Here is a 57671-nt window from a genome sequence, read left to right on the forward strand (position 1 = left end):
GTGTCTTCATCGCTTTGGCTGCAGTGTTTACAGCGCCTTCAAGAAGAATTACCTTCCGCAGAATTCAGCATGTGGGTTAGACCACTGCAAGCTGAATTAAATGACAATACCCTTACGCTATTTGCGCCGAATCGTTTCGTGTTGGATTGGGTTCGTGATAAATACCTAAATAGCATTAACTCATTATTAAATGAGTTCTGTGGTAGTGATGTACCTACATTACGCTTTGAAGTGGGAAGTAAACCGGTATCTGCTGCACCAGCGCCTAAAAGAACGGCTGCAGATGTTGCTGCTTCAACCTCTGCACCAGCACAACTTCAAGCTCGACAATCAGTGAATAAACCATGGGAATCCCAGAATTCAGAACCGGTTTCTGCTGATTTAAATCATCGCTCTAATGTTAACCCTAAGCATAAATTTACTAACTTTGTAGAAGGTAAATCAAATCAACTTGGTTTAGCTGCTGCTCGTCAGGTTTCTGATAACCCAGGAACAGCGTATAATCCACTTTTCTTATATGGTGGCACAGGCTTAGGTAAAACCCATTTATTACAAGCCGTTGGTAATGCCATTCTTGAACGTAAACCCGATGCTAAAGTGGTATATATGCATTCTGAGCGTTTTGTTCAAGATATGGTTAAAGCACTGCAAAATAACGCGATTGAAGAATTTAAACGCTATTATCGTAGTGTTGATGCCTTGCTTATCGATGATATTCAATTCTTTGCGAATAAAGAGCGTTCTCAAGAAGAGTTCTTTCATACTTTTAATGCACTATTAGAAGGTAACCAGCAAATCATTCTGACGTCAGATAAATACCCAAGAGAGATTAATGGCGTAGAAGATCGCCTTAAGTCTCGTTTTGGTTGGGGTCTTACGGTTGCGATTGAGCCGCCAGAATTAGAAACTCGAGTTGCTATCTTGATGAAGAAAGCAGAAGATCATCAGATTCACCTAGCAGATGAAGTTGCTTTCTTTATTGCAAAGCGTTTACGTTCGAATGTACGTGAATTAGAAGGTGCACTTAACCGTGTTATCGCTAATGCAAACTTTACTGGTCGCGCAATTACGATTGATTTTGTGCGGGAAGCATTACGAGATTTATTAGCTCTGCAAGAAAAGCTAGTGACGATTGATAATATTCAAAAAACCGTAGCAGAATACTACAAGATTAAAATGGCGGATTTATTATCTAAACGCCGTTCTCGCTCGGTTGCTCGTCCACGTCAACTTGCAATGGCGCTGTCAAAAGAGTTAACTAACCATAGTTTACCTGAGATCGGTGATGCGTTTGGTGGTCGAGACCACACAACAGTACTTCACGCTTGTCGTAAAATAGCTCAGCTTCGTGAAGAGAGTCATGATATAAAAGAAGACTATTCAAACTTGATTCGAACGTTGTCATCGTAAGTCATTATCTACTTTTAAATAAACGAGTATTATGAAATTTTCTATTGAACGCAGTCTGTTATTAAAACCACTGCAACAAGTATCTGGTGCCCTTGGTGGCCGTCCATCATTGCCAATTCTAGGCAATATTTTACTTCAGGTAGAAAATGGTCAGCTGTCTATGACCGCAACCGATTTAGAAGTAGAATTGATCAGTAAAATCACGTTAGAAGGGGATTTTGAAGCGGGTACTATTACGGTTCCTTCTCGTAAGTTTCTTGATATTTGTCGTGGTCTTCCAGACAGCGCCAACATTACTATCGCATTAGAGGGTGATCGTGTTTTAGTTCGCTCTGGCCGTAGCCGATTTACATTGGCAACATTACCGGCTAATGATTTTCCAAATATTGAAGGTTGGCAGAGTGAGGTAGAAATTACCCTTTCTCAAGCACAGCTTCGCAAACTAATTGAAAGCACTCAATTTTCAATGGCGAACCAAGATGTTCGTTATTACCTCAACGGTATGATGTTTGAAACTCAAGGAAATATTTTCCGCTCTGTTGCGACTGATGGCCATCGAATGGCTGTGTGTAATATGCCTGTTGAATCGGAGTTACCTGAGCAACAAGTGATCATGCCACGCAAAGGTATTCAAGAGCTTGTTCGTCTTCTTGACTCGCCAGATCAGAGTGTTACCTTACAGTTTGGTAATTCAAATGTACGTGCTGAAGTGAATAATTTTGTATTCACTTCTAAACTTGTTGATGGTCGCTTCCCTGATTATCGCCGTGTAATGCCACAAAGCAGTAATAAAACATTAGAAGCAGATTGTGATGAACTACGTCAAGCATTTGCGCGTGCTGCTATTTTATCTAATGAAAAATTCCGTGGTGTTCGTGTTAATTTAGCTAATAACCAAATGCGTATTACCGCGAATAACCCAGAGCAAGAAGAAGCAGAAGAGATCTTAGATGTAGATTTCCAAGGCGATGATATCGAAATCGGTTTTAACGTTAGCTATGTATTAGATGTGCTGAATACTTTAAAATGCGAACGTGTACGTATTTCGATGACAACGGCTAATGCGAGTGCGTTAGTTGAAGATTGCGCTAATGATGAAGCGCAATATGTTGTTATGCCAATCCGTCTGTAGATTTTAACTATCAATGCCATTATCACGCCTAATCATTAATGATTTTCGTAATATAAAGACGTGTGATATTCAATTATCATCAGGCTTTAATTTTGTTACGGGTGCCAATGGCAGTGGCAAAACCAGTGTCCTAGAAGCGATCTATTTGCTCGGACATGGCCGTTCATTTAAGAGCTCGTTAACCGGTCGGATCATTAGAAATGACTGTAACGAGCTTTTTATTCATGGTCGTTTCACCACACCAGAAAACTTTGAACTGCCCATTGGTATAAATAAGCAGCGCGATGGCACAACAGAGGTTAAAATAGGCGGAGAAAGTGGGCAAAAACTGGCACAATTAGCTAAGGTTTTACCGCTTCAATTAATTCACCCTGAAGGGTTCGAATTAGTTACTGATGGCCCTAAATTTCGCCGAGCATTTATTGATTGGGGAGTGTTTCACGTGGAACCTGCATTTTATGATGCATGGAGTAGAGTGAAGCGGTTAACAAAACAACGAAATGCGCTCTTAAAAACGGCACAAAGTTATCGAGAATTGAGTTATTGGGATTTGGAACTTGCACTGTTAGCTGAGAAGATTGATCAGTGGCGAGTGGATTATATCAATCACATATCTGAAGCAACTCAACAAATATGTCAGGCATTCTTACCAGAATTCGACATAAAGCTGTCATACTACCGAGGTTGGGAGAAAGATACTCCTTACGCGGAATTGCTTAAACGAAATTTTGAGCGAGATAAGCAGCTGGGTTATACCGTCGGCGGCCCAAATAAAGCCGACTTACGAATTAAAGTTGCAGGCACTCCTGTTGAAGATGTGTTGTCTAGAGGTCAACTAAAGTTGATGGTATGTGCGTTACGATTAGCACAAGGACAACATTTAACAGAAGCAACAGGAAAGCAGTGCATCTATTTAATAGACGATTTTGCTTCTGAACTGGATAGCCACCGCCGCCAATTGTTGGCTCAATATTTGAAACAGACAAAGGCGCAGGTGTTTATTAGTTCAATAACTGCTGAACAGATTGCAGATATGCATGATGAAGAAAGCAAGATGTTTGAGATAGAACATGGCAAAATAGCCCAAGGATAAAAACGCGAGAGTAACTCATGTCAGAAAATTATGATTCATCGAGTATTAAAGTACTAAAAGGTCTGGATGCGGTACGTAAGCGTCCGGGTATGTATATCGGCGACACCGACGACGGTACTGGTCTTCACCACATGGTGTTTGAGGTTGTCGATAACTCAATCGATGAAGCTCTTGCTGGTCACTGTAAAGATATTATTGTAACGATACATGAAGATAATTCGGTATCTGTAAGCGATGATGGTCGTGGTATTCCAACTGAAATTCACGAAGAAGAGGGCGTATCTGCTGCAGAAGTTATCATGACGGTACTTCACGCAGGCGGTAAGTTCGATGATAACTCTTATAAGGTATCAGGCGGTCTTCACGGTGTTGGTGTTTCAGTAGTAAACGCATTATCAGAGAAAGTTGAACTTACGATTAATCGTAAAGGTGAGATTTTCCAACAAACATATTGTCACGGTGTACCTCAAGCTCCTCTAGCGGTGACTGGTAAAACAGATACTACAGGTACTAAAATCCGTTTCTGGCCTAGTGACCAAACGTTCGCAAACATTGAATTTGTGTATGAAATTCTAGCGAAACGTCTACGTGAACTTTCTTTCTTGAACTCAGGTGTGTCTATTATTTTACAAGACATGCGTGAAGAAGATAAATCTGATCACTTCATGTTTGAAGGTGGTATTCAGGCGTTTGTTGATCATCTAAACCGTAATAAAACCCCTATTCATCAAAAAATCTTCCATTTTGATTTCATGCGTGAAGAAGATGGCATTGCTGTTGAAGTGGCAATGCAATGGAATGATTCTTTCCAAGAAAATATTTTCTGTTATACCAACAACATTCCACAACGTGATGGTGGTACGCACTTAGCTGGTTTCCGTTCTGCGCTAACTCGTACATTAAACACCTTCATGGACAAAGAAGGCTTTTCTAAGAAAGCAAAAGCATCAACTTCTGGTGATGATGCGCGTGAAGGCCTAACAGCGGTTGTTTCGGTTAAAGTGCCTGATCCTAAGTTTTCAAGCCAAACTAAAGATAAATTGGTCTCTTCAGAAGTGAAGTCTGCGGTTGAATCTGCAATGGGCGAAAAACTGTCTGAGTTCTTAGCTGAGAATCCAGGTGAAGCGAAAATGGTTTGTTCAAAAATCATTGATGCGGCTCGCGCACGTGAAGCTGCTCGTAAAGCGCGTGAAATGACTCGTCGTAAAGGCGCGTTAGATATCGCAGGTCTTCCAGGTAAGCTTGCTGATTGTCAGGAAAAAGATCCTTCACAATCTGAACTATATATTGTGGAAGGGGACTCTGCTGGCGGTTCAGCCAAGCAGGGGCGTAACCGTAAAAACCAAGCAATTCTTCCGCTGAAAGGTAAAATCTTAAACGTTGAAAAAGCACGTTTTGATAAAATGTTGTCTTCTCAAGAGGTTGGTACGTTAATTACTGCATTAGGTTGTGGTATTGGTCGCGACGAATACAACCCAGATAAACTACGTTACCACAATATCATCATCATGACCGATGCCGATGTCGATGGTTCTCACATCCGTACTCTTCTTTTGACTTTCTTCTATCGTCAAATGCCTGAGTTGATTGAACGTGGCTACATCTATATTGCTCAACCACCACTTTACAAAGTGAAGAAAGGCAAACAAGAGCAGTATATTAAAGATGAAGAAGCAATGGGTGAATACCAAATCACACAAGCGTTAGATAACGCGTCGTTATTTGTTAACCCAGATGAATCTATTTTTGGTCAAGAGCTTGCTGATTTAATTGAGCAATTCAGCGGTGTAATGAAATTGATTGAGCGTATGAGTCGTCGTTACCCATTACCGTTATTAAATCGCTTAGTTTATACACCTCGTTTAACTCAAGATGAATGTGCTAATGAAGCGACAGTTCAGGCATGGACTGAAGCATTAGTTTCTGATCTAAATGAGAATGAAACAGGCGCAAGCCAGTACACAGCGGCGCTGCAGTTTAACGAAGAGTTAAACATTCATCAGCCTAAGCTTGTTGTTCGTACTCACGGTGTTCAACATGAATACGTATTAAGTGCTGATCTGCTTAACTCGAAAGAGTACGGCCGTATCGCTGAGCTATCAGAAGCGCTTAATGGTTTGATTGAAGAAGGTGCTTATGCACAACGTGGCGAACGTAAACAACCAGTAGAAACACTGGATGAAGCGATTGCATGGTTAATTAAAGACTCTCGTCGTGGCGTTTACTTACAACGTTACAAAGGTCTAGGTGAGATGAACCCTGAGCAACTTTGGGAAACAACAATGGATCCTGATTCTCGTCGTATGATGCAAGTAACCATTAATGACGCAGTAAGTGCTGATGAGTTGTTTACTACGCTAATGGGTGACCAAGTTGAGCCGCGTCGTAACTTCATTGAAGAGAACGCATTACGCGTTGCTAACTTAGACGTCTAAGCTGAGTAAATATTTGCTGTAATCACTAATTTCTGCGTCGAAGGTGCTCGCTTATATTCATAAGCTCCGCGCCTTCTCCTTGAACTAAGCGATTACAGCGGCAATTTATCTCAACTTAGAATTTAGATATATGAGGAAGCACTGCTGTTGGCTGTGCTTTTTTTTGTCTGGAATTTGGGGTTTGTTTTTATTTATTGTTCAGAGGGTTAGCGGTACTTTTGGTTTAAATCGAAAAATAAATAGCCAGCATCTCTTGAAAGTAAAATCACTGAACCACATATCTAGTTATGAAGAGGATGCCGAAAGGGTCTTCTGAACATGACTTGTCCAAAACGGAAAGTCTTATAATTTGATAGAGGCAACTAAGGACCCAAGTTTGGGGTAGTTGTACTCACTATTGCTTAAAGTAAAGGATAGTATTATGCGTAATGTAGATTTCACTCCACTGTACCGTTCAGCAATTGGTTTTGATCGTCTTTTCAATCAAATGGAAAGCCACTCAGCGAAAACTAATGGTGGTTACCCTCCCTATAACATCGAGCAAAAATCAGAACATAACTACCGTATAACTATGGCGGTGGCGGGTTTTTCTGATGAACAAATCGATTTAACTCAACACGAGAATATGCTGATTGTACGCGGTGAGCGTCCTGAATCGGATGAAGCGAAAACGTACCTATACCAAGGTATTGCAGAGCGTAACTTTGAGCGTAAATTCCAATTAGCGGATTATGTGAAAGTGGTGGGCGCAACCATGGAAAATGGTTTACTGCATGTTGATTTAGAACGTGAAATTCCAGAAGCGATGCAGCCTCGTAAGATTACAATTAACGGTAATAACTTACTGGAAAGCTAATCGTAGATTGGTAAAAATTTGAAATGAAGGCGCTGTGATAGCGCCTTTTTTATGTCTGATAGATTATTCGTTAATTAATAGATTATTGCTTTTCCATCATCAATAGATGGCATCGGTAGGAGTGGTTAATTTAGCGATGACAAACAGAATTGTTGATTCCAAAGCAACAAACCATTATTTGAGTTAATTACAAAAGCAATGAATCATGAGTACCACAACTCACCGCTTTTTATCTACTCTGAATACGCTTTCAGTACTTCTTCTGCAATAATATTAATTCCTTTTTGCATCATATCTTCATCTTGAACGTAGTTCATACGTAAGCATTGATGAGCGTGCTCCCAGCTGTCGTCTTGGCCAATAAAGAAATACTCTCCAGGGACAATTAATACGCCGCGTGCTTTCAAGCGCTTGTACAATTCCATTGTCGTGATTGGCAGTTCATCAAACCATAGCCACAAGAAAATAGCACCTTCAGGTTTATGGATACGGAAACGTGGATCAGTTATCGCTTTTTGTAGCATGTTCACTGCTGTTTGCGACTTTTCACGATAGAAAGGCTGTATTACGTTTTCACTTAAACGCAATAAATCACCGGATTCAATCATGTGTAATCCCATTGCTGGACCAACGCTACCAGGAGCAAGATTGATAATGCCGTTTAGATTGGTCATCGCTTCCGTCATCTTTTCACTGGCAATCACAATGCCACAACGTAACCCAGGTAAACCAAGCTTAGAAAGACTCATGCATAGAATGGTGTTTTCATTCCAAAATGGCGTGACGTCTTCAAAGATAATATTAGGGAAAGGGGTGCCATAAGCATTATCGAGAATTAATGGAATATTATTTTCACGCGCTAGTTTATCCAGCTTAATCACTTCTTCATCAGTGATTACATTACCTGTAGGGTTTGTAGGACGAGAAATACAGATAGCGCCAACAGAATCATCAACGTTAAGCAGACTAAAATCGACGTGGTATTTAAATAAACCGTTGTCGAGCAATTCAATCTCTGGACGATAAGAAATGAAGCTATCAATTTCTAACTCAGAATCGGCATAACCAATGTATTCAGGCGCGAGAGGTAATAGGATTTTCTTTTTAGATCCGTCAGCGTAAGTACCCGCTAATAAATTGAATAAGCTAAAAAAGGCACTTTGAGAACCGTTAGTTAGGCTGATGTTTTTGGAACTGATATCCCAACCATAGGTCTCTTTAAGTAGTTTCGCCAATGCCTTTACAAAGCTGTCTTTGCCTTGTGGCCCATCATAGTTGGCCATTGCTGCTACTAATTCACCAGAATCGAGCATTTTTTGTGAGGCGTTTTTAAAGTAGTCGAGCATGGCGGGAATGCCTGCAGGGTTACCGCCACCGAGCATGATCGCGCCAGGGGTGCGTAAGCCATCATTTAGGTCATCCATTAATTGGGTGATCCCGCTGTAACGAGTAAATTTTTCGCCAAATTGAGTAAACTTCATTACGACTACCGTGATAATTAGAGAGTGGATGTATTGATTGTTTTAACAACATACCTCAACACCAAACAGAGATAAAGAGCCAAGATAGGCCCTTATTTCATTGCTTAGGCCGTAAACTGAAAGTGAATTTTGAGAAAGTGCTTATTTTTGCTACTCCCAAAGGGGTCTGCGAGGTATACTTCTTGGTTATATTTATCAACCATCGCGCGAATTAAATTATGCAAAAATACGATATCAAAACCTTCCAGGGAATGATCCTCGCGCTGCAGGATTATTGGGCACAACAAGGTTGTACGATTGTACAGCCATTAGATATGGAAGTGGGCGCAGGTACGTCTCACCCAATGACATGTCTGCGTGCACTTGGCCCAGAGCCAATGGCTACCGCTTATGTTCAACCATCTCGTCGTCCTACGGATGGCCGTTATGGTGAAAACCCTAACCGTCTGCAGCACTACTATCAATTTCAGGTAGCGTTAAAGCCTTCTCCAGATAACATTCAAGAGCTGTACTTAGGTTCTTTAGAAGTGCTTGGTATCGATCCTCTTGTACATGATATTCGTTTCGTAGAAGACAACTGGGAAAACCCAACATTGGGTGCCTGGGGTCTAGGCTGGGAAATCTGGCTAAACGGTATGGAAGTAACGCAATTTACTTACTTCCAACAAGTTGGTGGCCTTGAGTGTAAACCAGTTACTGGTGAAATCACTTACGGTATTGAGCGTCTTGCTATGTACATCCAAGAAGTAGATTCGGTTTACGATCTTGTATGGAACCATGGTCCTCAAGGTGTGGTTACTTACGGTGACATTTTCCACCAAAACGAAGTTGAGCAATCAACGTACAACTTTGAACACGCAGACGTTGATTTCCTATTTGGTTTCTTCGATCAGTGTGAGAAAGAGTGTAAAGAGTTGCTTGAGCTTGAAAAGCCGCTACCTCTTCCAGCGTACGAGCGCATTCTAAAAGCAGGTCATGCATTCAACCTGTTAGATGCTCGTAAAGCGATCTCAGTAACTGAGCGTCAGCGTTACATTCTTCGTATTCGTAACCTAACTAAATCGGTTGCAGAAGCATACTATGCATCACGTGAAGCGCTAGGCTTCCCCATGTGTCGTTCTAATAAACCGACAGCAACTGAGGAGAAGTAATCATGGCGAAGAATTTTCTAATCGAATTAGGTACTGAAGAGCTTCCACCAAAAGCACTTCGTTCATTAGCTGAAGCGTTTGCTGCTAACTTTGAAGCAGGCCTTAAAGCGGCAGATTTAGCACACCAAGGTGTTAAATGGTACGCAACCCCTCGTCGTTTAGCGCTTAAAGTGGCTGAATTAGACGAAGGCCAAGCAGATAAAATCGTTGAAAAACGTGGTCCTGCAATCGCGTCTGCATTTGATGCTGACGGTAATCCGACTAAAGCAGCCCAAGGTTGGGCTCGTGGTAATGGTATTACTGTAGAACAAGCTGAGCGTCTAAAAACAGACAAAGGCGAATGGTTACTTCATAAAGAAGCAGTTAAAGGTCAACCGGTACAAGAGCTTATTGTTGAACTAGCAGTAAAAGCACTTGCTGGCTTACCAATTCCTAAAGCGATGCGCTGGGGTAACTCAGACATTCAATTTATTCGTCCAGTGAAAACACTGACTATCCTATTGGGTGATGAATTAGTTGAAGGTTCTATCCTAGGTGTTGCTTCTGCTCGTACTATCCGTGGTCACCGTTTCATGGGTGAAAGCGAGTTTACGATTGATTCTGCTGACCAATACCCTGCGATCTTAGAAGAGCGCGGTAAAGTAATGGCTGACTACGATGCGCGTAAAGCGATCATCCTTGCTGATGCTCAAAAAGCAGCTCAAGAAGTGGGTGGTATTGCGGATCTAGAAGATGAATTAGTTGAAGAAGTAACGTCCCTGGTTGAATGGCCTGTTGTATTAACGGCTAAGTTCGAGCAAGAGTTCTTAAACGTTCCTTCAGAAGCGCTAGTTTACACAATGAAGGGTGATCAAAAGTACTTCCCAGTATACGATCAAGAGAAGAACTTACTTCCTAACTTCATTTTTGTTACTAACATTGAATCTAAAGAGCCTCGTCACATTATCGAAGGTAATGAGAAAGTGGTTCGTCCGCGTCTTGCTGATGCTGAATTCTTCTTCAATACAGACCGTAAGCGTCCGCTTATCGACCGTCTGCCTGAACTAGAGCAAGCTATCTTCCAAAAGCAATTGGGCACAATCAAAGATAAAACAGACCGTATTACTGAACTTGCTGGCTACATCGCTGAGCAAATCGGTGCAGATGTTGAGAAATCTCAACGTGCAGGTCTACTGGCTAAATGTGACTTAATGACATCAATGGTATTTGAATTTACAGATACACAAGGTGTTATGGGTATGCACTACGCAACACATGATGGTGAAGATTCTCAAGTAGCATTAGCGCTTTACGAGCAATACATGCCTCGTTTCGCTGGTGATGATCTACCAAGTACTGACGTATCTGCATCAGTAGCAATGGCAGATAAGCTAGATACACTTGTGGGTATCTTCGGCATTGGTCAAGCACCAAAAGGTTCTGACCCATTTGCACTGCGTCGTGCTGCACTGGGTATCCTACGTATTATCGTTGAAAAAGATTACAACTTAGACCTAGTTGATTTAGTAGCTAAAGCGCAATCTCTATTTGCTCTAGAAGATGGGTCAACTAAGCTAACGAATGCAAACGTAGACACTGACGTGATTGATTTCATGCTAGGTCGTTTCCGTGCATGGTACCAAGATGAAGGTTTCAGTGTGGACATCATCCAAGCGGTACTAGCTCGTCGTCCGACTAAGCCTGCTGATTTTGATAAGCGTGTGAAAGCAGTATCTCACTTCCGTGAACTAGACGCTGCTGAATCTCTAGCGGCTGCGAATAAGCGTGTAGGTAATATCCTTGCGAAATTCGATGGCGAACTGGCTCAGGAAATCGATCTGGCTCTTCTACAAGAAGAAGCAGAGAAAGTATTAGCTGAGAAAGTTGAGATCCTTGCTGAAGCACTAGAGCCAGTATTTATTGCTGGTAATTATCAAGAAGCATTAAGCCGTCTAGCTGAGCTACGTGAGCCTGTTGATGCGTTCTTCGATGGTGTGATGGTTATGGCTGATGATGAAGCGCTTAAGATTAACCGCCTAACATTGCTTAACAAACTACGTAACTTATTCTTAGATATTGCTGATATTTCTCTTCTTCAAAAATAGAAATTCATATATCTGATGAAATACCTCGCTCTGGCGAGGTATTTTTTTGTCTAAATATCGAATTTTCGAAAATTAGAGGTTAATTATATAGCGAACAGTGACTACAATTGACATTCTTCTCTTTATATTAGGCTGCTGATTTCGATGAAATTATCTGTGTGCGCAACGCTTATCTCCCTTTCTCTTATGGTTGGGTGTCAAAGTACCTTATTACCATCTACGGATAATGCAAATTCTTCTTCACAGAATACTCCTGTAGTCTCAAGTGATTCGACGAATCAAGTCAGTGTATGTCCTTCATTGGGCATTCAACCTGTGACGGTTACCGTTTCAGAATTGTGGTCAGAAGGCGCGGTCGTCACAGATGCTTACTCTGGCAGCATTGCTCAAGTGAAGGATGGTCAGATAACACTAACACCAAGCCGTCATAGTGGTGGATTACTGTTATTAGAATCAAACTCGGTACAGGAAGTTGAAGTAAAGAAGAACCATTTCCAATGGGAGAGTGCCACGTTTTATCATATCGCAACTGATCGTTTTTATAATGGAAACAGTTGGAATGACCACAGTTATGGTCGTCAAACCTCAGCACAAGGTTTTAAAGGCGGTGATATTGCAGGGTTAACGCAAAAACTGGATTACTTAGCTGAGCTAGGCGTTGATGTACTTTGGCTTTCGACACCATTAGAGCAAGTTCATGGCTGGCTTCCTGGAAAAAATGGCAATACACCAGAATACCCATACGCAGGTGGTGCCACATTAGATTGGACACAGCTTGATACAAATATGGGATCAGAGCAAGAGATGAGAACCTTTATCGATTCAGCTCATCAATTGGGAATGCGAGTGATATGGAGTATTGATACCGTTCCTTCTCAACCAAGCCTTGCCGATTTACAGCAATTCTCTATTCAGCCTAAAGACAGCAGTGAACTGCCAAGTTACTGGAATGATTGGCATCCAAAAGAAGATCAGAATCTAACGCATTATTTAGATGCATTTAAAGGTGAAGATGGTCAGGTCCCACAATGGTGGTCTTCTGATTGGTTTAATCCAAATTATGAAGGGGTAGTGTCAACACCAATTTTCTTTACTAATAAACCGACAACTGCAGTGAGCCAAGTCAGTCAGGATAAATACACATTATTAACACAATGGGTGACTGAATGGGTAACCAAGTTTGGTATTGATGGCATTGTTTTAGCTCAATCAACGCCTAAGTTAACAAAACAATTTGAAGAACAAGGCAGTAAGGCATTTGAAGCATGGAAGAAAGACAATCAATATAAAGCGCTTGAAGGGGCTTCTTTTATTGTGGTCGATTTAGAAAATAATAACCATTTTATCCATCAAAAACAGTCAATTAATCCTGCTGAAAAACAATGTTTAACGTCATTAAATTATCAACTTGGTACTTCAGAGGAAAATGATGTATCAACATTAACATGGTTTGATAAAGATAAAAAACCAGAATTAAGCTCTGAGAATTACGCTCAATATCGCGATGCTGCATCAACCTTATTGTTGTCTAAAGGCCGTGTTTCTGTGTGGTATGGTGATGAAAGCGCTAAAGCTGGAGATTTGTATAGCATGATGAACTGGGATGAAATGACAGGAAAAAACAGGACATTAGCGGCTCACTGGAAGAAGTTACTTACATTTAGAAGCAATCATTCCTCTATTTCACAAGGTGAAAGCCAGGTTATTAAGCAAGAGCCTTACTATGCTTTTATACGTAAAAACGATACTGATAAAGTGATGGTTGTTTATACGGGAGAGTAGAACTCTCATGCTGTATTTCTTGTGTCATCAAAGTTTAATAACATCAGGATCAGAGTGTGATACTAGACACATAGCTTTTGATGTAGAGGTGATAATCTAGAGCTAGAATTAGTTGTATTGGTAGATGTTTCTTAAAGGATAGGAGCTTATCATGACTCGTTTTTTAGCTATCTCACCGCAAAGTCAGTGCTATCTATTTACCGTAGCGTTAGGACTTAATTTATTGGGTATGGTATTAACTGATATGTGGGTACCTATGGTGGTTGGGGCTATTGTGACAACAGGGCTTTCTGTTGATGCTTGGGTCCGTGTTCATTATGTATTGCCAATGAAAAAAGAAATGCGCAATTTGCAACACGAAATAGAAAGCATTCAAAAGCAAGTTCGAGACATCAGTACGCAAACTCAATAAATAGAATAAAGGCGACCAATGCGATCGCCTTTATTGCTTCTTAAACTGATAATCCTTTTCGGATCAAAAATCGATAAGGGAGGGTATCTGTCTTTTCTGCAAGTAACTCATGATCCATAAAGCGGCAAAAGCTTGGAATATCACGAGTTGTTGATGGGTCATCTGCTTTAATTAGCAGAGTCTCGCCATCTTGCATCTGTCGGATTGTTTTTCTAACCATCATGACAGGCTCAGGGCAGCGTAATCCTTCCGCTTCTAGTGTTTGGGTTGCTGTATCAAAGTTGATGGTCATTGCTGTATCTCTTTACAATTAAAGGCGACCAAGATCATACTGCTGTAAAAAAAATAATCAATACACATTGGCAAAGAACTGAAAAGAGAGTAATTTATTTATTAACAACACATTAACATTGGACGGTTAACGTATTGTTTTAAATGTTCTTGGTTATAGAAAAAGTAATAGAAGGATCGCCATTATGCTTACTCAAATAGATCGCTTAACTATTTATTGTGTTCTTTGTTTTGTTACGATTTGTTCGTTAGTGCTGCGCACACCAGAAGATATTAACCTTTTCCCTTTAATTAGCCTTGCCTCCGTTATGGTTGCTCTTACTATCGAACTAAAAACATGGTCAGAAAGTGAAGCAGCAGAAGAGCAAGATTATTAATTCAGAATTAATACAATAAAAGATAACACACACTTAATTTTCCCGTCTCTTTATCATTCTTAACCCCAAACTAAGAAGTGAATAAATTGCGGGATTTTTTTATTTTAAAAACCGTTAAACTACTTATTCGACCATTCGGTTATTTCAGATATAGGTTAGGTAATGGAACTAGAAGAAGTGTATCGCCGTGATTTAAATTTACTTATCGCACTCAAAGTTTTATTAGAAGAAAACAGCGTAAGCCAAGCCGCGATCAGATTGAATTTAAGTCAATCGGCAATGAGTAGAGTATTAGGTCGATTACGTGACTTGCTTGGTGACCCACTATTTACACGTCAGGGACAACATTTAGTCCCAACACAAAAAGCATTGGAGATTAATACTCAAATTAATCAACCATTAGAGTCACTTCGCCAATTGCTTACTCCAAGTGATTTCACACCAATGCATTGTGAACAACACTTTTTGATTGCAACCACTGACTACGCAATGCAAACTATCTTGCCTTATGCGTTACCTAAAATTTATGAGCAAGCGCCGAATATTTCATTAGAATTTACCTCTCTAAATCATGAGAATTTGTTTAAACAACTGAGTACGGAAAAGGTGGATATGGCGATCTGTCGTCCGATAGGATCTGTGTCTCCATTAAAACAGGATGTGTTAGGCCAAGTTGGGGTACTGTGCTTACTTTCAAAAAATCATCCGCTTTCAGGCTCTCGCTTAACCTTAGATGATTATTTGTCATTACCTCATGCGATGATTGCAATTAGTGATGGTGTAAAAGCGTTATTGGATAATGCGTTATTAGGGCAGAGAGAGAGAAGGCAAGTATTGAGGGCGTATCATTTAGAAGCGGCATTAGCTATCGTTGATAAAATGCCATTAGTGATTACCGTTCCTGCAGATCTCGCTTATTTAATGGCAGATCGTTATGACTTAGTGATTAAGCCTTTACCGTTTGAATTTACCCCATTTGATTATTCTTTAATTTGGCATTCTCGTTGTGATTCTTCGCCAGCACAAACGTGGCTTCGACGCGTAGTAAAAGAAGAATGCGGTAAGTTAATTGAAAAACGTATTGAAGATATTGGGTTTGTATAACTTATTCTTTAGATAAGAAAAAGGCAGTGATTAAGCTGCCTTGGTTTACTGATGTTTTCACATTAACGCTAAGCTAGGTAGGGCTCAGCATTAAATTCTTTTAGCGAGTAAGACTAAATTTTGATAACTACACGACCCGTGATTTGACCGTTAGTTATGTCTTCTGCTGCTTGAATCGCATCATCAAGAGAGACTTCTTTAGTCGCTTGAGCGTAGAACGACTCAGGCAGAAGTTCGGCAAGTTGTTCCCATGCTTTGATGCGTTTTTCACGAGGGCACATTACAGAGTCAACGCCTTGTAAGCGTACATTACGTAGAATGAATGGCATTACCGTTGTTGGTAAATCAAATCCACCCGCAAGACCACAGATAGCAACTGCACCGTTGTAATCAATTTGTGCTAATACTTTAGCCAATACTTTGCTACCAACAGTATCAATTGCGCCAGCCCATAGTTGTTTTTCTAATGGTTTTGCTGGTTCTTCTAGCTCACTACGTTCAACAATGCGTGATGCGCCTAATGATTTAAGTAGTTCACCATTTGAAGAAGATCGACCTGTTACTGCTGCAACTTTATAGCCAAGTTGGTTAAGAAGCGTGATCGATACACTGCCTACACCACCACTTGCTCCTGTTACTAAGATCTCACCATCTTCTGGTTTAATACCTGCATCCACAATTGCTTGAACACATAGCATTGCTGTAAAACCTGCAGTACCAATAGCCATTACTTTTTTAGCATCTAAGCCTTTTGGCATAGGAACTAGCCAGTCACCGTTTAGGCTTGCTTTTTCAGCCATACCGCCCCAATGACCTTCACCTACGCCCCAGCCAGTAAGTACGACTTCATCGCCAGCTTTATAACGAGCATCGTCTGATTGAGAAACAACACCGGCTAAATCAATACCTGGTACCATAGGGAAATTACGAACAATACGCCCTTTACCTGTAATCGCTAAGCCATCTTTGTAGTTTAAAGAAGAGTAGCTAACATTGATTTTTACGTTACCTTCAGGCAGTTGAGATTCATCGATCTCAGTAACAGCAGCAATAGTATTTCTTTCTTCTTGATTTAAAACGAGTGCTTTAAACATAATAAACTCCAATGAGATTAAATAGAGAATCAAATTCTGCATTTGATTGATGAGTTAAGTATAGGCGAGGCTTTTTTAGAAAAAAAATGATACTTAAACATGGAAACTATGCATTCTATGCATAGATGGTGTTATTAAAAAAATTTTAAAAAGAGCAAATAAGATCTTTACTTTTCATTGGATCGTGTTATTTTGCATCCTTGCTCTGATGTATAGAGTTATTAATACAAGCAATAAGTACAAGTAAAACCCTCAGAAAAATATCTTCGAAAAAGCTATTATCTCCGTGTTTCATTTCACTTTTCCAATCATTAATAATTGAACATTTCAGCAGATCGTTAGCAACGAATAAGCCTAACTGGATCTATTTATAATGTAATATGACCGTGTGCTATCGAAGTTGTGAAAATGCGTTGGCTTTATACCTAATATCGTTATTGGGCTATCTATTGTTCTAAAGATAAATAGATTGATGAGGTAAAGAACGTACAACTTCTCTATGTATAAATTACATAAGATAAATATCTCTTCTCAGGCTAAACAAGCGCATCGTATTGATGCATGTTTATACTAAAGTTAAGAAGGATATCTCATGTCTAAATCAACAGGCAGAAAGCGTTTTTGGTTCCACCAAGCGCGTGATACAAAAATCATCTCTAAAAAATAAGATGATAAAAGCGATACCAAATTAGGTATCAACTCGAAAAAAGTCGCCCAAGAAGGCGACTTTTTTAGTTTTTACGGTTTAGAATGTTTTGTCTAAGGCCGTTCGAATACCGTTGCGATACCTTGACCAAGACCAATACACATAGTCGCAACACCAAGTTTAGCCCCAGTACGTTCCATGTTATTGATTAACGTTGTGGCAATTCGAGATCCAGAACAACCTAATGGGTGCCCTAGTGCAATAGCCCCACCATTCAAGTTAATTTTCTCTTCCATTACATCCATTAAGCCTAAATCTTTAATGCATGGTAGGGATTGAGCTGCAAACGCTTCATTCAATTCGAACAAATCAATCTCATCAACCGACAAACCTGCTCGCTTTAGTGCTTTTTGAGTTGCGGGTACCGGTCCATAACCCATTATTGATGGGTCACAACCCGATACCGCCATTGAGCGGACTTTAGCACGAATGGTTAAACCGAGTTCATTAGCTTTCTCTTCGCTCATGATTAACATTGCTGAAGCGCCATCAGAAAGAGCGGATGAACTACCTGCTGTTACGGTACCATTCGCAGGATCAAAGGCCGGTCGCAGTGCAGCTAACCCCTCAAGAGTGGTTTCAGGGCGAATGACTTCATCATGTTTTACCAAGGTGAGAGCACCATTTTCATCGTGACCTTCAATGGGTAATATTTCAGAATCAAAATGACCCTCAACCGTCGCTCTGTATGCTTTTTGGTGTGAAGCTAGTGCAAAGGCATCTTGTTGCTCACGAGTAATACCGTGCATCTTACCTAGCATTTCTGCCGTTAGCCCCATCATGCCAGAGGCTTTAGCCACACTTTTTGATAAACCAGAATGGAAATCAACCCCGTGATTCATAGGTACATGGCCCATATGTTCAACACCGCCAATAATGCAGATGTCAGCATCACCAACCATGATGGCGCGTGAAGCGTCGTGCAGTGCTTGCATAGATGAGCCGCACAAGCGATTAACTGTTGTCGCAGCAATAGATTTTGGTAGGCCTGCTAATAACGAGGCATTACGAGCAATATTAAAGCCTTGCTCTAACGTTTGCTGAACACAACCCCAGTAAATGTCCTCGATTTGATTCGGGTCGACGTTTGGATTTCGCTCTATTAAGCCTTTCATTAAGTGCGCTGATAAATCTTCGGCGCGAGTATGACGAAATACCCCATTTTTAGAGCGACCCATCGGAGTACGGATACAATCAACAATAACTACATTTTTCATGATAAATCCTTCCTTAGAGTGATGCCGATACAGAGGGTGCTTTAGCGGCTGGGTAATAACATTCTCCTGCCGCCGCTTTTTGTTTGATGCTTTCTGGTACTTGGTAAACCGTGCCAAGTTGCTCAAACTCTTTTGCCATCTCTAAAAAGGTCGGCAATCCAATGGAATCAAGGTAACGGAAAACCCCGCCTTTAAATGGAGGGAAACCGAGTCCATAAACCAGAGCCATATCGGCTTCAGCAGGTGAGGCTATAATACCCTCATCCAAGCAGCGAATAACTTCATTAATCATCGGGATCATCATACGAGCATTGATCTGCTCTGAGGTATAAGGTTGAGTTGTGTCTGTTACTGTTGCAATGATCGCACTGGTGCCATCATTCACACTTTTCTTTGGTTTACCTTTTCTATCTACGGTGTAAGCATAAAATCCAGTCCCATTTTTTTGACCGTAGCGGCTTTCATCAAACATCGCATCAATAATATCACGACCGTTTTTAGCCATGCGCTCTGGAAAACCTTGTGCCATCACCGCTTGAGCGTGATGAGCTGTATCAATACCGACAACATCAAGTAAGTAAGCTGGTCCCATTGGCCAACCAAATTCTTTTTCCATCACTTTATCGATCTGTTGGTAATCACCACCATCACGGAGTAATAAGCTAAAGCCTGCAAAATAAGGGAAAAGAACACGGTTTACAAAGAACCCTGGGCAGTCATTAACAACAATTGGGGTTTTACCCATTTGAGAGGCGTAAGCAACGACGCGATCAATGGTTTGTTGTGAGGTTTTCTCACCACGGATAACTTCAACCAATGGCATACGATGTACCGGGTTGAAGAAGTGCATACCACAGAAATTTTCAGGACGTTTTAATGATTTCGCTAATAATGAAATAGGAATGGTTGAAGTGTTAGACGCTAAGATCGCATTCTCGTTAACTTCGCCTTCTACTTCTGCTAAAACCGCCGCTTTTATTGTTGGGTTCTCTACTACCGCTTCAATAATGACGTCTTTGCTCTCAATACCACCATAATTTAAAGAGGGAGTAATAGAAGAGAGTACTTGTGCCATTTTTAAACCAGACAAACGGCCACGTTCTAATTGCTTATTAAGCAGTTTAGAGGCTTCATTCATTCCTAGATCTAATGATTCTTGAGCAATGTCTTTCATTAGAACAGGCACACCTTTCGATGCCGATTGATAAGCGATACCACCGCCCATAATCCCAGCACCAAGAACAGCAGCGTTAGCAACTGGCTCACTGTTTTTAACCGCTTGTTTGGCTTTGCTTTTCACGAACTGATCGTTTAAGAAAATGCCTACGAGTGATTTAGCAACATCAGTACGAGTTAGAGCAACAAAGTGCTTGTTCTCAATCGTTAGAGCTTCATCACGGCTCATACCAGCACTTTGTTCTATCGATTTAACCGCTGTAATTGGCGCTGGATAATGTTTCCCTGCCATTTTCATTATCATGCCTTTAGCGACATTAAATGACATCGCAGCTTCTAATGGTGATAGTTGTAACGGGGCTTTCTTTTGTTCGCGGCGTTGTTGCCAATTTAGTTGGCCACTTATCGCCCGCTTAAGCATAGAAACAGATGCGTCTATCAAGGTTTCACGTGAAACAACACCATCAACCATACCTAATGTTAATGCGTCTTTAGCACGTTTTGGCTTACCTGTCGTGATGACTTCCATCGCAGGATCGGCACCAATTAAGCGAGGTAAACGAACAGACCCGCCCCAGCCAGGCATAATACCGAGTTGTGTTTCAGGTAATCCGATCGATGCGGTTTCATCCGCTAAACGGAAATCGGTAGCAAGTACACATTCACAACCGCCACCAAGAGCAAATCCAGTAATTGCGGTTAGCGTAGGGACAGGAAGGTCTTCTAGTTTATTAAAGATAACGTTGGCTTGATGAAGCCATGTGCTGAGTTCTTCAGGCGGAGTATCAAATAACCCAAGAAATTCAGTGATGTCTGCACCAACGATAAAGGCACTTTTACCTGATGATAGTAAGAGGCCTTGTAAGTCCTTTTGTTGGTAGAGTGCATCAATGGCTTCGCCAAGCGATTGTATAGTGGCAAGGTTGAGCTTATTAACACTGCCTGTCGCATTAAACACTAAGTGAGCAATGCCTGATTCGATATAGCCTACAGAGAGGTTTTCACCTTGATAAATCATTTTCTATCTCCATGAAATAAAAATCAGATCCGAGTATTCGTTATTATAATAATCTGGTTTGACCAGTTAATAGTGGTGCTAAAGTAAACAGATATCAAATTAAATTTAACATTTTATTTACGTTTATCTTGGTTGATCACAAATTTTCTTTCTTCGGTTGGCGAATAAATATCAGCATAGAAAGCGTAAATGTCACCAGAAGTGATACACTTTAAGGTTCCGTTTTTAGTATCAGTGTAGTCTATGAGTGATCAGCCATATCAAGTCCCAAAAGCGATGGCAGTATTTGAAGAAGAGATAAAAAAGAGCGTTTTTATTACTTACCTTGCTAGAACCGCATCGATTGATGAGGCAAAAGCGTTTGTGGCAGAAATAAAAGCGAAGCACTCTGATGCTAGACATAATTGTTGGGGCTTTGTTGCTGGAAGGCCAGAAGATTCGATGAAATGGGGCTTTAGTGATGATGGTGAACCTTCAGGTACAGCGGGTAAACCGATACTTGCTCAATTAAGTGGCAGTGGTATTGGTGAAATTACAGCGGTAGTGACTCGCTATTCAGGTGGTATCAAGCTCGGTACTGGCGGTCTTGTTAAAGCGTATGGTGGCGGTGTTCAACAAGCATTAAAGCTCATTGAAACAGAAGAGAAACGCATTACAGATACGCTGGTTTTACATTGTGATTATAACTTAGTGAGTCTGGTCGAAACCTTGTTACTTCAATTTGAAGGGCAACAAGTAATGGCGGATTATAGTGATAAAGTTATCATGACTGTCGAGTTAGAAAAGCGTGTTATTAATGAATTTAAAACCGCAGTGATTAATAAAAGTGGCGCAAAAATAGAGTTTCTATCGCAAGAATGAAATTCATATAACATCAATTATTTAGGATGAGAATGACGCAAAGCGTCCAATAAATCATGCAGTTTCGTTCAATTATTCGAATCGTGGGTATCTTACTTGCGGTGTTTAGTTTTTTTATGTTGGCTCCGGCTCTTGTCGCGTTTATTTATCGTGACGGTGCTGGTGTGCCGTTTGTTATTACCTTTTTCCTATTGTTAGCTGGAGGCGGTGCGCTTTGGTTCCCTAACCGCCAACATAAACAAGAGTTAAAATCTCGTGATGGTTTTCTGATTGTTGTTCTCTTTTGGATGGTAATCGGTAGTGCTGGTGCGCTTCCATTTTTGCTATCAGGAACACCTGATATTTCGGTAACTAATGCCTTTTTTGAATCTTTTTCTGGGTTAACGACAACAGGTGCAACAGTTCTTACTGGTCTTGATCATCTTCCTAAAGCGATTCTGTTTTATCGTCAACTTCTTCAATGGTTTGGCGGTATGGGTATTATTGTTTTAGCTGTTGCGATTCTTCCGGTGCTAGGCATCGGTGGTATGCAGCTTTATCGTGCAGAGATCCCGGGGCCAGTAAAAGATTCAAAAATGACACCAAGAATTGCAGAAACCGCAAAAGTGCTTTGGTATATCTATCTAACGTTAACTATTGCTTGTACTTTAGCGTTTTGGGCGGCGGGAATGGATTGGTTTGATGCGATTTCTCATAGCTTTTCAACCATAGCTATTGGTGGCTTTTCTACCTATGATGCGAGTATGGGATACTTTAACAGTCCTGTAATTAATGCTATTACGGTTGTCTTTTTACTTATATCGGCCTGTAACTTCTCGCTGCATTTTGCAGCGTTTGCTTCCGGCGGTGTTCATCCAAAATATTACTGGAAAGATCCAGAGTTTAGAGCCTTTATTTTTATCCAAGTATTATTATTTTTAGTTACCTTTTTATTGTTATTAAAGCACAGTACTTACGATTCAATTGGCGCAGCAGCAGACCAAGCATTATTCCAAACCGTATCCATTTCAACAACGGCAGGGTTTACGACAACCAGTTTTTCTGAGTGGCCATTATTCTTACCTGTTTTATTGCTATTTTCTTCGTTCATTGGTGGTTGTGCTGGGTCAACTGGTGGCGGGATGAAAGTTATCCGTATATTGTTACTTTCTTTGCAGGGGATGCGTGAACTAAAGCGCCTTATTCACCCAAGAGCTATTTTTACGATTAAGATTGGGACAAAAGCTTTACCTCAACGAGTAGTTGATGCTGTGTGGGGGTTTTTCTCTGCTTATGCATTGGTGTTCGTTGTTTGTATGCTGGCATTAATTGCGACCGGCATTGATGAATTAACCGCGTTTTCAGCGGTGGCTGCGACACTAAATAACTTAGGCCCGGGATTGGGGGAGGTTGCGGTACATTTTGGTGAAGTAAATGATTCAGCAAAATGGATTTTAATTATCTCAATGCTATTTGGTCGTTTAGAGGTATTTACGTTACTTATTTTGTTCACGCCGACGTTTTGGCGTAGTTAGTTTTTAGTATTAAAAAGATTTAAGAGGTTACTGTGGAAAGAGTATTACTTCTTCACTCAAGCCGTGAAGGTCAAACGATTAAGATATTAGATTACATTGCGACTAAGTTAGGAAGTAATGTTGATTGCCAGTTGGTTGATTTACATCAACCAGTAACGGTATCATTTTCAGATTATGATCGTGTTGTGATTGGTGCTTCTATTCGTTACGGTCATTTGAACAAGAAACTGTATCAATTTATCGCTCAGCATCAAGTGGCTTTAGAGCAAGCCAAGGCTTCATTTTTTATTGTGAATTTGACGGCTCGAAAAGAAGGGAAAGATACACCAGAAACCAGTGCTTATTTTAAGAAGTTCTTATTAAAATCACCATGGGTTCCTGTCCTACAAGATACCTTTGCCGGGGCGCTGTTTTATCCTCGTTATAACTTCTTTGATAGATTTATGATTCAACTAATCATGAGAATGACCGGTGGAGAGACCGATCCGACGAAAGAAGTTGAATATACGAACTGGAAACGAGTAGATCAATTTGTTGATAAGATAAAACTCGGTTAAATTCTATTCGTTTTCAGTAAAATAGTGCGATAGAAGTAGAATTTTTAGTTTAGATTCATATTTTTAGCGTGCAAAGTATGGATTTTATTGTGGAAGTCATTACAATAGCACGCACAACAGGGGTGTAGCTCCAACTGGCAGAGCAGCGGATTCCAAATCCGCGTGTTGGGAGTTCGAATCTCTCCACCCCTGCCATATTTAGAGAAGGCTCATATCGAAAGGTATGAGCCTTTTTGCTATCTGCGCTTTGAGAAAAGAGCCGCGGATTCCCCCACCATAAGAACGCGCGTGTTGGGAGTTTGAGTTTCTTTACCTTTGCCATATTTAGAAAGCATGATCTTTTGGGTTTAGAAAAGTGGGGTTAATTTCGCAAGTAACAAAAAAACATTGAGAATAATAATCATTTAGATAATACCCTTGCATTTATACATTATTTATATTTAGATCAGAATCTTATAAAATATAAATATAATTACTAGGATGTATTATGAAAACTTATTGGTTACCAATAGCTTTTTCTTTATTCGTTACAGGCTGCGCAACTCACTCCGTTACACCAATAAAAGCAGACCCTCATTGGGTCAGTGAACAACTTGATAATGGGCTTCGTTATCATATCTATCCAGATACCGAAAAAGAGGTCTCTGTGAGGCTAATTATTCACGCTGGTTCATTTCAAGAAACACAAGATCAAAAAGGGTATGCACACTTTGTAGAGCACATGGCTTTCAATGGAAGTGAACATTTTTCTCAAAATGACGTTATTTCTTTATTTGAAAATGTAGGGCTTAGCTTTGCTGCTGATATTAATGCGTATACTTCTTATGAGGAAACCGTTTATAAACTAGATCTTCCCAATAATAGTGAATTAAATAATGCACTCACTTGGATGCGAGATATTGGAGATGGTATTGAGCTTTCTTCCCAAGAAGTAGAAAAAGAGAAAGACGTTATTCTTGGTGAGTTTAGATATTCTAGACTTGAAGAGAAAGATGTATCGACACAGTTTTATGAGCATATGACTAACAATTCATATGATGCTTATGATCCTCTTGGGAATGAAGAATCTGTTCTTTCAGCGTCTTCAGAAACATTAAGAGAATTTTATAAGAAATGGTATCAACCGCAATTAGCAGAAATAGTGATTACGGGGGATGTTACCTTAGCACAAGCGACTGAGCTCGTTAAAACACATTTCTCTTCATGGGAAAAAGGAACTACCACGGTAACGACAATGGAAAAGGAAGTATTAAATACCTCTGATTTTATTGGTTATATTGCGGGTGGTGAAGCTCCAAGTATTAACATGGTTATTGATCGTGGAAATTCGAATATTCAAAGCAGAGAACAGCAACATCAACTTTGGTTAGATTATATTTCTCAAGAATTAATTAAACAAAGAATGAATGCTGCATTTTTAGATGCAGCAATGCCTGCTCAATGGATTTATTCAACGGAATATTTTGTTTCAGACAGTCGTTACTCCATTTCTTCAGTATCATTCCCGGCACGTTATAGAGATCAAAGCGAAACGCAATTTTTAGAGGTGTTGGCTTCTTTGCGTGATTTTGGTGCAACGGCTAATGAGCTAGAAGACATAGTAAAATACTATCAATATGAATTAGATTATATTGTTAAAAACCAAGATAATTTGAACGCTGTTAATCATGCAGAAACTAAATCAATGAATATTGTTAACCAACAACCAAGTCAGTCTATTTTAGATTATAAGGAAAGTTTGGAGGCTTTTCTTTCTATGGTCGACCTTAAGGTTGTTAATCAACATATGCATGATTTCCTATCAAGTTCTTACCAGTTTGGTATTGGCTTAGGTGCGAGTGAAAGTATTAATGCCACGAAACTAAGGATCCCTGAGTTAAGGTCTCTGTATAATAAGCAGGGTAATAAACCTTTGCTTAATAATATAACCTCTGCTTTCCCTGTTCCTGCTACGGCTGGAAGCATTCTTTCTGAAGAATTGATACCGAGTGAAAGAAACCTAACAAGCTGGACGTTAGATAATGGCATAAACGTACTGTATTTAAGAGATGTAAATTCTGGGGATGACATCAGTATTTCGTTAGCGAGTAAGGGGGGAATGGCAGCATTGACTCCAAACCTTATTCCGGCAGCAAACATTGCAATTCCTGTTGCTAGTCGTAGTGGGTTAGGCAAGCTTACTGGATCTCAGCTAGATGCACATTTAAGACGTAATGATATTGAGCTTTATCCATATATTAACTTTACTCATCATGGTATTGAGATTTTCACTGATAGAGAAGGGGTTGCTGAAAGTTTTGCTGTTTTATCAACATTGATGTCTGAGATTAAAGTCGATGCAGATCAGCTTAAAACGGTAAAACAAGAGTTTAATCAAAATCGCAGTGCATACCTAGAAACACCATTGGGTAAATTTACTCAAGCGATTAACCATAATACGTATGTAGTAACGAGCAGTCATCGATTACAGGAAGGTGATGGGGTGGTTGATGTAACTGATGAACAAATAAAAAAAATTCACCAATTATTATTCCAACAGAATAGAAATTATCAATTAGTGATTGTTGCTGATCTTAAACCCACAGAGTTAAAACCGTTATTACGTCAGTATGTTGCGAGTATCCAATTAGCTAACTCTGAGCCTGTTAACTATGCTGCTGGCTATAAAGAATCATTTAAACCTAGCTTTACAATGGCAGTTAATACCGAAAATAATAGTCATTATATCGCTCATTTTATTGCGAATAAGGTTGATGAGAATCAATCTGCAAAATCCTTGTTTATGGAAGATATGCTGCAGCGTATTGTTTCTAAACGTTTGATGTCTTATGTGCGTGAAGAGTTAAGCTTAGACTATGCGCCTTATGCCGAAATTATCAACTCTGATGGTGAATTACGAAGCAATTGGATTGTTGGTGCTCAGGTGGCTCCAAAAAATGCAGAGCTTATTGAATCAGCGATAGACAAAGTGATTAGCGATTTATTAGGGGGGGTATCTGAGGAGGAAACCCGTTCTGCTGCAAAACAGTTAGTGGTTGATTTATCTCCGATGAAAAATAACTCATCACAACAAGCTTGGCTATTTACGCGATACACAATATATGGTTATGGAATTGATGCGCTATTGAATATTCAAAAGACGGCAGATTCGATACATTCACAGGAGATGACTGCATTAATTCAGAGCACATTCGGAGAAGGGGTTCGCAAGTCAACATATCTAGCAACGCCAACAATTCGATAATTTCTTGCTTTGTTATGAAAATAAAAAAAACGTGATCTATATCTTGTTTTTTGGGGTGTAAGCAGTACAATTTGCTGTTTAATTAATCTCTAAGGTTTTATAACAATGAATTACGATTTAGGTGCTGTATATCTTGGTCAACTTGCTGCAAAGAATATGCTAAACGAAGAAATGTATGGTAAACAGCAATCAAGAAAGAAAAAAACAGCGGTAATGAAAAAACTTTGGAAAGGATTCGAAAGCGTAAATACTAAAATGGTTAATATTGTGAGTAGTTACACTCCAGTACTTACTTGGTAAGTATTTACGAAAATGAAAAAAGGCGCTTAAAGTATTGAGCGCCTTTTTATTTGCCATTTATAAACGATAGGAGTAACATTTCTTTTGTTGATTAGATCTTATTCTAATTACGGGTGATGGATTTCCACCTTTAACCGCTCTAATTTAGAGATAATGATTCCTACTGTAGCGTTATCCTGATCAGTGATTTTGATCGTATTGGGATAGATCTGTCTATAGTAGAGCTGCTTGTTATTTCTCTTCTCTTCTAAGATCGTCTATCCTTTTGATTAACCATTATTAAAAGATAGAAATTCATGGCACATCCACTTAATCGAAATTTTCAAAACTTATTTCAAGTCGCACGCTGGTCATTATTAATTCTACCTGTTGCTCTATTGGTCGGTTCATTTAATGCTTTTTTTCTTTGGCTATTAAGCGAAGCAACTCAAGCCCGTATTGCTAACCCTTGGCTTATTTATCTTCTACCTCTAGCTGGTTTGGTTATTGTATATAGCTATCGTAATTGGGGTAAGAATTCTGCGGGCGGTAATAACCTAATCATGGATGAAATTCATCAAGCGGGTGAGGGTGTACCGGTTCGAATGGGACCACTGGTGTTATTTACTACGGTTATTACCCATTTATTCGGTGGTTCAGCAGGTCGTGAAGGGACGGCAGTTCAAATCGGTGGTGCTACAACGGATTGGCTATCTAAAGTATTTAAGCTGTCTGAAGATGATAGACGAATGATGTTAACTGCGGGTGTGGCTGCGGGTTTTGCGTCTATTTTTGGAACGCCTTTTACTGGCGCTATCTTTGCGCTTGAAGTGTTGTTTATTGGTCGTATTAAGTTTAATGCGATTATTCCTGCGTTATTGGCCGCTATCTTAGCTAATGTAGTCGCTTCTGCTTGGGGTGCTCATCACACCCATTATTTAATTAGCTTTGATCAGGTTAGTACCTTGTTTGGTCATGCGGTTGATATTGATTTGGTATTAATGGCTAAAGTAATCATTGCTGCGATTGGTTTTGGCTTAGCGGGTTATTTATTTGGTGAGTTAACTCACGGCTTTAAAGATCTATTTAATGCCACGCTTAAAAACCCATATTTAATCGTAGTTGTAGGTGGCTTAATGGTTATTGCCATTACGCAGTTAATTGGTAATTACGATTACATTGGTATTGGTGTTTATCCAAGTCGTGATGGTGGAGTGAGTATTACTTCGGCATTCAGTGCTGGTGGTGCTGAGTGGTATAGTTGGATTTTAAAACTACTCTTAACGGCGATCACATTAGCGGCAGGGTATAAAGGTGGTGAGGTAACACCTCTGTTCTTTGTTGGTGCGACTTTGGGTAATTTCCTTGCTTGGGTTTTGGGTGCTCCAGTTGATTTGTTTGCAGCATTAGGTTTCTTAGCCGTATTTGCTGCGGCAACCAATACGCCATTAGCGTGTACGATAATGGGGGTAGAGTTGTTTGGTGCGGATTACTTACCTTACTTTGCCTTAGCGTGTTATACCGCATATTACTTTAGTGGCCATACGGGTATTTATTCTTCACAACGCGTTGCGGTGTCTAAAACATTAGTGCATGGACGTGATCATGATGGCTCTAATAAAATTGGGTCATATCGTGAATATAATTCTTCATGGTTAAAACATTTAGCGAATAAGCTAACTAAAAATGACAAATAGTTTCACGTGAAACGAATGTAGATTAAAACCTTGTTGAGAGTATTTAAACCTAATGTGCTTCTCCACAAAAAAGAACACTGTATTTGTTGGTGTAAGAGCTACGGATGACAAAGGTGGTTTTTTGTTACGAAGCACACAAGGTTTAATATGGATTGTCGATATGTAAAACTCTATATGCGCTCACTCACAAACTCAGCCAACCACTTGATAACTTTTTTCTCTTCCATTTCATTTCTTACATACTTTCTTTATACTCTGAAGACGTTCAGATTTTGATTCAAAGATCTGAAAGAAACTTGTCGGAGTGCTTAGTGCTTTTTAAAGTACGAGCTGAGACCGCATTGCGGGATCCGTAGAACCTGATCAGGCTAATACCTGCGAAGGGAACAAGAGATAATTTTTATCTTAGTATGTTAGCCACTAATCGAATTATTTAATGATAAACCGCAGCTGAATTTTAGCTTTAGTTTATTTGTTTAATTCATCGCATATAAATACGCAGGCTTACTCTCGTTGTATCTCATACTAAGAACCTCTTTCTACAACTCAAATCCGACAAGCAATTATTCTATTTTTATCAAGGAATTTTGCTATGTCGTCAAGTCGCAAACAAGCACGTTTAGATGCTAAAACTAATATAGAATCTTTATCGGTTCAACCATACCCAAACTCAAAAAAAGTTTATATTGAAGGATCTCGCCCAGATATCCGCGTACCTATGCGTGAAATTTCACTGGCAGATAGCTTAGTTGGTGGAACTAAAGAAACGCCAATTCTTGAGCCTAATGAGCCGATTCAAGTTTATGACACTTCGGGTGTGTATACCGATCCAATTTACGATATCGATGTATACCAAGGATTGCCAAAACTTCGTGAGCGTTGGATTGAAGAGCGAAATGATACCGAGTTGCTTGATGGCGTTAGTTCCGTTTATTCGCAAGAGCGTTTAGCGGATGAAACCCTTGATGAACTTCGTTATGGAAACCTCCCAACGATTCGTCGCGCTAAACAAGGCGAATGTGTTACTCAACTGCATTATGCGCGTCAGGGAATCATCACTCCTGAAATGGAATATATAGCGATCCGTGAAAATATGGGTTGCCAGAAATTCGCTGATGAGCAGTTAAACCATCAACACCCCGGCCATAGTTTTGGAGCTAACTTACCAAAAGAAATTACACCTGAATTTGTGCGTAAAGAGGTTGCTGAAGGGCGCGCAATTATCCCATCAAACATAAACCATCCAGAAGCAGAACCAATGATTATCGGCCGTAATTTCTTAATTAAAGTTAACGCCAATATTGGTAACTCATCGGTGAGTTCATCAATTGAAGAAGAAGTGGAGAAGCTAGTTTGGTCAACGCGTTGGGGCGGTGATACGGTTATGGATTTATCTACGGGTCGAAATATTCATGAAACCCGTGAGTGGATATTACGTAATAGCCCTGTCCCAATTGGCACGGTTCCTATGTACCAAGCGCTAGAAAAAGTAAACGGTGTAGCCGAAAATCTTAACTGGGAAGTGATGCGAGATACCTTAATCGAGCAGGCAGAACAGGGCGTCGATTACTTTACCATTCACGCAGGTTTACTGCTTCGTTATGTACCAATGACAGCAAAACGCGTTACCGGGATTGTTTCGCGCGGTGGCTCAATCATTGCGAAGTGGTGTTTGGCTCATCACCAAGAAAGTTTCCTATATACCCATTTCCGTGAGATCTGTGAAATCTGTGCTAAATACGATGTAGCCTTATCCTTGGGTGATGGATTGCGTCCGGGCTCTATTGCTGACGCTAATGACGAAGCGCAATTTGCTGAATTAAGAACGTTAGGCGAGTTAACTAAAGTTGCGTGGGATTACGATGTTCAAGTCATTATCGAAGGCCCCGGCCATGTTCCTATGCACATGATTAAAGAGAACATGGACGAGCAACTTAAACATTGTCATGAAGCACCATTCTATACATTAGGTCCATTAACGACAGATATTGCACCTGGGTATGATCACATTACTTCAGGTATTGGTGCTGCCATGATTGGTTGGTATGGCTGTGCCATGTTGTGTTATGTAACGCCAAAAGAACATTTAGGATTACCAAACAAAGACGATGTTAAAACGGGATTAATAACTTATAAGTTAGCCGCTCATGCAGGTGACTTAGCCAAAGGCCATCCGGGGGCACAAATTCGTGATAACGCATTATCAAAAGCTCGTTTTGAATTCCGCTGGGAAGACCAGTTTAATCTATCACTAGATCCTATCACTGCACGTGAATATCACGATGAAACCTTACCGCAAGAGTCGGGCAAAGTCGCTCATTTCTGTTCAATGTGTGGGCCTAAATTCTGTTCAATGAAAATCTCACAAGAGGTTCGTGAGTACGCTAAAGATATCGATCAAGTCGCATTAGACCAAGCGATTGAGATCAAAATGATTAATGATCCTCTAGAGGGAATGCGTCAGAAATCAGAAGAGTTTAAAGCGTCAGGTTCTGAACTTTATCATCCAGCGGTAGAAGCTGAATAACGAGATAGTAAGGGGTGTTTCACGTGGAACATCTCTTATCTTTTGTGTACGGAATTGAAGTGAGACTGCGATGTTTGCGTTCCCTAGAATTGATAAAAGTAAGTTTGGCTTGTATCCCGTGGTTGATGATGTGTCATGGATTGAGGTGTTATTAAAACTTGATGTAAAGACAATCCAACTGAGAATTAAGAATCCGGAACAAACCGATTTAGAGCAACAGATTATCAAAGCGATTAAACTTGGACGAGAATACGATGCTCAAGTGTTCATCAATGACTATTGGCAATTAGCCATTAAGCATAAGGCATTTGGTATTCATCTGGGACAAGAAGACATAGAAATTGCCGATTTACAGGCTATTTCTGATGCCAGTATCTGTCTTGGATTATCCACACACGATGATAGAGAGTTACTAAAAGTAAAAGCATTAAATCCAAGCTATTTAGCGCTTGGTCATATTTTCCCGACACCAACGAAAGATATGCCATCACAACCTCAAGGCCTAATTAATCTTGCTAAGAATCAATTATTAGCAGGAGGCATACCGACCGTTGCGATTGGTGGTATTGATTTATCCGTAGCTGAAGATGTTTGGCAAACCGGTGTAGACAGTATTGCTGTGGTTCGCGCTATAACTCAAGCTGAAGATATTCACCAAGCGATATCTCAATTTAACGCCATTATTGCGAAACCAAGAAAAGTAAACCAACAGGAGGTTATTCATGAGTAATCTGCTGATGGAAGGATTAAGTGACCAAGATTTTCTGCGTTATAGCCGTCAAATTATGTTGCCGGACATTGGTGAAAAAGGGCAAGTCACATTAAGAAATAGTACGGTTCTGATAGTCGGTTGTGGCGGACTAGGCTCTTCAGTTGGAATGTATTTATCCGCTTCTGGTATCGGTACATTAATTATTGCCGATGGAGACAAGGTTGAGTTAAGCAACTTACAGCGACAAGTGGTCTATCGCGATAACAACCTAAACCAAAATAAAGCGATGGCAATGGCGCAGCAACTTAAAGGGCTGAACGGTACCACTCATATTGAAGTGATCAGTCACAAGCTAACAGAGCCAGAATTATCTCGCTTTATTAACCAAGTGGATGTGGTTTTGGATTGTTCTGATAATTTGCCGACACGACATGAAATTAACGCGGCGTGTGTGAAGCATAATGTTCCTCTTATTTCAGGTGCAGCAATTGGTTGGCAAGGGCAGTTAATGCTGTTTTCAAATCAGGTTACGGAAAATAACACCTCTTGCTATCACTGCTTATTTCCTTTTGCCGAAAGCCACCAAACACAAAACTGTCAGTCGTTCGGAATTGTAGGTCCGGTAGTTGGCATGATAGGAAACCTACAGGCATTAGAAACCATTAAATATCTTACACAACCGAGTTACATGAAGTGGGACTCAATTCATCAGTTTGATGGTCGTTCTTTAAGTTGGACATCGATAAAAATTCCAAAAGACAATCAATGTTCAATCTGTTCTTCAACAGTAAGCAATGATGTTTCACGTGAAACATACTCAACGGGAGAGGCTTGTCATGAGTGATTTAATTTCAATAGAACTTAATGGTGTGACTTACCGAGTTGAAGCATCCCATACTATGGCTTCATTTTTAGAACACCATGGCATTAATACACAAGGGTGTGCTATCGCGATCAGTAATCAGATAATACCGAGATCGGAATGGCAAAAGCGTGGGTTATCGCAGGGTGAATCCATCTCTTTATTTCAAGCTATCGCAGGGGGCTAACATGAGTGACTTATTAACCATCGGAGATAAGACGTTTAGTTCGCGTTTATTTACAGGGACAGGAAAATTTCCTAATTCAGAGATCATGCAAAAAGCACTCATCGAATCTGGTTCTGAATTATCAACCATGGCGTTAAAGCGTGTTGAGGTGAATAACCCAGCAGACAATATTTTAAAACCCATAGTAGATGCTGGAATTCACTTATTACCCAATACGTCTGGTGCTAAAAATGCTCGTGAGGCAATCTTTGCCGCACAACTGGCGCGTGAAGCATTGGGAACAAACTGGCTAAAATTAGAAATTCATCCAGACCCTAAGTACTTAATGCCAGACCCAATTGAAACACTAAAAGCAGCAGAAGAGCTAGTGAGGCAAGGGTTTGTTGTCTTGCCTTATTGTCATGCTGATCCGGTGTTGTGCAAGCGATTAGAAGAAGTAGGTTGCGCTGCGGTAATGCCACTAGGTGCGCCGATTGGTTCAAATAAAGGCATTGTCAGTCGCGATTTTTTAGAGATTATTATCGACCAATCACGAGTGCCTGTTGTGGTTGATGCTGGCATTGGTGCGCCATCACATGCGGCTTTTGCAATGGAACTTGGTGCTGATGCTGTTCTTGTGAACACGGCTATTGCAGTTGCAAGAAATCCAATCGCAATGGCGACCGCCTTTAAGTTAGCGGTGCAATCTGGTCGATTAGCTTACGAGAATGGCTTAGCGCCCGTAAATACCCAAGCGGTTGCTTCTAGTCCATTAACGGCATTTCTTGATTAAGGTGAATGAAATGACATTTACTGATGAATGGAAAAAGTTAAATTGGGATGAGGTTAAACTCTCCATCTATAGCAAAACTCATCATGATGTTGAAAGGGCGTTGAATAAACCCAAGCGGGATCTAGAAGACTTTAAAGCATTAGTTTCTCCAGCAGCAGAAAGATACCTTGAACAAATGGCTCAAGAATCTGCCCGTTTAACTCGTCAGCGATTTGGTCACACGATTGGTTTTTATATTCCTCTGTATCTTTCTAATCTATGTGCCAACGCATGTACTTATTGTGGTTTTTCAATGGAGAATCGAATTAAGAGGAAGACACTTAATCAAGATGAAATAGCACAAGAAATGGCAGCAATTAAAACGATGAACTTTGATAGTGTGCTTTTGGTTACAGGAGAGCACGAAACTAAAGTTGGAATGAATTATTTTCGTCAAACACTACCACAGATAAAGCAGTCGTTTAATTACCTTGCGATGGAAGTTCAGCCTCTTGAACAAGAAGAGTATGCAGAATTAAAAACCTTAGGGTTGGATGCGGTAATGGTGTATCAAGAAACGTATCATCCATCGACGTATGCAGAACATCATCTTCGTGGAAATAAAATGGACTTTCAATATCGCTTAGAAACACCAGATAGATTAGCAAAAGCGGGCATAGACAAAATAGGTATTGGTGCGCTTATCGGTTTAGAAGAGTGGCGAACGGATTGTTTTTTTGTGGCGGCGCATTTGGACTACTTAGAGCGTCGATATTGGCAAACGCGTTATTCTATTTCTTTTCCAAGATTGCGACCATGTGAAGGTGCACTCCAACCTAAATCAATCATGAGTGACAAACAACTGGTGCAATTAATTTGTGCTTATCGGTTGTTAAACCCAGAGGTTGAACTGTCATTGTCTACTCGAGAGTCGGCACACTTTAGAGATAATGTGTTGCCTTTGGGGATAACGTCAATATCAGCGGCATCGAAAACACAACCGGGTGGTTATGCAAATGATGACCAAGAGCTTGAGCAGTTTTCTATTAGTGATGAACGATCTGCTGAATCTGTTTCTTTAGCTGTACAAGCGAGGGGATTTGAACCGGTTTGGAAAGATTGGGATAGAAGCTATTCAAGTTGATGTTTCACGTGAAACATCAAGGGATAAATGATTGTTTTGTCCCTTAATAGATTTTTAAATAAAAATGCCACGTTTGCTCTTCTATACATTTACTCTTATATACGATAGGTACGTGGCATTTTCTTTATTGCGCTTTAATTGATTAGCTTTCGTAGCTTAATTCAGCAGTCGCTTGTTTAAGCCATTCTTTTACTTCACCATCAACAAGAGGACTAACATCATCCCACACTTTCTGGTGATAGTTGTTTAGCCAAGTAAGTTCTGGGCGGTTCAACATATCAACATTGATTAAACGCTTATCGATAGGGCAACGAGTTAAAGACTCAAAACCAAGAACTGAGAAATCACCTTGAGTTTCGATTTCAACGACCAGCTCTAAGTTCTCAATACGAATACCAAACTCATCTGCACGATAATAACCAGGCTCATTAGATAACACCATTCCTGGGATAAGAGCGGTGTTGTTGACTACTTTAGCAATACGTTGAGGTCCTTCGTGAACACTTAGGAAGTGACCAACTCCATGTCCTGTACCATGATCATAATCGTAGCCTTGAGCCCATAAATGCTGGCGAGCAAGGATATCTAGTTGATGACCGCAAGTTCCCTTAGGGAAGCGAGCAGAAGCCAAACCAATGTGACCTTTTAACACCAAAGTAAATTGCTGCTTGATGTCATCACTTGGTGTACCTACTGGCAAGGTACGAGTAATGTCTGTTGTGCCATCTGGGTACTGACCGCCTGAATCAACAAGGTATAAGCTGTTCATTTGTAGCTTACCTGGTTCAGGTTGGTTTTCATGATTGTAGTGGCACATTGCTGCATTGCCGGCTGCTGCTGAAATGGTGTCAAAACTTAAATCAGCTAAGGTTGCATCTTCCTCTCGGAAACCTTGAAGTTTATCAGCAAGTACCGCTTCGTCATGTAAATTGCCCGCTTCGATCTCAGCGTCAAACCAAGTTAAAAATTTCACCATCGCAACGCCATCACGAATATGACACGCTTTCATGCCAGCCTTTTCTGTTTCGTTTTTAGCGGCTTTTGGTAGTAAACATGGATCTGACGCTTCAATGATTTCTGCATCCGCATCAGATAATACCAATGACATCCATGCGTTTGAGGTTGCAGAATCAACCAATATTTTTTTACCTGTTAGTGATTCTAAAATTGATTGCAGTGCTTCTGGGTGATGAACTCGCACACCTTGGCCTACATGCTCACTGAAATTTACAGGAAGACGAGCTGGATCTAAGAAGAAGTCGACAGTTTCATCGGCATGAATGATGGCGTGAGACAGAAGTACCGGTAGGCGAGATACATCTAAACCACGTACATTCAATAACCAGCAGATTGAATCTAATTGTGTTAATAAAGCAGCATTAGCATTTTTCTTTGCGACTGCTTGCGCGATTTGTTTACGTTTATCTGTGCTTGATTGACCAACTAGGTCAATAGGCATTAAACGAACATCTGACACTTTTACTTCTGGGCGGTCTGCCCAAGAAAGGTCAATAGGGTTAGTTGTAATTACTTCTAAAGAAACAAAACCATCAACCGTTATCGTTGCATTTTTTAACCATTGCGCTGTATGCATTCTAGGATCTACAGCGACTTTTGAATTAGTAGCAAGCGTATCTTTTATCCATTCTAATAATGGTTCTTCATGTAAATGGCGGTACTCAAACACATCCGCTGGAACTTGTTTACGAACCTGAACTGTATAGCGACCATCAACAAAAATTGCAGCTTTATCTTTGGTTATCACCGCTGCACCAGCAGAGCCTGTAAATCCTGTTGCCCATAATAAACGTTCATTATGTTCAGGAATATACTCGCCTAAAAACTCATCTTCATGTGGAATGATAAGTGCGTCAAAATCTTGTTTAACAAGCCATGAGCGAAGTTGCTCAATGCGTTGAGAAGTCTGTGGGTGCATCTGAGTATCCTTATTAGTGTTCTGTCCATATATGGCAAGGCAGAAAGCGGGATTATTATTTGAGTTATAACCTAGCGTTTTTATCACGCATCTGCAATTGTTGATGCTGATAAATCTTTACAGCGATTAATTATGGTATTGCGCAGCCAGCAATTTGCAGCATCACTCTCTTTTTGTTGATGCCAGAAAAGCGTATAAGCCATTTGCGGTAACTCGGTAGGCAAAGGTAAAACAACCAAATTAAGTTGTTTTGCTATCAGCTTAATAAAGTGACTAGGTGCCGTGAAAATGAGATCGGTATGAGTGCATAAACTTGCTGCACTATTAAAGTCAGGCACAATGATACCAATACTGCGTTCAAGTCCTTTATCAGCCAATTTATAGTCAAGTAACCATTGATCTTTGCCATCACAGCGAACTTGAACATGGCGCTGTTGAAGGTAAGCATCTAAGGTCCACTCTTGAGTTAATACGGGATGGTTTGGTCTAACCAAGCACATCTGACTGTCTCGGTAGATCTCTTGCCCTCGAATATCTTCTGGCATCTGCATTGTGATATTCGCGTATTTAGGGTCGAGGTCTTTCCCCGTAATTCCAATATCCATCTCACCTGATTGTAATTTTTTTAAGGTTGTCATGTCCCAAGGGTGAGTATCTAACATGACATTAGGGGCTTTATTTAAAATATAAGACATGAAGTGTGGCAGTAATAATGGATAAGTACTCTCCACTAGCCCTAATCGGAATCGATAATGGCTGTTCTGAGGTTCAAAACTGGATGCTTCAGTAATGGTTTCTAAATGACTTAATAATGTATGCAGTTGACCTTGCAGGTTGCGCGCTTTGGCAGTGGGTTGCAGACCATAAGCGGTACGAGTAAATAAGGGATCATTAAATTGTTCTCGTAATTTCGCTAAGTTTTTACTGACTGCGGACTGACTTAAACATAAACGTTGAGATGCCCGAGTAACGCTTTTTTCTTCTAATAATAGGTGCAGAGTCAAAAGTAAGTTGAGATCGATCTTAGCCAACTTTTCAAAGAACATAGAGATATTCCAAATTAGAATGTTAGATTTGAATATAAACCATTTCTGTTCATATCTCTAATTAAGTACACTTCTCAAACTATTTTAGGAGTTACACATGCACACGCCAGTTTCAGCTCAATCAGCTACATCGCTAACACAACAATCAGATAAAAAGATTATCGCTCTAATGGTTATCTTGGTTTTATTCAGTCCATTAGCCATTGATATTTATCTTCCTGCTTTGCCTATGATGGTCAGCGAATTTCAAGTTGAACCAACATTAGGTCAAGATACTATTACGTGGTTCATGTTTAGTATGGGTCTTGGACAGTTATTTGCAGGCCCATTAGCTGACCGTTATGGCCGTCGACCAATAGCATTAACGGGGATTATTATTTATGGCTTGAGTGCTGCGTTAGCGTACTCGGCTCAAGAAATGGAAATGTTATTAATTGCTCGATTATTGCAAGGTTTCGGTGCATGTGCGACAGCAGTTGCAGCATTTGCATCGGTTCGTGATTCATTTGGTGCAGAGAAAAGTGGACGAATGATCAGCTACCTTAATGGTGCAATCTGTTTTATTCCTGCATTAGCCCCAATTTTAGGCAGTTACTTAACAGCTCATTTTGGATGGCGTTCAAACTTTAGTTTTATGGCTGGTTTCGCATTAGTGGCTTTAGCGTTGATCGTTATTAATTACAAAGAAACAAAACCAAAAGAGACAGTACAAACGGGGCGCTTGATCAGCCCATCACGTTATTGGTCTGTATTACAACATCCAACCTTCTTACTGCACGCGACATTATGCATGTTATCGATGGGCGTTATTTTAGCCTATGTAACTTCAGCTCCTGTATTCCTGATTGATAAATTAGGATTAACAATGAGAGAGTTTACCAATTGGTTCGCGGTTAATGCTGTGATTAACATTGCTGTGTGTTTTATCGCGCCTAAATTCATGCTCAAATTTGGCACGAAGAATGTTTTATTATTTGGTTTATTTGTATTAGTCATCTCTGGTGGCTTAATGTTAGGTTTTCAACATATTCAGCAAGCTTGGGCATTTATGATCCCAATATTCTTTGCTTCTGTAGGCTATGCATCAGTGCTAGGTTCTGCGGCAGGCAAAGCGTTAGCACCGTTTGGTGATAGAGCGGGTACAGCCGCGGCATTATTAGGGTTATTTCAAATGAGTGGTGCAGGCGTCATTGTTGGCACAATGCAAAGATTAGCACTCCCTTCTGCACAACTCTTAACGCTAATGATGTGGCTTCTTATCCCAGGCTTGCTGATCCTATTGACGAAAACAGGTCAACGTTGGCATTCAGGTGTTACTGAGAAGTAATTCCTATAAATTGAACAGAAAAGGAGCAATTTTGTTTCTTAATATATTCAGTTAATGTGACTTTCAGTGTATATTCAGCACTATTACTAATATTGACGACTGAAAGGCAAAACACGCAATGTCGATGTCTATTATTGAAATGGCTCGTGTTCTAGAGCAGATGGAAGAGTCACCAGAAAAATTAATGTTTGGTAAGCTCTTATCTGAATTAGGAAACCAAAGCCAAGAGCGCGTAAGAAGTGCTGCGCGCCAAGTGTCTGTTCCTACATTGCGTGATCTTATTTACCAATTTCAAGTGGTAATTGAAGAGCGCAAAGGCGAAACAACAAAAAAATTAGCTGAAGAGATGGCAAAAGAAGGGGTTTCTTTAGAAGACTTCCAAGCTTATCTAGCAAGCAAATAAGTTACTTTAGTAATACCAATTTCACTAATTATCTGTTCATTTTACTGGTTAAATAGATCATCTAATTAATTACATTGGTATAAATAAAAAAGCAGCGAGCGATCGCTAATGCCGATCAGTTAAGAAATTTTCCAGATCATTTGACTGATCGTTAAAAACCTTCAAAATCCGATATTGGGTAACCAATATCGGATTTTTTATGCAACTAACTAAAGCTCTAACACTGGCTAATGATTTCGTCCCTGATTCTGATTCTCTCGGAAAACTCAGTGATATATTACCTCCTGAATTTATTAATCAATGTTTAGAAGAGGCTGGGATAGCTACGATCCGTAAGCGCCGATTACCATTAGATATGATGATTTGGGTTGTGTTAGGCATGGCTTTCTATCGAGATGAGTCAGTCTGGGACATTACCAGTAATATGCAGCTTATGCTGCCAGGAAAGCGGCCACTAGTGGCTCCGAGTGCAGTAGTTCAAGCGAGACAAAGACTTGGAAGCGAAGCAGTAAGACATATTTTCACATCAACAGCTGAAATCTGGAATACCGAAGCAAACCATCCAACATGGAACGGTTTACAATTATTAGGTGTTGATGGCGTAGTTTGGCGAGCGCCTGACACAAAAGAAAACCTTCAAGTATTTGAACCTAAAAGTAATCAGCATGGCGAAACCTGCTACCCTCAAATCAGAATGGTATGCCAAATGGAACTCACTAGCCATTTATTGATCAATAGTGCTTTTGATAGCACAAAAGTCAGTGAAATGGTTTTAGCTGAACAACTTATCTCATCCACTCCAGATAACTCTATAACTTTGTTTGATAAAGGATTTTATTCCCTTGGCTTACTTCATAAATGGTCTACAACAGGATCGGAACGTCATTGGTTGCTTCCTGTGAAGAAAGGAACAATATATGAGGAAGTACGAACTTTAGGTCGACAAGATAAATTAGTGCGTTTAAAAACATCGCCACAAGCTAGAAAGAAGTTCCTTGATCTGCCGGAATATATTGAAGCTCGGTTAGTGAGTAAAAAAGTGAAAGGAAAAGAGACTCAAATTTTAACTTCAATGGTTGATCCAATGCGTTTTCCATCGTCTGAAATGGTAGAGCTGTACAGTGAGCGTTGGGAGATAGAAGTCGGTTATAGAGAAATGAAACAGACGCTTCTAAATAGTGAGCATCACCTTCGAAGTAAAAAGCCTGAGATGATTAGACAAGAATTATGGGGGATATTACTTGGTTATAACTTACTTAGATATCAAATGGTTAAGATGTCACATACGGTGAAGGGGCTTCACGCAAACCAATTAAGTTTCACATCATGCTCGCTGGCAATCATAAATATGTTGTACACAATGTCACTAAATAGTGCAGGTAATATCCCGAAGACTATCGCCTCTTTACAGGCAAATACCGCTCACTACATTTTACCGCCAAAGAGAGAAGATAGGCGCTATCCAAGGAGAGTTCGAGCTAAAGCCGTGAAGTACCCTTGCTGGAAAAAGAAAAAAGCCAGTCAGCTTAACTGACTGGCATTAGCGAGCGATCGCTGCTTTTTTATGCCTAACGTTTGAGTTCGGATGGTGTTATCTTTTCTGTTATTTTAGCTTGTTCTTTTTCTTACCATAGAATTGCTGTATCAGTAAGCCACATACAATCATGATTAAACCAATCAGAGTTGATGGATGTATCTCTTCACCAATAATATTTGCCAGTAATAATAAAGAAATAAAAGGAGATGCAAAAATTAGGTTACTAATACGGGCGGTATTTTGAGTTAAGCGTAATGCAGATAGCCATAAAACAAACGTGATCCCCATTTCAAACAGTCCAACATAAGACACCGCAAGCCAACCATTCATTGGGATATATGCCCAAGATGCGCCTTCATAAAAACTCAAACCTACGGCAACCGGAAGTGCAATTAAAAAACCAAGTAGTAACCCTAAAATTGGGTCAGCTTTGTTTTTCGTATTTAATATCCAATAACCAGCCCAAAGCAGCGTTGAAAATAGCGCTAATCCCACACCAAGTGGACTATCAAACTCCAGTGCAAAGACATTGCCTTTAGTTGCAATTACAATCACACCTAAATAGCCTAAAACGCAAGCAACCCAATCTTGTTTTCTAATTTTTTGGCCCAGAAAAACGGCAGCCATTAGTGTAAGGGTTATTGCCCAACTGTAATTTAGGGGTTGAGCTTGAGAGGCTGGTAATAAATCATAAGATTTAAATAACACCAAATAATAAGCCAGAGGGTTAATTGCACCAAGTAAAATGTAATACAAAGGATTGGCAACAAAAGTATTGACCAGTTTCGATAATGTTTTTTGATAAGCGGCAACAGCGACTAAAGCAAGGATAGAAACGGCACTTGCAATGGTGAGCATTTGCGTGGGGGTAAAGTATTCTAATGTGATTTTAAAAGCGGTGGCGACGGTTGACCATAATAGAACCGCTGCGATGCCAAATCCTAAAGCGCGACGTTCGTTCATTGTTATTATTCTCAATTTAGAAATCCATTTAAGGCAGGAGTTTACCTGTGCTTGTAAAATAGTGTTAACTGGACATTTATCCAGTATCAAAATATCCTATAAGAATAAGTTTTTGTATTGAGTGAGTTATGGAATTTTTGAATCAATTTGGTGGCCATTTATTGTTTGGTTTTGTTGGAGCAAGCATTGCGTATGCTGTCGCTCATGTGTTGGTTAATAGTCGAAATCAGCAAGAATTAGCATTGTTAGAGCATGAATTAGAATCAGAAAAAAAACTCAGTAATAATCAATTGAGCCAATTAACCCAGCAATTAGAAAAGCAGCAAGCAGAATTAAATGAGCTAGATGGTGAGAGAGAGCAGCTAGCACAAGAACAAAAGCAATCACATGGTCGCTTGATGGCAGCAATGGAAAAGCTTCGCTATTTTGATGCCGTTCAAAAAGAAAAAGAGTTTCTCACACAACAGTTGGAATTTTCTCGTCAGGCAAATTCAAATATTGAAGCTGAATTACGAGAGCAAGAAGCGCGTCATGAAGAAGAACGCAAAGCCAGTTTAGAAAAAATGGAATTATTAGAGCGAGCAGAGCTACGCTTAAAGCAACAATTTGAAAACTTAGCCAATCAATTGTTTGAACATAAAACTAAAACTGTTGATGAGCAAAACAAAATCAGTTTAGAAGGTTTGCTGTCACCACTAAAAGAACAGTTAGAAGGGTTTAAAAGGCAGGTCAATGACAGCTTTGGCTTTGAAGCAAAAGAACGTCATACCCTAGTGCATGAAATTCGTAGTTTACAACAGCTGAATGAGCGTATGACACAGGAGGCGGTAAATCTGACCAATGCACTCAAAGGTGACAACAAACAACAAGGCAATTGGGGTGAGGTTGTGTTGGCTCGTGTGTTACAAGAATCAGGATTACGAGAAGGTCATGAGTACGATACACAAGTCAGTATGGATGATGAAGACGGCAAACGTTTTTATCCCGATGTGATTGTTCACTTACCTGATGAGAAAGATGTCGTGGTTGATTCAAAAATGACCTTGATTGCTTATGAGCGATTTTTTAACAGTGATGACTTTAATCAAAAAGAGCAAGCGCTTGATGAGCATTTAATGGCTATTCGAGCTCACTTACGTGGGTTAAGTAAAAAGGATTACCACAAGTTAAATGGCTTACGCAGTTTAGATTATGTATTAATGTTTATTCCTGTAGAGCCGGCATTTCAAGTTGCGATAGAAGCGGACCCATCATTAATTTCGGATGCGATGGAGCAAAATATTATCATCGTAAGCCCAACGACGTTACTTGTAGCATTAAGAACTATCAGTAATTTATGGCGTAACGAAAGACAAAATCAGAACGCAAAAATTATCGCCGATCGAGCCAGTAAGTTATACGACAAAATGCGTTTGTTTGTGGATGATATGGAGGCTGTTGGGGGGGCGTTAGATAAAGCAAATCAAAGCTACCAAGGCGCAATGAATAAATTAGCAACAGGGCGAGGTAACATTATTCGTCAAGCTGAAAGTTTTAAAGAATTGGGTGTTGAGGTAAAGCGAGATATAAATCGTCGTCTTATTGAGCAATCTTTTGAAGCAGATACTATGCAAACACTTGGTGATAATGGGTTGGATAAAGTAGACTAGAGCGCTGTTGAATTCAGAGTGTAGGGATTCAGCGAACAATCTCTAGAGGACGAAAAATGACGGACAAGATGAATATTGCTGAAGAAACAACACACTTTGGCTTCACTACAGTCGCGAAAGACGAAAAAGTCGCGAAAGTTGCAGAAGTATTTCACTCTGTAGCAGCAAAATACGACATCATGAATGACCTTATGTCTGGTGGTGTACATCGTGTTTGGAAACGATTTACGATTGATTGCAGTGGCGTACGTCCGGGTCATAAAGTTCTTGATTTAGCCGGTGGTACTGGTGATCTTACTGCTAAATTCTCGCGTATTGTTGGTGATACAGGCCAAGTGATTTTAGCGGATATCAATAACTCAATGTTGAACGTTGGTCGCGACAAATTACGCGATATGGGTATTGTTGGTAACGTGAATTACGTACAAGCAAATGCGGAAGAACTGCCATTCCCAGATGATCACTTTGATTGTATTACCATTAGTTTTGGTCTTCGCAATGTGACAGACAAAGACAAAGCATTACGTTCGATGTTCCGCGTGCTTAAGCCGGGTGGTCGTCTACTCGTGCTGGAATTTTCAAAACCAATTCTTGAGCCATTATCAAAAATTTATGACGCGTACTCTTTTCACCTATTACCAAAAATGGGTGAGTTGATTGCAAATGATGCAGACAGCTATCGTTATCTTGCTGAATCCATCCGTATGCACCCAGATCAAGAAACATTGAAGGGCATGATGGAAGAAGCGGGCTTTGAACAAGCAAACTACTACAACCTAACGGGTGGTATTGTTGCTCTGCACCGCGGTTACAAGTTTTAAAGGATAAAACTAATGCCATTAGAACCGTTTGTAACAGGCGTGATGGAAACAGGGTTAAATACACTGTTAAAAGAATCACCAGATAGTAAAGCTGCTTTATTGCGCTTAAAAGGCAAAATTATTCATGTTCATTTAAATGAAGTGAACAAAGATTTTTATTTTATCTTTAGTCAGCAGCAAGTGGATATCCTGTCAAAGTTTGAAGGTGAGGTCGATTGTTACCTTGCTTTAAACCTTTCTGTTTTGCCGCAACTGCGAGAGCAAAACAACATTACTCAATTAATAAAACAAGATAAGTTGGTGCTTGAAGGTGATCTTAACCTCGGACAACAATTCTCTGCGTTATTAACTGAACTGAAACCTGATGTGGAAGAGAAACTTTCCCAATACACTGGTGATATTGTGGCCCATACTTTAGTGAGTGGTGTAAAAAGCAGTGCGTGCTGGGTAAAGAAACAAATTACTCGTCAAACACGTCACGCGGCAGAAGTATTAACTGAAGAATGGAAGATTGCACCTGCGCCGTTAGAAATAGCGCATTTTTGCGATCAAGTGTTTGAGGTTGATACTCAACTCGCAGAGCTTGATGCTCGTTTAACACGACTATTAAATGCTTATCCAATGGAGCGCGCATGACACCATCAGAGCTAAAGCGTTTATATCATATTACCAAGGTTCAGCTTGAGTATGGATTAGATGAACTGCTGCCTGATCATGCCTTAACTCAATTGCCAAAGCGTTTACGCCGAGGGCTTTTCTGGATAAAAAATAAATACCCAGAGAAACCATTAGGTGAGCGCTTACGTTTAGCGCTGCAAGAGTTGGGGCCGGTGTGGATTAAATTTGGTCAAATGATGTCGACACGTCGTGACCTTTTTCCTCCTCATTTAGCTGACCAACTGGCGTTACTGCAAGATCAAGTCGCTCCGTTTGATGGTCAACTTGCTAAAGATCAAATGGAAATGGCACTGGGTGGGCCATTGGAGAATTGGTTTACTGAGTTTGATATTATTCCATTAGCCTCTGCCTCTATTGCTCAAGTACATACTGCAAAACTAAAAGAGTCAGGTCGAGAGATAGTTCTTAAGATTATTCGTCCTGATATTCGTCCAGTTATTGAAGCAGATATTCGATTAATGTATCGAATGGCAGGGTTGGTTGAGCAGCATATTCCTGAGGCTCGTCGCCTAAAGCCCGTTGAAGTTATTGAAGAATACGAAAAAACCTTACTTGATGAACTAGACTTAAGAAGAGAGGCCAGTAATGCAATGCAGCTGCGCCGTAACTTTGAAGGCAGTGAAGAGTTGTATGTGCCAGAAGTTATTTTAGATTTAAGCTCTGAAAACTTGATGGTGTCTGAGCGTATCTACGGCATTCAAGTGTCTGATATTGAACAATTAGAAAGAAATAACACCAACATGAAGCTATTAGCAGAACGTGGTGTGTCTGTTTTCTTTACTCAAGTGTTTCGTGACAGCTTCTTTCATGCGGATATGCACCCAGGTAATGTATTCGTCAATCCAGATAATCCAGATAATCCACAATGGATTGGATTAGACTGTGGTATTGTTGGAACACTCAATAAAGAAGATAAGCGCTATTTAGCTGAAAACTTATTAGGCTTTTTTAATAGTGATTACCGTAAAGTTGCACAATTACATGTTGATTCAGGTTGGGTTCCGGCAGACACTAATGTCGAAGAATTTGAATTTGCGATCCGCATGGTGTGTGAGCCAATATTTGCGAAGCCATTAGGTGAAATATCTTTTGGACATGTGTTATTAAACTTATTTAATACAGCACGCCGTTTTAATATGGAGGTGCAACCGCAATTGGTATTATTGCAAAAGACATTGTTGTACGTAGAAGGATTAGGGCGACAGCTGTACCCTCAATTGGATCTATGGGCAACTGCCAAACCATTTTTAGAAACGTGGATGGCAAAACAAATTGGACCTGCAGCCTTCGTGACTGCTTTGAGTGAGAAAGCGCCATTTTGGGCTGAAAAATTGCCAGAACTACCAGATTTAGTTTATGACAGTTTGCGCCAGGGCAAAGTTCTCAATCAACGAATGGATAAACTCTACGCAGGGTATCGTCAAAGTAAGCGTCAACAAGCGAAAGGACAATTCCTATTTAATGTTGGAGCAACTCTGCTGATTTGTTCTGCGGTGTTATTAACCAGTAACATTACTGCGTTAGCATCAATTAGTGCTGCTACAGGAATCACGTTTTGGCTATTAAGCTGGCGAGCATATCGTCGATAAGCGTTATTCTTATTAGCAATTTTTTAACCCTAACACGCTGAGGAAACAAGCATGGGTGGTATTAGTATTTGGCAACTTCTTATTATTGCAGTAATTATCGTTCTGTTATTTGGTACGAAGAAATTACGCGGTGTAGGCAGTGATTTGGGTTCTGCAGTTAAAGGCTTTAAAAAAGCGATAAGTGAAGAAGACACAGCAAAAGATGCGAAAAAAGACGCTGATTTTGTTGCTCCTCAAAACTTAGAGAAGAAAGAAGCAGAGACAGTAGAAAAACAAAAACAAAACGACAAAGAGCAGGCATAACACGTGTTTGATATCGGTTTTTGGGAACTGATACTTATTTCTGTTGTTGGACTCGTTGTATTAGGGCCGGAACGTTTACCAAAAGCGATCCGCTCTGTAGCACAGTTTGTAGGGGCAGCAAAAAGCATGGCGAATAACGTTAAAGATGAGCTGACACAAGAGCTGAAGATACAAGAGTTACAAGAAAATCTGCGTAAAGCAGAGCAGATGAATATGGATGACTTATCTCCTGATCTTAAAAAGTCAGTAGAAGAGTTAAAACAAGCGGCAGCTGATGTCACTCGCCCATATGCAAAACCAGAAGAAACTGTAGACACTCCAAAAGTAGATACAGAGACACCGGTAGCATCTGATTCAATTTCTAAAACAAAAGCAGAGTAATTATGTCATCAGTTGAACACTCTCAGCCGTTGTTAACTCACCTATTAGAGCTAAGAAACCGTCTATTAAAGGCATTAATTGCCGTAATCGTGGTGTTTTTAGGTCTGGTCTGGTTTGCTAATGACATTTATGAGTTCTTATCAGCGCCGTTGGTAGAAAGATTACCAGCCGGTGCAACGATGATAGCAACTGATGTCGCGTCACCATTTTTCACGCCTATAAAGCTGACTTTGGTGGCATCGATATTTGTCGCTGTTCCAGTGATTCTTTATCAAGTATGGGCATTTGTAGCTCCTGGACTGTATAAGCATGAAAAGAAACTGATCATGCCGTTATTGTTCTCAAGCTCAATGTTGTTTTATGCCGGTGTTTCTTTCGCTTACTTTATCGTTTTTCCGTTAGTGTTTAGCTTTTTTACAAACATTGCACCGGAAGGCGTTCAAGTTGCTACGGATATCGCCAGTTATCTTGATTTTGTTTTAGCTTTATTCCTTGCCTTTGGTATCGCGTTTGAAATTCCCGTCGCCATCATTTTATTATGTTGGACAGGAGCAACAACGCCTGAAACCTTAAAGCAAAAGCGTCCATACATTGTTGTTGGTGCGTTTGTGGTAGGTATGATGCTAACACCACCAGACATTATTTCTCAAACCTTACTGGCTGTACCTATGTGTATTCTGTTTGAGTTCGGTTTGTTCTTCTCTCGTTTTTACGTAAGAGAAGAAAATGAAGATTATATGGAAAAAGACGAAGCATAATACTTGTTAGAATAAATAAAATTGAAAGCGCTGATCTTACGATCGGCGCTTTTTTTTATTCTTTTTTAGAGCGTAAAATATCACGTAATTTGTCCTTGCTCAGATATTGAGTGATCAGCATCACGGTTAGATTTTAAAGAAATAAGAGAGAGTAGAGACAAAGTGGAAGAGCTGTGTGCGAGATCTCTTACAAGAGAGTGAGATTTAACGCTTTATTTGTAGTCTAAAATAGTAGTGATTGCTATAAGTTATTGTAATTTATTGTTTTTATTTTTATTGGTGAATTTCTCATTTTTTTTTTGCAAAAATTAGGATTTAGTCTATTGCTGAAATAGGTGAAAGGCGTAATCTCAATGGTGTCGGAAGGATGCTGACACGGAACAGGAACTCACCAAGGATTTGGTACGCTTCAGGATGAGGCACTCGGTTACTTAGGATTAGTAATCGGCATGGATAGCGAAATGGACATTGAATGGACGCAATAGTAGCTAGGATGGTTACTACTAAGGAAAGACAATGGACACCTCTAGGATTGAGGGAAAAAGGACTACGCATCAGGATGATGTAAAGGACACCGCTCAAGGAACAAGCGAAGAGAGTTAACTACGGATTGTTAACGGATCAGGATAAGATCAAGGACACCGCTAGGATAGCGAGAAAGGAATGCACTGAAGGAATCAGTATACTATCAAGGATTTGATGCATGGAGCACCATCAGTAGCCGGATTGCTGCGAGTAAAGTTATAACCCCGTTAGATGAAAGTCTAGCGGGGTTTTTCTTGTTTGGAGCAAAGTAAAAGCCTATACGCTGCGCTAACTAGAGGCTAGAACGTTTCGCATCTATAAGAGCAAAAGCTGATTTAGAATCTTGATGAAATATGGTATCAACAACCCCCTCTAACTCCCCCTTATATTGATATTATCGATCCCAGTAATTCATAGAGAAAGGGGGAGAACCTTCTTTGGTGTTGCTATTCTAGCGATCACAATACAATTCCTCCCCTTGAGTAAATAATCTCATGTGATCACTGTTGTCGATATAAGGTGAGGTTAGGAGGGGTTGTGAGTAGAGACTTTAGTGATTCAATGTCTTTATTGATGTTTTTTAGCAACCCTCTCTAACTCTCCCTTATATTGATATTATCGATCCCAGTAATTCATAGAGAAAGGGGGAGAACCTTCTTTGGTGCGGATATTTCAGCGCTTACAATATAGTTCCTCCCCTTGAGTAAATATCTCATGTGATCACTAATGTCGATATAAGGGGAGGCTAGGAGGGGTTGTAAATGCAGGGCTTAATTATTGTTTTACCTCTCAAGGCGAAGCCGTCTATCTTTTGATCTTATAGTTTCTAGTTAGCGAAGCGTATCGTTTCTAGCTGTATTTACCACTTATCACGTTCACTCCTGAAACCTTCAAGCGAAGCGATCTTAATCCTTATTCCCAAAACACCATGACCCGTGTGCGAGATCTCTCACAAACAAGTGCGCTTTTTCGCTTTATTTATGGATAAATATAACTAGGTTTAAATTAAATTACTGATATTAAATGGTATTTTTTTTTGTTTATGGTAAAGGGGGGAATTCTTTTTGCAAAAGTTTGAATTTAGTCTATTGCTGAAAATAATGAAAAGCGTAGTCTTATTGATGTCGGAAGGATGCTGACACGGAACAGGAACTAGCCACGGATTTGGTATGCTTCAGGATGAGGCACTCGGTTACTTAGGATTAGTAATCGGCAAGGATAGCAAAATGGACATTGAATGGACGCAATAGTAACTAGGATGGTTGCTACTAAGGAAAGACGATGGACACCTCTAGGATTGAGGAAAATGGATTGCACATCAGGATGATGTAAGGGACACCGCTCAAGGAACAAGTGAAGAGAGTTAACTACGGATTGTTAACGGATCAGGATAAGATCAAGGACACCGCTAGGATAGCGAGAAAGGAATGCACTGAAGGAATCAGTATACTATCAAGGATTTGATGCATGGAGCACCATTAGTAGCCGGATTGCTGCGAGTAAAGTTATAACCCCGTTGGACGAGAGTCTAGCGGGGTTTTTCTTGTTTGGAGCAAAGTGAAAGAGCAGGGACTAGAGGCGAGGACGTTTCGCTTCTATAAGAGCAAAAGCTGATTCAGAATCGTGATGAAATATGGTATCACCAACCCCCTCTAACTCCCCCTTGTATTGATATTATCGATCCCAGTAATTCATAGATAAAGGGGAGAACCTTCATTGTTGTGGTTATTTCAGCGATCACAATACAGTTCCTCCCCTTGAGTAATTATCTTATTTGATCACTACTGTTGATATAAGGGGAGGTTAGGAGGGGTTGTGAATGCAGGGCTTAATTATTCAGTGTTTCACCTCTCAAGCAACTTGTTGCGTCTTAAGCGAAGCGCTCTCAAGGTGAAGCCGTCTATTTTTTGATCTTAAATCCCAAAAAGTCTTTTCGCATTAGTCGTCGTAATCGCATCAACATCCGCCAGACTCATCTCACGTAAATCCGCTACACGTTGAGCAACCAACTGCGTATATGCAGGCTCATTACGCTTACCACGGTGAGGTACTGGTGCTAAATATGGGCAATCGGTCTCTAAGATTAAATAGTCCATATTAAGGTGTGGAATGATTTTATCCATACCGCCATTTTTAAAAGTAGAAACACCACCAAGACCTAAGTGAAAGCCTAAATCATTGATCGCTTTAGCTTCATTAACTGAGCCACCAAAGCAATGGAAAGTGCCTGATAATGAGCCATCTTGCTCTTGTTCAAGAAGGGTTAATGTCTCTTCAATAGAATCACGAGTATGAATAACAACAGGCAGTTTCATCTCTTTTGCCCAATTTAATTGGGTGATAAAAGCCATCTCTTGTTCAGCTTTAAAGGTTTTGTCCCAGTATAGGTCAATGCCTATTTCACCTACCGCAATGAAGTTGTGTTTCTTAAACCAAGAGTGGATTATCGCTAGGGTTTGCTTAACATCAGCATTCACATAGCAAGGGTGTAATCCCATCATCGAGCGACAAATATCAGGGTAGGCAGCCTCGGTTTTTAGCATAGGTTCGATAGATTCTAAGTCGATATTTGGTAATAAAATTAGATCAATACCTTGTGCTAAGGCGCGTTGAACCACTAAATCTCGGTCTTCATCAAATTCTTTTGCGTATATGTGAGCATGAGTATCAATCATAATTAAGGCTCTTTTATTAAAATTATATTTTCTATCATACCAAGTTAATCGTAAAAATCAGATCTCTAAGAAAATTTGGATTCAAAAGGCGATGGGTATATATTGATCGCATCATAAATACAAAAGGAGCTCAGTGTGTCTGTATCCATTCAAGGTGCGTTTCCAAACCGTCGTATGCGTCGTATGCGTAAGCATGAATTTAGCCGTCGTCTAATGGCTGAGAACCAATTAACCGTAAATGATTTAATCTACCCAATGTTTGTGCTTATGGGTAAAGATCGTCGTGAAACCGTAGATTCAATGCCAGGTGTTGAGCGTTTATCGATTGATTTACTACTTGAAGAAGCACAGCGTTTATATGATTTAGGCATCCCTGCGATTGCACTTTTCCCAGTGGTTTCTCAAGATGCTAAAAGCTTATGTGCAGCAGAAGCTCACAATCCTGAAGGCTTAGTTCAGCGTGCTGTGAAAGAATTAAAAGCTCACGTACCAGAGCTAGGTGTGATTACTGATGTGGCATTAGACCCATTCACGACTCACGGTCAAGATGGCATTATTGATGAAAATGGTTACGTGATGAATGACGTAACGACAGAAGTTCTGATTAAGCAGGCGTTATCGCATGCTGAAGCAGGTGCTGATGTGGTGGCTCCGTCAGATATGATGGATGGCCGTATTGGTGAGATCCGTAAAGCGCTAGAGAAAGCGGGTTATGTTCATACGCAAATCATGGCGTATTCTGCAAAATATGCGTCTTGTTACTACGGTCCGTTCCGTGATGCAGTCGGTTCATCGTCTAACTTAAAAGGCGGTAATAAAAAGAACTACCAAATGGATCCAGCAAACAGTGATGAAGCCATTCATGAAGTAGCAATGGACATCAATGAAGGTGCGGACATGGTTATGGTTAAACCAGGAATGCCTTACTTGGATATCGTTCGTCGTGTTAAAACTGAACTTCAAGTGCCTACGTTTGCTTATCAGGTATCGGGTGAATACGCGATGCACAAAGCCGCTATTATGAATGGTTGGCTGAGTGAGCGAGATACTGTGATGGAATCTCTGTTGTGCTTTAAGCGTGCAGGTGCTGATGGCATTTTGACTTACTTTGCGAAAGATGTCGCTGAGTGGTTGGCGGAAGAGAAATAAGAGCAAGGTTCAGATCGCTTCGCTTAAAGGTTTTAAGGGGTAGCTTTGGTATTAACTAGAGACTATATGCTGCGCTAACTAGAAACTATAAAAGCAAGAATTTTGAATGCTGTAAGTTCTTTATTCAAAAAACAAAAAAGCATGATGATTTTAGTTAATCATCATGCTTTTATTTTTCCTGAATCCTGAATCCTGAATCCTGAATCCTGAATCCTGAATCCTGAATCCTGAATCCTGAATCCTGAAACTAGTACCAATAAGGCACTTGCTTTTTCTCTTATAGAAGCGTTCTAGCCTCTAGTTAGCGCAGCGTATAGGCTCTTACTCGTTCCTAAATACTAGTCCCTAGCATCTATAACCAAATCCCAACCAATATTCGTCTGCTTATCCGCTTCAATCTCTAACTCAGATCTCGTTAGAGGATTCGCCGCCAACCAAGCCCCATCAATTGACAATGACAAAACATCATCTTTTTCTGATAGCGTTACAGTAGGTGCTAAATTCACATCACGACGATGAGTGAGAATAATCGCTAAACGTAAAATACGTAGCATGCGTTGAGCGGATAAATCAGATACCGCGTGTTGAGTTGGCATCGTAGAGAACTGCTCGCGATAACGGCGTAGTAACTCACCTAATAAGTGCTTCTGAGCGCGAGTATAACCTGGTAAACCTAAGGCATTGATTAAGTAGGCAGAGTGTTCGCCTCCTTTTTTATAATCAATGCACATACCAATTTCATGCAGTTGGGCTGCCGCTTTTAACAGTGGTAAAGCTTGTGGCTCACTGAACCAGTTTTCACCACATTGAGTGACGAGTTGTTCTACTAATTCAGTCACTTGTTGAGCGTAATCAGTATCAAGTTGATAACGCTGTTGAATGCTTGATATGGTTCTTTTACATACTTCATCGTATTGAAGTGCTTCGATCATGCCATAGCATAATCCTTCACGCAGAGCACCACCTGCTAGTGTCATTGAATCAATATCTAATAACTCAAAGATAGCAATAAGAATGGATAAACCACTTGGAAACACTAAGGCGCGCTCAAGAGTAAGACCATCAATATCTAATTGTTCTAAGTGTTCGTATTGCATTGCTTGCTTTTGAAGGCGCTTAAGCTTGGCTAAGGTAATAACCTCATCCATGCCTTGCGCCAACATAATTTCTTGCAATGCTTGAACCGTACCACTTGCTCCAACACAGGTTTGCCAACCAAGGTCGGTATACTGCTGTAAAATTGGAGCTAACGTCTCTTTTGCGCCAGCAATGGCCGCATCAAAGTTATTTTTGGTTAATGCACGGTCTTTAAAGTAGCCTTCAAGCCAAGTAACACAACCCATTTTTAGGCTTGTGAGTGCCTGTGCCTCAAAACCCTCACCAATGATAAGTTCTGTACTTGCACCGCCTATATCGACAACTAAGCGACGGCCATTACCACCAGAAGTGTGTGCAACTCCTTGGTAAATAGTGCGAGCTTCTTCTTCACCTTCGATCACGTTAATGTCATGACCTAAGATTTTATTGGCTTTTTCTAAGAATACATCCACATTGGTAGCGACGCGCAATGCTGCGGTGCCTACAATGCGAATGTTTTCTACTGGGATGTCTTGCAAGCGTTCTGCAAATAAGCTCAAACAATCCCACCCACGCTGCATAGCTTCATGGTTGAGTGTGTAGTTTTCATCTAATCCAGAAGCCAAACGAACTTTACGTTTAATTTTGGCCATGGTTTGCACACTACCATTTATATGACGCACAACAAGCATATGGAAGCTATTGGACCCTAAATCAATGGCGGCATACATAGGTGATATTGTTGAACTTTTCATAACATCCTTTTTATTTTTCCGTAGAACTCAGATTATGCCTGAGGGCTACGAGGTTGACGTGGGCGAGAGTATTTACGATTTCCGCCTTGACGTTGACCATTGTTGTTGCCGTTACGACGATTTTGCTGCGGACGACGTTGTAGACGTAATGGTGCTGGCAAATCTTCTAATAATGCTGAAGAGTCGTAATCAGATTGTGGGATTGAATGCTCAATGTATTCTTCGATTGCTGGAAGATTAATTGCGTATTCTTCACACGCGAAGCTGATTGAGTTACCACTTTCACCAGCACGACCTGTACGACCGATACGGTGAACGTAATCTTCAGCTTCGTTTGGTAGATCGAAGTTAAATACATGAGTTACTTGTGGGATGTGTAAACCACGAGCGGCTACGTCAGTAGCAACAAGGATATCGACATCACCTTTAGTAAACTCTTCTAAAATGCGCTCACGTTTTTTCTGTGGAACGTCACCAGTAAGAAGACCAACGCGGTGTTTATCAGCAGCTAGGTGACCCCAAACTGATTCACACTTGTGTTTAGTGTTTGCAAAGATAATCGCGCGATCTGGCCATTCTTCCTCAATAAGCGTTTGAAGTAATGCCATTTTGTGATCATTTGAAGGATAGAAAAGCTCTTCCTTGATGCGATGACCTGTTTTTTGTTCTGGTTCAACAACAACGTGCTCTGGCTCTTGCATGTGTTCAAAAGCAAGCTCTTGTACACGGTAAGATAGCGTTGCAGAGAACAGCATGTTTAGACGTTCTGTTGGCGCTGGCATACGACGGAAGATGAAGCGAATATCTTTAATGAAACCGAGATCGAACATGCGATCGGCTTCATCAAGGACAACCACTTGAATCATCTTAAAGTCAATGTGACCTTGCTTATAGAAGTCGATGATACGACCGGTAGTACCGATCAAAATATCAACACCTTGTTCAATGACTTGCTGTTGTTTTTCATAACGTTCGCCACCGTAAGCTAACGCGGCTTTTAGGCCAGTGCTTGCGATCAGTGACTCTGCATCATTGAAGATTTGAATCGCAAGTTCACGCGTCGGAGCCATAATAATGGCTCGCGGTTGCGTAATTTTACGACCTTCAGGAGCAGGTGTCGTTAATAGGTGATTAAAAGTAGCAGTAAGGAACGCTAGCGTCTTACCTGTACCCGTTTGGGCTTGGCCTGCAATGTCTTGGCCGGCGAGCAGTACCGGCAATGCCTTAGCTTGAATAGGAGTACATTTAATGAACCCTTTTGCATTCAAACCATCAAGGACCTGAGGCTCTAAACCTAGGTCGGCAAACTTTTGCTCTGTGATGTGCGTCTTTTTCATTGCTATAGAATATCAGTTAAAGCTTGCAATACGAAACGTATTCCATTCAAATAGGGCATCAATTTGCTGGTTATCATCAAATCAGCCTTTAAATTTAACGTTGGAGTTGACGATGAGCGACAAAATTTTGCAGCTTACAGATGGCGGTTTTGAAGAAAGTGTGATCAATGCTGCAGGCCCAGTATTAGTAGATTTCTGGGCAGAATGGTGTGGTCCTTGTAAAATGATTGCTCCTATTCTGGATGAAATCGCAGACGAGTACGAAGGTAAGCTAACGATTGGTAAATTAAATATCGATCAGAATGCAGGAACACCACCAAAGTTTGGTATCCGTGGCATTCCAACGCTTCTTTTGTTTAAAGATGGTGGCGTAGCTGCAACGAAAGTGGGTGCACTTTCTAAAACTCAACTTAAAGAGTTTCTTGATGCAAACCTATAATATAGGGTGAAATTAAGTCAGATAGAACCGTATATAATGAGAAATTATGTGCGGTTTTGTTTTATCTGAGCTAAGCTAAGCTTAGAAATCAGGGCCAAGCCCTAGACTCAAATGCGAATAAGTGATAATTTATCGGGCGTATTTCATACGATCTCATTTCTTGACCGAGCTCGAAGGTCATCCATTCTTAAATCAACTAAAGATAGAATCTGATTTTGACTAAACAACTACCTACCACTATGAATCTTACTGAACTTAAAAACCGACCTGTATCGGATCTTGTTGCTCTTGGCGAATCATTGGGCCTAGAAAACCTAGCTCGTCTAAGAAAACAAGACATCATCTTCTCCATCCTTAAGCAACATGCGAAAAGCGGTGAAGACATCTTTGGAGATGGTGTTCTTGAGATTCTTCAAGATGGCTTTGGTTTCCTTCGTTCAGCAGATTGTTCTTATTTGGCTGGCCCGGATGACATTTATGTCTCTCCAAGCCAAATTCGTCGCTTTAACTTGCGTACAGGTGATACGATTTCTGGAAAGATTCGTCCACCTAAAGATGGCGAGCGTTATTTTGCCCTTCTTAAAGTAAACGCTGTTAACCATGACCGTCCTGATAATGCTCGTAATAAAATCCTTTTTGAAAACCTTACTCCTCTACACGCGAACGATCGTTTACGTATGGAGCGTGGTAATGGTTCAACTGAAGATATTACAGCACGTGTTCTTGATTTAGCATCACCAATTGGCCGCGGCCAACGTGGTTTGATTGTTGCTCCGCCAAAAGCGGGTAAAACAATGCTACTTCAAAACATTGCTCAAAGTATTGCTTATAACCACCCTGAGTGTGAGTTAATGGTTTTACTTATCGATGAACGTCCAGAAGAAGTAACTGAGATGCAACGCCTAGTTAAAGGTGAAGTAATTGCATCAACGTTTGATGAGCCTGCATCTCGTCACGTACAAGTTGCTGAAATGGTTATTGAGAAAGCAAAACGTCTTGTTGAACACAAGAAAGACGTGGTTATCCTACTGGATTCAATCACTCGTCTTGCTCGTGCTTATAACACCGTTATTCCATCGTCTGGTAAAGTGCTTACTGGTGGTGTGGATGCAAACGCATTGCACCGTCCTAAGCGCTTCTTTGGTGCAGCTCGTAACGTTGAAGAAGGT

The 57671-nt window shown here is 40.3% G+C and carries 46 protein-coding genes, 1 tRNA gene, 1 pseudogene and 2 riboswitches (1 of these 50 running past the window's edge); of the genes and pseudogenes, 37 read left to right on the forward strand and 11 right to left on the reverse strand.

Annotation, left to right across the window (positions count from 1 at the left end):
• From dnaA to AC2IP4_RS00025, 5 genes are all read left to right on the forward strand, one after another.
• A complete protein-coding gene (dnaA, locus tag AC2IP4_RS00005) occupies window positions 1-1410 on the forward strand; it encodes a chromosomal replication initiator protein DnaA (RefSeq protein ID WP_375321466.1) in 1410 nt (469 codons plus the stop codon).
• Between the two features lie 31 nt (window positions 1411-1441).
• On the forward strand, window positions 1442-2542 hold the full coding sequence (gene dnaN / locus AC2IP4_RS00010) for a DNA polymerase III subunit beta (protein ID WP_060993460.1): 1101 nt from the start codon (window positions 1442-1444) through the stop codon (window positions 2540-2542).
• Window positions 2543-2555: 13 nt separating this feature from the next.
• Window positions 2556-3635, forward strand: a complete 1080-nt coding sequence (recF, locus tag AC2IP4_RS00015; RefSeq protein WP_486310440.1) for a DNA replication/repair protein RecF — start codon at window positions 2556-2558, stop codon at window positions 3633-3635.
• A gap of 17 nt (window positions 3636-3652) precedes the next feature.
• On the forward strand, window positions 3653-6070 hold the full coding sequence (gene gyrB / locus AC2IP4_RS00020) for a DNA topoisomerase (ATP-hydrolyzing) subunit B (RefSeq protein WP_375321467.1): 2418 nt from the start codon (window positions 3653-3655) through the stop codon (window positions 6068-6070).
• A gap of 421 nt (window positions 6071-6491) precedes the next feature.
• Window positions 6492-6926: an Hsp20 family protein gene (locus tag AC2IP4_RS00025; RefSeq protein ID WP_486310441.1), complete on the forward strand. Its 435-nt coding sequence runs from the start codon at window positions 6492-6494 to the stop codon at window positions 6924-6926.
• Between the two features lie 233 nt (window positions 6927-7159).
• Here AC2IP4_RS00025 and AC2IP4_RS00030 read toward each other — a convergent pair whose 3' ends face one another.
• Window positions 7160-8407 carry a valine--pyruvate transaminase gene (locus tag AC2IP4_RS00030; RefSeq protein WP_375321468.1) on the reverse strand — a complete coding sequence of 416 codons (1248 nt, stop codon included), beginning with the start codon at window positions 8405-8407 and terminating at the stop codon, window positions 7160-7162.
• Window positions 8408-8625: 218 nt separating this feature from the next.
• Between AC2IP4_RS00030 and glyQ the strand changes: the two genes are divergently transcribed.
• From glyQ to AC2IP4_RS00050, 4 genes are all read left to right on the forward strand, one after another.
• Window positions 8626-9558, forward strand: a complete 933-nt coding sequence (gene glyQ, locus AC2IP4_RS00035) for a glycine--tRNA ligase subunit alpha (RefSeq protein ID WP_060993456.1) — start codon at window positions 8626-8628, stop codon at window positions 9556-9558.
• A gap of 2 nt (window positions 9559-9560) precedes the next feature.
• Window positions 9561-11642 (forward strand): glycine--tRNA ligase subunit beta, encoded by a 2082-nt coding sequence (gene glyS, locus AC2IP4_RS00040; protein ID WP_486310442.1) that lies wholly within the window; start codon window positions 9561-9563, stop codon window positions 11640-11642.
• Between the two features lie 144 nt (window positions 11643-11786).
• Window positions 11787-13424: an alpha-amylase gene (locus AC2IP4_RS00045; protein WP_375321470.1), complete on the forward strand. Its 1638-nt coding sequence runs from the start codon at window positions 11787-11789 to the stop codon at window positions 13422-13424.
• A gap of 151 nt (window positions 13425-13575) precedes the next feature.
• A complete protein-coding gene (locus AC2IP4_RS00050) occupies window positions 13576-13836 on the forward strand; it encodes a hypothetical protein (RefSeq protein WP_105056631.1) in 261 nt (86 codons plus the stop codon).
• 40 nt (window positions 13837-13876) lie between these two features.
• On the opposite strand, the gene tusA is transcribed toward AC2IP4_RS00050, so the two are convergent.
• Window positions 13877-14128 (reverse strand): sulfurtransferase TusA, encoded by a 252-nt coding sequence (tusA, locus tag AC2IP4_RS00055; protein ID WP_375321471.1) that lies wholly within the window; start codon window positions 14126-14128, stop codon window positions 13877-13879.
• Between the two features lie 184 nt (window positions 14129-14312).
• Here tusA and AC2IP4_RS00060 point away from each other — a divergent pair, with 184 nt between their 5' ends.
• Both AC2IP4_RS00060 and AC2IP4_RS00065 read left to right on the forward strand, forming a co-directional pair.
• On the forward strand, window positions 14313-14504 hold the full coding sequence (locus AC2IP4_RS00060) for a hypothetical protein (RefSeq protein WP_105056633.1): 192 nt from the start codon (window positions 14313-14315) through the stop codon (window positions 14502-14504).
• 162 nt (window positions 14505-14666) lie between these two features.
• Complete coding sequence (locus tag AC2IP4_RS00065; RefSeq protein WP_105056634.1) at window positions 14667-15608, forward strand: LysR family transcriptional regulator; 942 nt, start codon at window positions 14667-14669, stop codon at window positions 15606-15608.
• Window positions 15609-15721: 113 nt separating this feature from the next.
• Here AC2IP4_RS00065 and acuI read toward each other — a convergent pair whose 3' ends face one another.
• From acuI to fadB, 3 genes are all read right to left on the reverse strand, one after another.
• Window positions 15722-16702: an acrylyl-CoA reductase (NADPH) gene (gene acuI / locus AC2IP4_RS00070; RefSeq protein WP_486310443.1), complete on the reverse strand. Its 981-nt coding sequence runs from the start codon at window positions 16700-16702 to the stop codon at window positions 15722-15724.
• 759 nt (window positions 16703-17461) lie between these two features.
• Window positions 17462-18625: an acetyl-CoA C-acyltransferase FadA gene (fadA, locus tag AC2IP4_RS00075; RefSeq protein WP_486310444.1), complete on the reverse strand. Its 1164-nt coding sequence runs from the start codon at window positions 18623-18625 to the stop codon at window positions 17462-17464.
• A gap of 13 nt (window positions 18626-18638) precedes the next feature.
• Complete coding sequence (fadB, locus tag AC2IP4_RS00080) at window positions 18639-20819, reverse strand: fatty acid oxidation complex subunit alpha FadB (protein WP_486310445.1); 2181 nt, start codon at window positions 20817-20819, stop codon at window positions 18639-18641.
• Between the two features lie 243 nt (window positions 20820-21062).
• On the opposite strand from fadB, the gene AC2IP4_RS00085 reads away from it, so the two are divergent.
• The 13 genes and pseudogenes from AC2IP4_RS00085 to thiH all read left to right on the forward strand — a co-directional run bounded on the left by AC2IP4_RS00085 (window position 21063) and on the right by thiH (window position 35154).
• On the forward strand, window positions 21063-21680 hold the full coding sequence (locus AC2IP4_RS00085; protein ID WP_375321475.1) for a YigZ family protein: 618 nt from the start codon (window positions 21063-21065) through the stop codon (window positions 21678-21680).
• Between the two features lie 56 nt (window positions 21681-21736).
• Entirely contained in the window at window positions 21737-23194 is a 1458-nt protein-coding gene (locus tag AC2IP4_RS00090; RefSeq protein ID WP_486310446.1) for a TrkH family potassium uptake protein, read from the forward strand.
• Window positions 23195-23226: 32 nt separating this feature from the next.
• Window positions 23227-23751 (forward strand): menaquinone-dependent protoporphyrinogen IX dehydrogenase, encoded by a 525-nt coding sequence (hemG, locus tag AC2IP4_RS00095; RefSeq protein ID WP_105056640.1) that lies wholly within the window; start codon window positions 23227-23229, stop codon window positions 23749-23751.
• Between the two features lie 118 nt (window positions 23752-23869).
• Window positions 23870-23946 (forward strand) — tRNA-Trp (locus AC2IP4_RS00100).
• A gap of 292 nt (window positions 23947-24238) precedes the next feature.
• A complete protein-coding gene (locus AC2IP4_RS00105; RefSeq protein WP_486310447.1) occupies window positions 24239-26995 on the forward strand; it encodes a M16 family metallopeptidase in 2757 nt (918 codons plus the stop codon).
• 105 nt (window positions 26996-27100) lie between these two features.
• Window positions 27101-27295, forward strand: coding sequence for a hypothetical protein (locus AC2IP4_RS00110; protein ID WP_375321478.1), 195 nt, complete (start codon window positions 27101-27103; stop codon window positions 27293-27295).
• Window positions 27296-27398: 103 nt separating this feature from the next.
• Window positions 27399-27465, forward strand: a riboswitch (Fluoride riboswitch).
• A gap of 126 nt (window positions 27466-27591) precedes the next feature.
• Window positions 27592-28971, forward strand: a complete 1380-nt coding sequence (locus tag AC2IP4_RS00115; RefSeq protein WP_130045786.1) for a voltage-gated chloride channel family protein — start codon at window positions 27592-27594, stop codon at window positions 28969-28971.
• Window positions 28972-29261: 290 nt separating this feature from the next.
• A riboswitch (TPP riboswitch) is annotated at window positions 29262-29374 on the forward strand.
• 189 nt (window positions 29375-29563) lie between these two features.
• The gene (gene thiC, locus AC2IP4_RS00120; RefSeq protein ID WP_486310448.1) at window positions 29564-31498 is read left to right on the forward strand and encodes a phosphomethylpyrimidine synthase ThiC; all 1935 of its coding nucleotides are present in this window, start codon (window positions 29564-29566) and stop codon (window positions 31496-31498) included.
• 67 nt (window positions 31499-31565) lie between these two features.
• Window positions 31566-32228: pseudogene (thiE, locus tag AC2IP4_RS00125) on the forward strand (thiamine phosphate synthase); the annotation flags it as partial.
• Window positions 32221-33054: a HesA/MoeB/ThiF family protein gene (locus AC2IP4_RS00130; protein WP_486310449.1), complete on the forward strand. Its 834-nt coding sequence runs from the start codon at window positions 32221-32223 to the stop codon at window positions 33052-33054. The pseudogene thiE and the gene AC2IP4_RS00130, both read left to right, overlap by 8 nt.
• Window positions 33047-33259 (forward strand): sulfur carrier protein ThiS, encoded by a 213-nt coding sequence (gene thiS / locus AC2IP4_RS00135; RefSeq protein WP_130087466.1) that lies wholly within the window; start codon window positions 33047-33049, stop codon window positions 33257-33259. The genes AC2IP4_RS00130 and thiS overlap by 8 nt, the downstream gene beginning before the upstream one ends.
• A 1-nt stretch (window position 33260) precedes the next feature.
• Window positions 33261-34031: a thiazole synthase gene (locus tag AC2IP4_RS00140; protein WP_486310450.1), complete on the forward strand. Its 771-nt coding sequence runs from the start codon at window positions 33261-33263 to the stop codon at window positions 34029-34031.
• Window positions 34032-34041: 10 nt separating this feature from the next.
• Window positions 34042-35154, forward strand: a complete 1113-nt coding sequence (gene thiH, locus AC2IP4_RS00145; protein ID WP_130045792.1) for a 2-iminoacetate synthase ThiH — start codon at window positions 34042-34044, stop codon at window positions 35152-35154.
• 142 nt (window positions 35155-35296) lie between these two features.
• Here the strand turns inward: thiH and AC2IP4_RS00150 are convergent, their stop codons facing one another.
• Together AC2IP4_RS00150 and AC2IP4_RS00155 are read right to left on the reverse strand one after the other, a co-directional pair.
• Window positions 35297-37090, reverse strand: a complete 1794-nt coding sequence (locus AC2IP4_RS00150) for an aminopeptidase P family protein (RefSeq protein WP_486310451.1) — start codon at window positions 37088-37090, stop codon at window positions 35297-35299.
• 83 nt (window positions 37091-37173) lie between these two features.
• Complete coding sequence (locus AC2IP4_RS00155; RefSeq protein ID WP_375321486.1) at window positions 37174-38136, reverse strand: LysR family transcriptional regulator; 963 nt, start codon at window positions 38134-38136, stop codon at window positions 37174-37176.
• A 97-nt stretch (window positions 38137-38233) separates the two neighbouring features.
• Between AC2IP4_RS00155 and AC2IP4_RS00160 the strand changes: the two genes are divergently transcribed.
• The 3 genes from AC2IP4_RS00160 (at window position 38234) to AC2IP4_RS00170 (ending at window position 41400) form a co-directional block, all read left to right on the forward strand.
• On the forward strand, window positions 38234-39463 hold the full coding sequence (locus AC2IP4_RS00160) for a multidrug effflux MFS transporter (protein WP_375321487.1): 1230 nt from the start codon (window positions 38234-38236) through the stop codon (window positions 39461-39463).
• A gap of 118 nt (window positions 39464-39581) precedes the next feature.
• A complete protein-coding gene (tsrA, locus tag AC2IP4_RS00165) occupies window positions 39582-39866 on the forward strand; it encodes an H-NS-like global regulator TsrA (RefSeq protein ID WP_065594514.1) in 285 nt (94 codons plus the stop codon).
• 199 nt (window positions 39867-40065) lie between these two features.
• A complete protein-coding gene (locus AC2IP4_RS00170) occupies window positions 40066-41400 on the forward strand; it encodes an IS4 family transposase (protein ID WP_375320795.1) in 1335 nt (444 codons plus the stop codon).
• A 69-nt stretch (window positions 41401-41469) separates the two neighbouring features.
• On the opposite strand, the gene AC2IP4_RS00175 is transcribed toward AC2IP4_RS00170, so the two are convergent.
• Complete coding sequence (locus AC2IP4_RS00175; RefSeq protein WP_486310452.1) at window positions 41470-42366, reverse strand: DMT family transporter; 897 nt, start codon at window positions 42364-42366, stop codon at window positions 41470-41472.
• Window positions 42367-42494: 128 nt separating this feature from the next.
• Between AC2IP4_RS00175 and rmuC the strand changes: the two genes are divergently transcribed.
• The 7 genes from rmuC to tatC are packed head-to-tail and all read left to right on the forward strand — an operon-like array spanning window position 42495 to window position 48545.
• Window positions 42495-44015 (forward strand): DNA recombination protein RmuC, encoded by a 1521-nt coding sequence (rmuC, locus tag AC2IP4_RS00180; protein WP_486310453.1) that lies wholly within the window; start codon window positions 42495-42497, stop codon window positions 44013-44015.
• A 56-nt stretch (window positions 44016-44071) separates the two neighbouring features.
• Window positions 44072-44836, forward strand: coding sequence for a bifunctional demethylmenaquinone methyltransferase/2-methoxy-6-polyprenyl-1,4-benzoquinol methylase UbiE (ubiE, locus tag AC2IP4_RS00185; protein WP_375321490.1), 765 nt, complete (start codon window positions 44072-44074; stop codon window positions 44834-44836).
• Window positions 44837-44848: 12 nt separating this feature from the next.
• Window positions 44849-45472, forward strand: coding sequence for a ubiquinone biosynthesis accessory factor UbiJ (locus tag AC2IP4_RS00190; protein WP_375321491.1), 624 nt, complete (start codon window positions 44849-44851; stop codon window positions 45470-45472).
• A complete protein-coding gene (gene ubiB / locus AC2IP4_RS00195; RefSeq protein ID WP_375321492.1) occupies window positions 45469-47103 on the forward strand; it encodes a ubiquinone biosynthesis regulatory protein kinase UbiB in 1635 nt (544 codons plus the stop codon). The genes AC2IP4_RS00190 and ubiB overlap by 4 nt, the downstream gene beginning before the upstream one ends.
• Window positions 47104-47154: 51 nt before the next feature.
• Window positions 47155-47406 (forward strand): Sec-independent protein translocase subunit TatA, encoded by a 252-nt coding sequence (gene tatA, locus AC2IP4_RS00200; protein WP_060993424.1) that lies wholly within the window; start codon window positions 47155-47157, stop codon window positions 47404-47406.
• A 3-nt stretch (window positions 47407-47409) separates the two neighbouring features.
• Window positions 47410-47787 carry a Sec-independent protein translocase protein TatB gene (gene tatB / locus AC2IP4_RS00205; RefSeq protein WP_375321493.1) on the forward strand — a complete coding sequence of 126 codons (378 nt, stop codon included), beginning with the start codon at window positions 47410-47412 and terminating at the stop codon, window positions 47785-47787.
• Between the two features lie 2 nt (window positions 47788-47789).
• Window positions 47790-48545 carry a twin-arginine translocase subunit TatC gene (tatC, locus tag AC2IP4_RS00210; protein WP_375321494.1) on the forward strand — a complete coding sequence of 252 codons (756 nt, stop codon included), beginning with the start codon at window positions 47790-47792 and terminating at the stop codon, window positions 48543-48545.
• 2438 nt (window positions 48546-50983) lie between these two features.
• Here the strand turns inward: tatC and AC2IP4_RS00215 are convergent.
• A complete protein-coding gene (locus AC2IP4_RS00215) occupies window positions 50984-51745 on the reverse strand; it encodes a TatD family hydrolase (RefSeq protein ID WP_375321495.1) in 762 nt (253 codons plus the stop codon).
• Window positions 51746-51880: 135 nt separating this feature from the next.
• On the opposite strand from AC2IP4_RS00215, the gene hemB reads away from it, so the two are divergent.
• Window positions 51881-52894 (forward strand): porphobilinogen synthase, encoded by a 1014-nt coding sequence (gene hemB, locus AC2IP4_RS00220; protein ID WP_105056656.1) that lies wholly within the window; start codon window positions 51881-51883, stop codon window positions 52892-52894.
• Window positions 52895-53232: 338 nt separating this feature from the next.
• On the opposite strand, the gene gppA is transcribed toward hemB, so the two are convergent.
• Together gppA and rhlB are read right to left on the reverse strand one after the other, a co-directional pair.
• The gene (gene gppA, locus AC2IP4_RS00225) at window positions 53233-54726 is read right to left on the reverse strand and encodes a guanosine-5'-triphosphate,3'-diphosphate diphosphatase (RefSeq protein ID WP_486310454.1); all 1494 of its coding nucleotides are present in this window, start codon (window positions 54724-54726) and stop codon (window positions 53233-53235) included.
• Window positions 54727-54758: 32 nt separating this feature from the next.
• A complete protein-coding gene (rhlB, locus tag AC2IP4_RS00230; protein ID WP_375321498.1) occupies window positions 54759-56063 on the reverse strand; it encodes an ATP-dependent RNA helicase RhlB in 1305 nt (434 codons plus the stop codon).
• A 112-nt stretch (window positions 56064-56175) separates the two neighbouring features.
• Here rhlB and trxA point away from each other — a divergent pair, with 112 nt between their 5' ends.
• Both trxA and rho read left to right on the forward strand, forming a co-directional pair.
• Window positions 56176-56502: a thioredoxin TrxA gene (gene trxA, locus AC2IP4_RS00235; RefSeq protein ID WP_005416871.1), complete on the forward strand. Its 327-nt coding sequence runs from the start codon at window positions 56176-56178 to the stop codon at window positions 56500-56502.
• Window positions 56503-56741: 239 nt separating this feature from the next.
• A protein-coding gene (gene rho / locus AC2IP4_RS00240; protein WP_105056658.1) for a transcription termination factor Rho crosses the window boundary here: on the forward strand, window positions 56742-57671 show its 5' portion. Its footprint extends 330 nt past the window's final position; 930 of the gene's 1260 nt are visible here — the first part of the coding sequence; the start codon lies at window positions 56742-56744; the stop codon falls past the right edge of the window.

This window comes from Aliivibrio thorii (assembly GCF_057368585.1).

Bases quoted from the DNA above. Each gene is read 5' to 3' on its own strand.
- AC2IP4_RS00130 (WP_486310449.1), top strand. From the start codon at position 32,221: ATGAGTAATCTGCTGATGGAAGGATTAAGTGACCAAGATTTTCTGCGT.
- tatC (WP_375321494.1), top strand. From the start codon at position 47,790: ATGTCATCAGTTGAACACTCTCAGCCGTTGTTAACTCACCTATTAGAG.
- glyQ (WP_060993456.1), top strand. From the start codon at position 8,626: ATGCAAAAATACGATATCAAAACCTTCCAGGGAATGATCCTCGCGCTG.
- AC2IP4_RS00150 (WP_486310451.1), bottom strand. From the start codon at position 37,090: ATGCACCCACAGACTTCTCAACGCATTGAGCAACTTCGCTCATGGCTT.
- rhlB (WP_375321498.1), bottom strand. From the start codon at position 56,063: ATGAAAAAGACGCACATCACAGAGCAAAAGTTTGCCGACCTAGGTTTA.
- AC2IP4_RS00065 (WP_105056634.1), top strand. From the start codon at position 14,667: ATGGAACTAGAAGAAGTGTATCGCCGTGATTTAAATTTACTTATCGCA.
- AC2IP4_RS00025 (WP_486310441.1), top strand. From the start codon at position 6,492: ATGCGTAATGTAGATTTCACTCCACTGTACCGTTCAGCAATTGGTTTT.
- tatA (WP_060993424.1), top strand. From the start codon at position 47,155: ATGGGTGGTATTAGTATTTGGCAACTTCTTATTATTGCAGTAATTATC.
- AC2IP4_RS00115 (WP_130045786.1), top strand. From the start codon at position 27,592: ATGGCACATCCACTTAATCGAAATTTTCAAAACTTATTTCAAGTCGCA.
- acuI (WP_486310443.1), bottom strand. From the start codon at position 16,702: ATGTTTAAAGCACTCGTTTTAAATCAAGAAGAAAGAAATACTATTGCT.
- glyS (WP_486310442.1), top strand. From the start codon at position 9,561: ATGGCGAAGAATTTTCTAATCGAATTAGGTACTGAAGAGCTTCCACCA.
- AC2IP4_RS00085 (WP_375321475.1), top strand. From the start codon at position 21,063: ATGAGTGATCAGCCATATCAAGTCCCAAAAGCGATGGCAGTATTTGAA.
- AC2IP4_RS00090 (WP_486310446.1), top strand. From the start codon at position 21,737: ATGCAGTTTCGTTCAATTATTCGAATCGTGGGTATCTTACTTGCGGTG.
- gppA (WP_486310454.1), bottom strand. From the start codon at position 54,726: ATGAAAAGTTCAACAATATCACCTATGTATGCCGCCATTGATTTAGGG.
- thiS (WP_130087466.1), top strand. From the start codon at position 33,047: ATGAGTGATTTAATTTCAATAGAACTTAATGGTGTGACTTACCGAGTT.
- fadA (WP_486310444.1), bottom strand. From the start codon at position 18,625: ATGAAAAATGTAGTTATTGTTGATTGTATCCGTACTCCGATGGGTCGC.
- tusA (WP_375321471.1), bottom strand. From the start codon at position 14,128: ATGACCATCAACTTTGATACAGCAACCCAAACACTAGAAGCGGAAGGA.
- AC2IP4_RS00160 (WP_375321487.1), top strand. From the start codon at position 38,234: ATGCACACGCCAGTTTCAGCTCAATCAGCTACATCGCTAACACAACAA.
- trxA (WP_005416871.1), top strand. From the start codon at position 56,176: ATGAGCGACAAAATTTTGCAGCTTACAGATGGCGGTTTTGAAGAAAGT.
- AC2IP4_RS00105 (WP_486310447.1), top strand. From the start codon at position 24,239: ATGAAAACTTATTGGTTACCAATAGCTTTTTCTTTATTCGTTACAGGC.
- recF (WP_486310440.1), top strand. From the start codon at position 2,556: ATGCCATTATCACGCCTAATCATTAATGATTTTCGTAATATAAAGACG.
- fadB (WP_486310445.1), bottom strand. From the start codon at position 20,819: ATGATTTATCAAGGTGAAAACCTCTCTGTAGGCTATATCGAATCAGGC.
- AC2IP4_RS00140 (WP_486310450.1), top strand. From the start codon at position 33,261: ATGAGTGACTTATTAACCATCGGAGATAAGACGTTTAGTTCGCGTTTA.
- AC2IP4_RS00190 (WP_375321491.1), top strand. From the start codon at position 44,849: ATGCCATTAGAACCGTTTGTAACAGGCGTGATGGAAACAGGGTTAAAT.
- AC2IP4_RS00175 (WP_486310452.1), bottom strand. From the start codon at position 42,366: ATGAACGAACGTCGCGCTTTAGGATTTGGCATCGCAGCGGTTCTATTA.
- AC2IP4_RS00030 (WP_375321468.1), bottom strand. From the start codon at position 8,407: ATGAAGTTTACTCAATTTGGCGAAAAATTTACTCGTTACAGCGGGATC.
- tsrA (WP_065594514.1), top strand. From the start codon at position 39,582: ATGTCGATGTCTATTATTGAAATGGCTCGTGTTCTAGAGCAGATGGAA.
- AC2IP4_RS00045 (WP_375321470.1), top strand. From the start codon at position 11,787: ATGAAATTATCTGTGTGCGCAACGCTTATCTCCCTTTCTCTTATGGTT.
- ubiB (WP_375321492.1), top strand. From the start codon at position 45,469: ATGACACCATCAGAGCTAAAGCGTTTATATCATATTACCAAGGTTCAG.
- thiC (WP_486310448.1), top strand. From the start codon at position 29,564: ATGTCGTCAAGTCGCAAACAAGCACGTTTAGATGCTAAAACTAATATA.
- AC2IP4_RS00155 (WP_375321486.1), bottom strand. From the start codon at position 38,136: ATGTTCTTTGAAAAGTTGGCTAAGATCGATCTCAACTTACTTTTGACT.
- AC2IP4_RS00050 (WP_105056631.1), top strand. From the start codon at position 13,576: ATGACTCGTTTTTTAGCTATCTCACCGCAAAGTCAGTGCTATCTATTT.
- AC2IP4_RS00060 (WP_105056633.1), top strand. From the start codon at position 14,313: ATGCTTACTCAAATAGATCGCTTAACTATTTATTGTGTTCTTTGTTTT.
- gyrB (WP_375321467.1), top strand. From the start codon at position 3,653: ATGTCAGAAAATTATGATTCATCGAGTATTAAAGTACTAAAAGGTCTG.
- dnaN (WP_060993460.1), top strand. From the start codon at position 1,442: ATGAAATTTTCTATTGAACGCAGTCTGTTATTAAAACCACTGCAACAA.
- AC2IP4_RS00215 (WP_375321495.1), bottom strand. From the start codon at position 51,745: ATGATTGATACTCATGCTCACATATACGCAAAAGAATTTGATGAAGAC.
- thiH (WP_130045792.1), top strand. From the start codon at position 34,042: ATGACATTTACTGATGAATGGAAAAAGTTAAATTGGGATGAGGTTAAA.
- AC2IP4_RS00170 (WP_375320795.1), top strand. From the start codon at position 40,066: ATGCAACTAACTAAAGCTCTAACACTGGCTAATGATTTCGTCCCTGAT.
- AC2IP4_RS00110 (WP_375321478.1), top strand. From the start codon at position 27,101: ATGAATTACGATTTAGGTGCTGTATATCTTGGTCAACTTGCTGCAAAG.
- rmuC (WP_486310453.1), top strand. From the start codon at position 42,495: ATGGAATTTTTGAATCAATTTGGTGGCCATTTATTGTTTGGTTTTGTT.
- ubiE (WP_375321490.1), top strand. From the start codon at position 44,072: ATGACGGACAAGATGAATATTGCTGAAGAAACAACACACTTTGGCTTC.